A 55833-nucleotide genomic window follows, 5' to 3' on the forward strand; every position below is an offset into this window, starting at 1 on the left:
TGGCGCGGCCCGCGCCGCGCCGCAGCCGCAGGACATTGTGGCCCGGCACCCACTGGACGACGCCGTGATGTGCGCGCAGCTGGGCCCGCAGCCGTTCCGGGTCGGGCGTGCGCAGCGCGGCCGGGGCGCCGAGGGTCGGGCCGAGGACGTGCAGCGGGATCAGTCCGTCGTCGCGTACGTCGTAGGAGGAGAGCAGTACGTCGACCTGCCGTGCGGGAGAGGCGGGGGCTTGGTGCGAGTGCGTCATGGTGCGCCTTCCGGAGTCGTGGACCCCGGGTGTCGCCGACCCCGGTGATCCGCCGTTCCCCGCGCACGTCGCGCGGGGCGGGTCGTCACCCGGGGCACCCGCGACGGAAGCGGGGTGCCGTCCAGCGAGCCGGGGCTTGACGCTGGAACTCATGACCCGCACCGACCGTAACACGCCCTTCCGGCGGCCCGCCCGGGGTTTCCGACGACCCCGAGCAGGCTCACCGCGGGCGGACCTACCGCGCCTGGGCGGGAGTGACCGCGTCCTCCGGAGCCGCCTTCTCCGCGGGCAGGCTGTCCATGAACGAGCTCACCGAGAAGACCGCGTTGCCGGGGCCCGCCGGGCCGTAACCGGGCGGCGACGTCAGGCCGTTGGCCTCCATCGTCGCGCGGTAGGCCTCAAGGAGGCGGACGTGGTACTCCAGCGGCGCGCCCTGCGGATTCGCCTTGCCCAGCGGCGTCGTCGGCTCCGGGCACCACGTGGTGAAGCGGGGCGTGATGCCGCGCGACATGAAGTACTGCAACCCCTCGACGGTCGAGTCGATGGCCTCGTCGACGGTCTTGAAGCCAAACGGTTCTGCCATCTCCACGCCCGCCACGAAGTTCGGGATGACGTTGCGCGGCCCGAACACCTCGGCGGAGTCCAGGATGCGGCGGTGCCACTCGTCGCGCCCGACGTAGCGCTCCTTGCCGGGGCAGTACCGCTCGAACAGGTACGGGTCCCACACCTCGTAGTTGGGGTGGTAGATCCGCACGCCGTAGTCGTGGAAGCGCTGCACGTCCGCCTTGGGCAGCGCCTGCGCGACGACCTTGCCGATCCAGCGGCCGGGGAAGCGCTCCTCGATGGCCTTCGCGTACTGACCGTAGAAGTCGGCCTCGTCCTTGCCCTGGAGCTGCGTGGTGATGGCGCCGCCGGTGAGCGTGTACGCGGTGGAGGACTTGTTCGTGTCGTACTTGTCGATGATGGCGAGGGCTTCGAGGACCTCGTCCATCGGCTTCACGCCGGTGTAGGGGCGGCCCGCCGCCTTCTGCTGGCGCCAGTTGTGGTTGATGTCGCAGTACTGGCACTCCTCCTTGGCGCCGAAGTACTGGCAGACCCGGAAGACCGTCAGGTAGATCAGGTAGCCCCACTGGATGGTGGGTGCCACCTCCATCACGGACTTGCCGTTCTCCAGCGTGTGCCGGTAGTAGTCCGGCATCGGCGGCAGGCCGACGTCGGAGATCCGCACGCCGTCCAGGTAGAGGCCGAGGACGCCGTGGTCGTCGGCGGCGACGCGGTAGGGCGAGCCGGGGTTCACGCGCACCGAGACGACGGTGCGGCGCAGCTCGTAGGGGCCGCCGGTGAGGACGATCTCCTCCGGCGGGCGGCGCAGCGCGGCGGCGCCGAGCTCGGGCAGCGTGCCGTGGTCGAAGGAGAAGATGAAGTACGACTTCGGCTTGACGTCACCGCCTTCGTTGTCGCTGAGCGCCGACTCGTCGAAGGCGATGCCGCCGCGCAGCAGATCCTCCTTGATGACGGCTTCCCGCGGCACGTGCGGGAACCGCTCCATGAGTGACTCGATGAGCTCGGTACGGCTCTCGCTGCGGCTTGGCATGGGCCGGGCACCTCGGATCCTGTCGATCGATCTGTTCCGTCCACGCTAATACCCGGCCGATCCGTTCCGGATCCGACTCCGGTCGCAGCGTGCCTCCGCCGCAGGTCTATCCTGCGGAGCCGGGTACGATTCCCGGCATGCCTCCCGCCGATCCGTACATACCCGCCCCGAAGTGCGGAAACGGGACGCGCGACGCTGCCGTGCAGACTAGAATGAACACTCCCGAAGCGGGCAGCGGGCAGCGGGCAGCGGGCAGCGGGCAGCGGGCAGCGGGCAGCGGGCAGCGGGTCCCGTCCCGTCGTGGCTCCGTCCGGCGGTGAGAAGCGCGTCCTGTTCGCCGCCCGGTCGGCGACCGCCCTGCACCGGCTCCTCGACGTCCTGCCGGTCTTCGCGGGCGACGAGCGCGTCCGCCGCCGCTTCACCCTGGTCCCCGGCTCCGACTTCGGCGCCGACGCCCTCTCGGCGGTCGAGCGGGCCGGCGGGCGCACCCTCCCCTGGGCCGAGGCCCTGGCCCAGTCCCACGACCTGATCCTGACCGCCAGCCCCAAGGGCGGTCTCGCCGGGCTGCGCGGACCGCGCGTCCTGCTGCCGCACGGCGCCGGCTACAACAAGGCCCTGCCCGCGCGGCCCGGCTCCGGCGACTCCGCCTCCGGCATGGACCCGGCACTCCTGATGGCCGACGGGCGCCCGCTGGCCCGCCTGCACGCGCTGGCCCACCCCTCCCAGGCGGCCCGCCTCGCCGCCGAGTGCCCTCCGGCTGCCGCACGCGCGACCGTCACCGGCGACCCCACCCTCGACCGCGTCCTCGCCTCCCTGCCACGGCGCGAGCGCTACCGGAGCGCCCTGCGCACCGGCGGCCGCAAGCTGGTCGTCCTCACCTCCACCTGGGGCGATCACTCCCTGATCCGCCGCCACCCCCGCCTCCCCGCCCGTCTGGCGGCCGAGCTTCCGCACGACACGTACCAGCTGGGCCTCGTCCTGCACCCCAACGAGCACAGCAGGACAGGAGCGTTCGACCTCGCGCAGGATCTCGCGCCCGCCCTCGACGCGGGCCTGGTCGTGGCCCGCCCGTACGAGGAGTGGGCCGCGCTGCTCGTCGCCGCCGACGTCATCGTCACGGACCACGGCTCTGCGGCGCTGTACGCGGCGGCGGCCCGTGATCTGCCGATGGCCGCCGTGGGCGACGGTGGCGGGGAGCTGATCCCGGGCACCCCGATGGCCGAGCTCCTCGCGCACATTCCGGTGCTGGGTTCGGTGGAGCAGCCGACCACGGCCGACCTGGAGCGTGCTGTCGAGGGCCACAGGCCCGGCGTCCCTGCCTCCGTCGCGGGGCAGGCGTTCGCCGAGCGCGGCAACGCCGTACGCAGGCTGCGCGAGGAGATGTACCGGATTCTCGGCCTGACCCCGCCGGCCGATCCGCCCGAGCCGCATCCGTTGCCCGATCCGGCACGCCCCGGCCGGGGCCCCGCCGCCTTCGCCGTGCGGGTGGAGCGGCGGGGGCCGCACGTGTGCGTCGAGCGGCGGCCCGCACGGTCCGACGCCCCCGCGCATCATCTGGCCGTCGAGGCGGACCGGGCTTCGGGCACCCAACTGCAGAGCGCCGGGCTCCTGTTCCGCCGTTCCGGCCCCTCCCCCGAACGCGCCGCGCGGGGCGAGGCCTGGACGGTCGACGGGTGGACGCGTCACGTGCTCGCCGAGCAGGCCGGGCCGCGCACGGTCGCCGTCGCGCTGAGCGCCTCGTACTGCCTGGTGCGCAGGACCGGCGGCGTGCTCCTGTCCGTGCGCGTCGAACCGCACCTGGCCGCGGACGGCCGGGTGCTGCGCGCCGATCCCGCGGCCGTACTGTCCGGCGTGCACGCCTGGCTCGTGGAGGAAGGACGCGATGTGCCTGTGCCCGCACAGGGGGTGACCGTCTTCTGCGCCGTCGCGGACCGCGTGCACCGTGCGACGCTCACCCCGGCCACTCCGGACGAGGGCCGGCAGGAGCTTTAGACCCTCAGCTGCGTCAGAGGCCCCGCTGCCTCGATCCGGGGGCCGGTCAGGCCAGGCCGCCGCCCCGCTCCCGTACGTCCCGCGCCGCACACCGGAACTCCGCCGCTCCCGCCGCGTCCCCGCACTCCTCGGCCAGCTCCGCCAGCGCGTCGAGGACCCGCAGCTCCTCGCGGGCGGACTCGTCGAGGCGGGCCTGCTCCAGCGCCTCGGCGTAGAGCGCCCTGGCCTCGCTCCGGCGCCCGAGGCGTCGCAGCACCCGGGCGAGCGCGAAGCCGGTCCTGGCGACGAGCCGGGCGCGCCCCAGCTCCTCGGCTCGCGCGTGGGCGTCGGTCAACAGCCCTGCGGCGAGGTCGAGTTCACCCAACTCCGTGTGGGCCTTGCCGAGCAGGTAGGTCTGGAGCATGGCCCCGTAGGCGTTGCCGATCTCCGTGTGGATGCGCCCGGACGCCTCGAAGTCGGCCGCCGCCGACGCCCACTGGCCGCGGGCCGAGCCGAGCAGTCCCCGGAACTCGACGACCGAGGCGCGCAGCTTCTTGTTCCCGGGCTCGTCCCCGAGCGTCTCGGCGGCCGCCGCCGCGAGCCGCAGTTCTGTCTCGGCGTCGTCGTGGCGCCCCTGCTCCCACAGCGGGCGCGCGAGCTGGCAGCGCATGCGGACCAGCGCGGCGAGCGGGCGTCCCGCGCGCAGTGCCGCGTCGCGTCCGGTGCTGAACGTCTCGATGACCTGCGTGAGGCGGGGGTGGTCGAGGTAGTGCGTCCACAGGGGTTCGCACAGGGCCCAGGCCTCGTCGTCGAGGCCGCGCGCGTGGGCGACGCGGACGCAGTCGTGCAGGGCGAGCCGTTCGGCCTCCAGCCAGTGCAGGGCCTTCGCCTTCCGCCGCTTCTCGCCGTCGGTGGGGGTGATCCCGAAGTCCGTGTCGGGGGTGTCCGGGAGCGCCGGGACCGGTGCGGCGAAGGTCATGCGGGTTCCGGCGCGGAGCAGGTCCGCGCGCTGCGCCTGGCGGAGGTACCAGCGGATGACGCGTCGCCTCGCCTCGTCCGCCGCGCGGCCACCGTCGTCCCGGCGCGCCCGGTCCGCGCGGCGCACGGCGTGCGCGCGCAGCAGATCGTGCAGGCGCAGCCGTCCGTCGTGCCCGCGGGCCAGGAGGCTCGCCCGCACCAGCTCGTCGAGGGCGTCCTCGGCCTCGTCCTCTCCCCTGCCGAGCAGCGCGGTGACCGCTTGGGGGTCGATCCAGGGCCCGGGGTGCTCGACGAGCAGGCGGTAGAGCGTGGCGGCGCCGGGGGTGAGGTCCTGGTACGCGGCGTCCCATACGGCCTCCACGGTGGGCACTCCGTTCGCGTCGAGTTCGGCGGCGAGTTGGGCGGTGAGACGGGCGAGCCTGCGGGTGCGGTGCTTGCGCAGCCATTCGGCGGCCACCTGGAGGGCGGCGGGCAGGCCGCCGCAGATCCGGGCGAGTTCGGCGGCCGACGCGGGGTCGGCGGTGAGCCGCGGGTCGTCGGCGATCCGGCTCAACAGCCGCTCGGCGTGCGGCTCTTCGAGCGGGTCCACCGGGAGTTCCAGGTCCACTCCGCCCTCGACGTCGAACAGCGTCTGCCTGCCCGCGGCGACGACGACGCTCTCCGCGGATGAGGGGAGGAGCCCGCTGACCTCGGTGCCGGTACGGACGTTGTCGAGGACGAGGACGAGGCGCCGCTTGCCCGTCTGTTCCCAGTACTGCCTGCGACGACGCGGCGCGGGGCCCTCCAGCAGGTCGCTCACGCCGAAGGACCGCAGCAGCTCCCCCATGACGTCGGCCAGGTCGGTGCCGCCGTCGGGGCGGTGGTCGTCGAGGTCGACGTACCGCACGACGTAGGAGTCGGCCGCTGCGAGGCGGTGGGCCAGGTGCACGGCGAGGGCGGTCTTGCCGACGCCGTGCACCCCGGTGACCGAGACGACGAGGGGCCGGCCGGCCGCTCTGGGGCGGGCGGCGGCGCCGAGCGCCAGCGAGCGCTGGTCGTCGCGGTCCTCGAAGTGCCGCACATCGGGAGGCAACTGATGGCACATCACTTCACCGTCGTCGGGCCCGTCGCCCCCGTACAGGTTCAGGACCTCGACACGGCCCGTCTGGACGACCGTCCCGACCCGCGCCTGCCCGCCCACCGTGTTCCGCGTCCGCTCATCATCCACGGCCCAACTCTAGGGCGTGTCCTCCCATCCCCGTCGTCGCCCGGAGGATGGGCCCGCGCCACACGGACGCAGCCCTTCCCCGCTTCACCGCAGGTCGAGCGGCACCGGGACTCCACTGCGGGCCGAGGCGTAACCGGCCTCCACGATGCGCAGCGTGCGCAGACCGCCCTCGCCGTCCGCGACGGTCATGCCGCCCTCCTCCGGCCCGTACAGGAAGGCGCGCAGCATGAGCTCGTCCAGGTCCACGCCGAACGGCACTTCGGTGCCGCGCCCCCGGCGTTCGCTGAAGCCGTGCACCTTCTGGTCGAAGGCGTCCATCTCCAGGGTGGCCCGCTCGCCGACGACGGTGAGTTCGAGGCCGCCCCAGGAGTGGTGGGAGCGGGGGTGGGACCAGCTGCAGTCGATGGTGGCGACGGCGCCGTTGGGGTAGGTCACGCTGACCAGGCCGCTGGTCTCGGCGGCGACCTCGTCGGCGTACAGGAGGTTGTTGGTCTGTGCGTAGACCTCGACGGGCAGGGCCTCGCCGAAGAGGTCGTCGAGGAGGTCGGCGATGTGCACGGTGTGGTCCATCAGGGCGCCGCCGCCGGAGAGTTCGGGCTCGGCGAACCAGCGGCGGGCGCGGGTCGGCATGGCGCCGTTGTTGGCGCCCGACACTCTGAGGACCTGCCCCGCCTCCCCTGAGGTGACGGCCGCCTTCACGGCGGCGTACGCCGGGCTGAAGCGCACCGGGTAGGCGATCGCGAGCCGCACTCCTGCGGCGCGGCAGGCGTCGACCATCGCCTCGCCGTCCGCGACGGTGGCGGCAAGCGGCTTCTCGCAGAGGACGGGCACGCCGTGTGCCGCGGCGAGTTCGACCAAGGGGCGGTGCCGGGCGTTCTCTGAGCAGACGATGACCGCGTCCGGGCCCCAGGCGAACGCCTCGTCGTACGTGTCCGTGTAGGCGGCGCCCGACGCGTCGGCGACGGGGCGTCCGCGCACCTCGCCGGGGGCCGCGAGGTCGGTGTCCGGGTCGCTGCCCAGGACCTCGATGCCGGGCATGCGGGCCAGGAGGCGGAGGTACCCGGCGGCGTGGACGTGGGCGAACGACAGGACGGCGACCTTCATGACCTTCATCGCGCTGCCTCCTCGTACTTGACGACAGGGGCGGCCCCGTTGACGGAGGCGCTCCCGACGTCGGGCGCGGTCGCGATGGCACGGCCGAGCTCGATGACACGGCCGGTGCGGCTCGACTCCACCGCGGCCTCGGCGATCCGCACCGCTTCGACGCCGTCGCGGGCGCTCACCCGCGGTTCGGGGCCGCCCTCCTGCCAGGACGCGGCGAACTCGCGGAGTTCGGCGAGGAACGGGCTCTCGGTCATCGGGCTGGACGGGATGCCTTCGTTCGCGGCCCGTACGCCCTGTGCGGTGATCCGGAAGCCGGGCACGGCCGTGGAGTCGTGGTGCAGCAGGCCGTCGGCCCCCGCGACCCGGAACGTCGTGCGGAACTCCTGGTCGGGCAGTCCCCACAGTCCGTCGATGTGGCTGACGGCACCCGACGCGTGGGTGAGGACGGCGGTGGCGGTGACGACCTCGGGCGGGCTGCCGGTGGCGTGCTCGACGCCGCGGGTCCTTGCGTGCACGCGGACCACGTCGCCCGCGAGCCAGCGGGCGATGTCGATGTCGTGCACCATCAGGTCCATGATGACGCCCCCGGACTGGGCCGGGTCGCCGAACCACGGGGCCCAGCGGGGCCGGGCCCCGCCGCGGGTGAAGCGCAGCACGGCGAGCTCGCCGAGGTCGCCGCGGACGACGGCCCGCCGCAGGGCCGCGTACGCAGGGAAGTAGCGCACCACGTGTGCGGGATGAAGCCGTACGCCCGACGCGTCGGCGGCTGCCGCGAGCTCCGCGGCGTCGCGGGCGGTGAGGGCGAGCGGCTTCTCGCAGACGACGTGCCGGCCGGCGGCCACAGCTGCGAGGGCGAGTTGCTTGTGGGTGGGGGTGGGGGTGCAGACGTCGACGGCCCGCACGTCGCCGAGGAGGTCGTCCAGGCTGTCGACTGCCCGGACGTCGTGGCCGCGCTCCGCGTACGCGGAGGCGAGCTTCTCCGCGGAGCCGTCGACGGTGTGGATGCTCACGCGGGCGCCGAGCGCGAGCCAGCCGGGCAGATGCGCGCGGGCGATGCCGCCGGCGCCGAGCAGGCCGATGTGGAGCGGTGCCATGGAGGACGGCTGCCTTTCCGTGGGGGGGGCAGGGAGGTCAGCTCTTGGAGCCGGAGAGGGCGACGCTCTGGACGAAGTGCCGCTGCAGGAAGACGTAGACGAGCAGCATCGGCAGGCTCGCGACGAGCGAACCGGCCATCATGATCGGGTAGTTCGTCTCGAACTGGCCCTCCAGGGATGTCAGCCCCGCGCTGATGGGCATCTTCTGCGGGTCGGTGTTGACGATCAGCGGCCACAGCAGGTCGTTCCAGGACCACATGGCGGTGATGACGGCGAGGGCGGCCAGTGCGGGCCGGATCAGCGGCAGCATGACCGACCAGAAGATGCGGAAGGGCCCGGCGCCGTCGATGCGGGCGGCCTCCTCCAGCTCCTTGGGGAGCGAGAGGAAGAACTGGCGCAGCATGAACGTGCCGAACGCGCTGAACATGCCGGGCAGGAAGAGCGCGGGGGCGGTGTTGAGCAGGCCGAGCCACTGGACGATGTCGTACTGCGGCAGGACGAGCAGGGAGCTCGGCACCATCAGCACGGAGAGGAAGAGCGCGAACAGCGCGTTGCGGCCGCGGAATTGCATGCGCGCGAACGCGTAGGCGGCGAGTGAGCAGAAGACGAGCTGACCGAGGGTGCGTCCGACGGTGTTGATGAGGCTGTTGGTGAGCATTTCGCGGAACGGCAGTGCGGTGAAGACCTCTTCGAAGCTCGACCAGTTCCAGGTGTCGGGCAGGAAGGTGGGCGGTACGCGGGAGGTTTCCGCGAGGGTCTTGAGCGCGGTGAGCAGCTGCCAGAGGAAGGGGAAGACCATCACGAGGGCGCCGAGCGAGAGGACGGCGTGGGTGGCGATGGATCCGGGGTCGACGCGGCGCCGGTTCCTGCGCGTCCGGGTGGGCCCGGTGGCTTGCTCGGGGGCGTGCGCAGGATGCTCGGGGGCGTGCTCAGGCATAGTGCACCCACCTCTTCTGGAGCCGGAACTGCAGGAAGGTCAGGCCGGCGATGACGAGCATGAGCAGGAAGGCGAGCGCGGCCGCGGCGCCCTGCGCGTTCTCCATGAACGCCCATTTGTAGAAGAGGCCGACGATCGACTGGGTGTCGCCGATCGCCGGATTCTTCTCGGCCATCATGATGTAGATCAGGTCGAAGGTCTGCAGTGAATTGATCATGCAGATGATGGAGGCGAAGAAGATGGTGGGGCTGAGCAGCGGCAGGGTGATGGTGAAGAACCTGCGCAGCGATCCTGCCCCGTCGAGTTCGGCGGCCTCGTAGTAGTCCTGCGGAATTCCCTTGATGCCCGCCATGAAGATGATCAGGTAGTAGCCGGTGGTCGACCAGACGATCACGGTGCCGATCGCGTAGACCGCCGTGGAGGGGTCCGACACCCAGTAGTGCCGGTCCACGCCGAACCAGCTCAGGACTTCGTTGAGGAGGCCGAAGTCGCCGTTGTAGAGCCAGTTCCAGACCAGCCCGACGGCGACGGGCAGCGTCACGAACGGCACGAAGTACAGGGCCCGGTAGAGCGGGACGCCGCGCAGCCCGCGCCGGTTCAGGAGCGAGGCGACGACGATGGCGATCGGCAGCGCCATGAGGCCGATGAGGGTGTAGATCAGGGTGTTGCCGAGCGCCTGCCAGACGGTGACGTCCTTGACGACGCGGACGTAGTTGTCGGTGCCGATGAACGTGTGGCCGCCGAAGGCCCCGAATTCGGTGAAGCTGAAGTACAACGTCTGCAGCAGCGGCCAGAAGTAGAAGACGGCGAAGCCGATTCCGAGCGGCGCGACGAACCAGTACGCGGCCTTCTGGTTGCGGGACCGGGGACGCGTACCGGACGCGGTGGCGCGGCGCCCGGCCGCTTTCGCGGCCGCCGTGGCGGGAAAGACACTCATGAGGCGCGTTCCTCCTTCAGGGCCCGGTCCATCTGCTCGCCCAGCGTGCGGGCGGCGCTCTCGATGCCGCCCTTTCCGCTGAACGCGGCGCCGAGCAGCGGGTATTGGAGGTTCTCCCAGACGGCGGTGTTCTTGGAGCTCGGATAGGGCACCGCGTACTTCTGCATCTCGATGTAGTGCTTCAGATCGAATTCCGGCATCGCCTCGAGCCAGGCGTCCTGGGTTCCTTCGTACGAGGAGATGGTGACACCCGACTTCGACTGGATCTCGGCGGCTTCGCGGCCCGCCATGAAGTGCACGAACTTCCAGGCCGCCGCCTTCTTGCGGCTCTTGGCCGAGATCACGTTGGCCAGGCCGTGGATGATGGTGGCCCTGCGCCGGCCCTTGGGCAGGACGGCGAGGCCGCCGTGGTCCCTGAGCGCGGGGACGGCATACATCTGCCCGGCCATCGCGGAGACGTCGTAGTTCATGGCGACCTTCTCCGACCAGTAGCGCACCCGGCCGATGGACTCGACCATCGCGCTCTGCGGCGGTGACCAGCCCCGGTCGACCATGTCGGTCAGGAAGCGCAGGCCCTCGATGGACCGCTCGTCGCCGAAGCCCGAGCGGCCGTCCTCGATGACGTATCCGTCCGCCTGGCAGATGGCCGGGTAGATCTTGAACTGCCGGTCCATCTCGGCGGCGAAGCCGTGCACGCCCTCACGCGGATCGGTGAGCTCGGCCGCCGCGTCGCGCACGTCGTCCCAGGTCCAGCTCGCGTCCGGGTACTTGATGCCCGCCTTGTCGAACAGCTTCTTGTTGTACCAGAGGCCGATGGTGTCGAAGTCCTTGGGAAGGCCGTACTGCGTGCCGCGGTAGGAGTAGAGCTTGACGAGGGCTTCCGGGTGACGGTCCACCGGTGTGGCATCCGCCTTGATGTGGCCGGAGAGCGGTTCGAGGACGCCGCCTGACGCGTACAGCTGGAAGTTGACGGCGTTCATCCAGAAGACGTCGGGGGCGGTGCCGCCGCGCATCGACGTCTTGAGCGTGGTCCAGTAGCTCGCCCAGGGCGTCAGTTCGATCCGCACGGAGATCCGCGGGTTCGCCTTCTCGAACGCGGCGATGATCCCTTCCATGCCCGGCACCTGCGCCGGGTCCCACATGCCGTACGAGAGCGTCGTCCTGCCCCCGCCGCCCGAGCCGTCGCCCCCGTCGGAGCAGGCGGCGAGCAAGGGGGCCGCCAGCGCCCCGCCGAGCAGTGTCCTTCTGCGCATGTGCGCCTTCGCCTCCCGGGAAGTCGTCGGGCGCCGCCGCGGTCCGCCCCCGCACCGGGGCGCGCCGTCAGGACGCCGTGTCCGCGAGCAGTTCCTCCTCCACGTGGTCGAGCGCCTTGCGCACGGCGCCGATGGCCACGCCCCGTCCGCCGAGCGAACTCAGCGCGATGCGCGGGACGTGCAGGGTCATGGGGCGCAGCCGCTCGGCGAGCAGTGGCACGAGGTGCCGGCCGACCGCTGTCGCCCCGCCGGTCAGCACGATCAGTTCGGGGTCGACGGCGAGGCAGAGGGCCGCGACGCCGGGCGCGAGCCGGTCGGCGAAGTCCGCGACGGCGGCCAGCGCACGGGGGTCCGAGGTGTCCGCGGCACGGGCGAGCGCGGCCACTTCGGACTCCCCTGCGCGCCGCGCGCCCGGCCAGCGCAGGGCGTCCTGCGCGCTGCTCATGCCGAGCAGCGGCAGCATGCCGAGCTCGCCCGCGCCGCCGCGCCTGCCGCGGTGCAGCCGGCCGCCGATGGTGAGGCTGCACGAGACCCGGTGCCCGGTGAGCACGCAGACGACGTCGGCGGCGAGGGTGGCGGCGCCCTGCCAGCGCTCGGCGAGGAGCGCGAGGTTCACGTCGTTCTCGACGAGGGTGGGGCCGGGCTCGCCGTCCTTGAGGAGCCGCCCGAGGTCGACGCCGGACCACTCGGGCACCACGACGGAGGTGACGACCCCGCTCGTGTCCACGGTGCCGGGCACGCCCACGCAGCGGGCGAGGACGGCGGCACGGCGCGGGGCGTGGGCGGCGAGGAAGCTCTCCACCGCGTGGCGCAGCAGGTCGATCCGGGCGCCGCCGCCGAGCGCCGGGTCGACGTCGCGGCGGTGGGCGGCCAGGACGGTGCCGCCGAGGTCGGCGAGGAGCAGGACCATCTTGTGCGGGCCTATGTCGGCACCGAGCACGTAGCCGGCCTCGGTGCGGAAGCGGAAGCGGCGGGCGGGGCGCCCCGGCGCGCGCTCACCCGGGTCCCCCGCCGCCTCGCCGACGAGCCCGCGCTCGGTGAGCTCGTCGACGGCGGCTTCCACGGTGGGGCGGGAAAGGCCGGTGCCCGCGGCGAGTTCGGCGAGGGTGCGCGGGCTGCGGCGGTGCAGCGCGCGCAGTACGACGGTGGTGTTGAGCCGTCGTAACGCGACGAGGTCGTGCCCGCGCGCCGTGTTCCGCATCAGTGCTTCACCCCGTATCCGCGCGACAGCGGCCGCGTCACGGGCGGTGACGTCCACCGGCCCGCGGAATTAGAAAGGAGATTTGCACAACTCGGGCGACTCGGGAACCCCCCGGACGGCACGGATTCGACGAGCAGGGCGTGAGGTCAGTCGAAGTACGACTCCAGCGTGCCGCGGCGCCGCACGTCGAGCGTCGCGCAGTGGAACGAGCCGCCGAACGGGGCGTAGTGCAGCAGGTCGCACGGGATCGTCTCGAAGCCCCACTTCTCCAGCGCGCGCAGCATGCCGGTGTGGTGCCGCTCGGCGATCACCCGCTTCTCGTCGACCATCAGAACGTTCATGCTGAGCCATTTGCCGCACATGGAGGTCATCTTGAGCAGCCGCTCGTCGAGTTGATCGGGCTCGGGGGCGACCAGGACGTCCCACGAGCTCAGCACGTCGGGCAGGCGGTCGACGTCGATGTACTCGGGGTTGATCATGACCTTGCCGGGGGCGAGCGGCATGAACGTCGTGTCGATGTGCATGGGCGTGCGGCAGCGGCTCTCGATCTCGTGGATGCGGTAGCCGGGCCCGAGGTGGCGGCGCAGCCATGCGATGCCCATGCGGTTGGTGACGTTGCTGCGGGTGACGAACAGGTCGCGGCCGGCGCGTACGAAGTCCGCCGCGTCGAACACCGGCTCGAACTCGGTGAGGACGTAGCGCATCGGCTCGTCGGGGCCGGGCGGGCGGAAGTCCTCCTCGTACAGCGTGTCGAGGAGCTGTGGCCTCGGTGCCGCCGTCCAGCGCGCGCCGCGCCGGAAGTAGTCCTTGAGGAGCTCGCGGTAGGAGTGCGTCTCGAAGTACCGGCAGGGCCATGCCATCGGCGTCTCGATGATCTCGTCGCCGACGACGAGCAGGCCGTCGCGCGGGCAGGCGTTGCAGAATCCCCGCGACGACCAGTCGGGGGTGGCGAAGTGCCGCTTGTGCTCGACCGCTTCTGGGCGGGTGACCGTGACGCCGAGGGAGCGCAGGAGAGTGATGAATCCGTCGAGTTCCCGCTGGGCCGGCGCGAGCAGCCGGTGCGGGTACTCGAAGCCCGCGGCGAGCCCTTGCAGCCGCGCCGCCCAGGGCGGGATGTTGCAGGTCACGACCGGGTGGCTGGAAGGGATCGTCGCCCCGTCGAGGCGGCCCACGACGACTTCCTCCAGCGGGTCCCACTCATTGTGCGAACCGACCGGCGAGACGAGGGGTTCGCGGATCGGCTCGCCGCCTGTCGGCTCTTCCAGAACTGCGGCTTCACGCTCCACCGCCATGCTCGGCCACTTCCATTCACTCACACACAGGAACCGACAAATCGCCCGGCTCAAGGCTTTATCACGGGCGGACCGTCCATCGGCGCATGCCGCGCCTGCCACCGCGCCCGGCCCCGTCCCTGACACTGCGTCACCACGGCCCGGTTTACAGAGGTGAGCGGTCCGTGAAGATCCAGGTGGGGGTACGTGCGCACGGTGTCGCCGCATGGGGCAGGATGACGTCCGCGCCGGGCCTGGTCTCTCGCCCCGCGCGACCGAACTCCCGGAATCGAGCAGGTATCACAAGGTGACGTCACTTCACATACGCCGCGTGGCGGGGCATTCGCTCCGCACGACGAACCACTCCTCCCGTGCGACGGGAGTGAACCGATGACCCGTGCGCTCACACTGCACGACTGGATGGTCGCCGGCATCGCGGTGGCCGCCGGCATCGTGGCGGGGCTGCTGCTCCGTACCCTCCTCCGGTGGCTCGGCGTACGGGCCAGCCGGACCCGGTGGAGCGGTGACGACGTCATCGTCGACGCCCTGCGCACCCTCGTGCCCTGCGCGGCCATCACCGCCGGGCTCGCCGCCGCGGCGGGCGCGCTGCCCCTGACGGCGCGCACCGGACACAACGTCTCCATGACGCTGACCGCGCTGCTCATCCTCGCGGCCACGCTCACCGCCGCGCGGATCGTGACGGGCCTGGTCAGGGCGGTGGCGCAGTCCCGCTCCGGGGTGGCGGGCTCGGCCACCATCTTCGTGAACATCACGCGGATCGTGGTGCTCGCGATGGGCTTCCTCGTCGTCCTGCAGACCCTCGGCATCTCCATCGCGCCGCTGCTCACCGCGCTCGGCGTGGGCGGCCTCGCGGTCGCCCTGGCCCTCCAGGACACCCTCGCCAACCTCTTCGCGGGCGTGCACATCCTCGCGGCGAAGACCGTGCAGCCCGGCGACTACATCCAGCTCAGCAGCGGGGAGGAGGGCTACGTCGTCGACATCAACTGGCGCAACACGACCGTGCGGCAGCTCTCCAACAACCTCGTGATCATCCCCAACGCCAAGCTGGCGAGCACCAACATGACCAACTTCAGCCGGCCCGAGCAGGAGCTGTCGATCACGGTGCAGGTCGGGGTGAGCTACGACAGCGACCTGGAGCACGTCGAACGCGTCACGACGGAGGTCGTGGACGAGGTGATGACCGACATCACCGGCGCGGTCCCCGACCACGAGGCGGCCATCCGCTTCCACACCTTCGGCGATTCGCGGATCAGCTTCACGGTGATCCTGGGCGTCGGCGAGTTCAGCGACCAGTACCGGATCAAGCACGAGTTCATCAAGCGCCTGCACCAGCGCTACCGCGCCGAGGGCATCCGGGTGCCCGCCCCCGCGCGCACGGTGACGGTCCAGCAGGGCGAGCTGCCCCCGCCGCTCGGGATCCCGCACCAGCGCGGCACCTCGGTGTCCCCGCAGATCCACTGAGAGCCCCGGCCGGGGGCCTGCCCGGTGGCCGAGAACCCGGCCGGGCCGCAGGCTCGGCGCGCTGCCTCCGGGCGGCGCCGTCCGGTGGCAGCGCGCCGCGCCCCGTGATCCACTCGCGGGCATGGGGCACGACCACGGCCCGGCCGCGGCGACGGCGGGCGGCACGCTCAGCGGGACGTACCGCGACCGCCTGCTGTGGACCATCGGCATCAGCGGCACGATCACCGTCATCCAGGTGGTCGGCGCGCTCCTGTCCGGCAGCCTCGCGCTGCTCGCCGACGCCGCGCACAGCCTGACCGACGCGGTGGGCGTCGCGCTGGCGCTCGGCGCCATCACCCTCGCCCAGCGCGCGCCGACGCCGCGGCGGACCTTCGGGTTCTACCGGGTCGAGATCTTCTCCGCGGTCCTGAACGCGCTGCTGCTCGTCGCCATCTTCGTCTGGGTGCTGTGGTCGGCGATCCGTCGGTTCAGCGAGCCGGTTGAGGTCAAGGGCGGCCTCATGTTCGTGGTCGCGGTGGGCGGGCTGCTCGCCAATCTGGTGGGGCTGTGGCTGCTGGGGGACGCCAAGGAGAAGAGCCTCAACCTGCGGGGCGCGTACCTGGAGGTCCTCGGGGACGCGCTCGGCTCGGTCGCCGTGATCGTGGGCGGCCTGATCATCCTGTTCACGGGCCGGCAGGCCGCCGACCCGATCGCCTCGATCGTCATCGGGGTGCTGATCGTGCCGCGTGCGTACGGGCTGCTGCGGGACTCCGTGCACGTCCTGCTTGAGGCGACTCCGCAGGACGTCGACCTCGGCGAGGTCCGCCGGCATCTGCTCGCGGAGCGGGGCGTGGTCGCCGTGCACGATCTGCACGGCTGGACGGTCACCTCGGGCATGCCGGTGCTCACGGCGCACGTGGTGGTCACCGACGAGGCGCTCAGGGACGGTTACGGAGCACTGCTCGGCCGCCTGCAACGGTGCGTCGGGGGCCACTTCGACGTGGCCCACTCGACGATCCAGCTGGAGCCTGAGGGGCATGTGGAGGAGGGCGGGGCGCTGCACGCGTAGGGTCACCGGCTGCTGCGCACGCGGAACCGCCGGTTGCTGCCCACGCGGGGCGCCACCCGCCGGAACGTGCTCCCCGAGTGCCCCGAATTGCCAGATCTGCAAGGCGGGATGCCAGTTGCTGACGTTTCGGCTGAGACTCGCTCCACGGAAACCGAGGGAAGGAACCCGATCCGATGGAGCACATGGAGCACATCGACGCCGCGGCGTACTGGGACGAGGTGTACGCGGAGCTGCCCACGCCCACCGATCCGCGGCCGAACACCCGCCTCGTCGAGATGGTGAGCGCCCTGCCCCCGGGGGACGCCCTGGACCTCGGCTGCGGTGGCGGCGGTGACGCGCTGTGGCTCGCGGGCCGGGGCTGGCGGGTCACCGCCCTCGACGTCTCGGACGTGGCGATCACGCGCCTCGGCCGGCTGGCCCGCGCACGCGGCCTGAGCGAGCGGATCACGGCCCGACAGCACGACGCGCGCGCCTCGCTGCCCGGCCTCGAACTGGACCTGGTCACCGCCCACTACTTCCAGACCCCCTACGAGCAGGACCGGTCGGCCATCCTGCGGGCCGCTGCCCGGCTGCTGCGCCCGGGCGGCCTTCTCCTGGTCGTCGACCACGGTTCGACGGCGCCGTGGTCGTGGAACCAGGACCCGGACGTGCGCTACCCGACCGCGCGGGAGGTCGCCGAGCAGCTGCGCCTGCCTCCCGCGCAATGGCCGGTGGAGCGGGCGGACGCGCCGCGCCGGGTGGCGACCGGTCCCGACGGGCGCACCGCGGAGGTCATCGACCACGTGCTGCTGATACGCCGAGCTCGCTGACGCCGCCCCGCGTCACCCGGCGCCCCCGCCCCGACGCTGACGCGCCACCGCCTCTCCCCTCCCCGCACACCACGTCCCGCCGCACAAGGAGTACGCCGTGCCCACCGCTTCCTCCCGCCGCAACGACACCCCGCCGCCCCGCACCGCGAACAGCGAGGCCGAAGTCCTGCGCGGGTTCCTCGACTACCTGCGCGCCTCGATCGCCGCGAAGGTCGAAGGAGCCGCGGAACCGCAGGTCCGGGCGGCGGCGGTGCCGTCGGGCACGAGTCTGCTCGGGCTGCTCAACCATCTGGTCGCCGTCGAGAGCGCGACGTTCCTGGGCGAACGGATCACCGACTGGCCTTCGACGCTCCGGCCCGCCCCGCAGGACGGTGTCTCCGACGTCGTCGCCCGCTACCGGGCCACCGTCGACCGCGCGAACGAGGTCCTCGACACGTGCACCGACCTCGGCGCGCCACTCCCCCGCCCGGATCGCCCGAGCCCGGCGCCGAGCGTCCGCTGGGCGCTCACCCACATGATCGAGGAGACCGGCCGGCACGCGGGCCACGCCGACATCCTTCGCGAACTCATCGACGGCAGCACCGGGCGCTGAATCGCGTCGACTCCGGGGTGCATACGATCTTACGATCGCCGGATGGCAACCACCACATATCTGTGTCAGGGCCCGCGCGTGGCCATACGCCGGGTCCGCCGTCAGGACTACGAGGAGATCGCCGCACTGCGCGCCGAGAGCGCGGACATGCTGCACCGCTGGGTCGGCGGCGGCGAGATGTCGGTGGAAGCGTTCGAAGCGTTTCTCGCGCGGTTCGAGCAGCCCACCCATGAAGGCTTCGTGGTCTGCCTGCACGCAACCGGCGCGATCGTGGGCGGCGTCAACATCAACAACATGGTGCGGGGCGCCTTCCGGAACGGCACCCTGGGCTACACCGCGTACGCGTCCACGACCGGCCGCGGCTACCTCACCGAAGGCCTGGGCCTCGTCATCGAGTTCGCCTTCGACGAGCTGGGACTCCACCGGCTCGAGGCGAACATCCAGCCGGACAACACGCCCTCGCTGAACCTCGTCAAACGCCTCGGCTTCCGGTACGAGGGATACTCGAGCGCCTTCCAGCTCATCAACGGCGAGTGGAAGGACCACGAGCGCTGGGCCATCACGGCGGAGTAGCGCCGGGATGACGCCCGACAGCCGGAGCGGCACGCCTGCGGTCAACTCGCGTTACCCGTGAGGCTGTTGACGTCCAGTGGTGCACCGCTTCACGATGAAGGGCCTCCTGTGGCGGGGGCTCTCCATCTGTCTCGCGGAGGTCACTGTGCGCTTGTCCTCATGGCTCGGCTCTCTCGCGGCGGCCGTGCTGGCCCTCTCCGTCCTTCCGGCCTCCACCGCCGGGGCGGCGGCCGATCCGTCGCCGCCGCTGGAGATTCCGGCAGCCGAGCTCGCCAAGGCGCTGCACTGCCGGACGGACCTCGACGACCCGCGCCGGGCCGACGACAAGCCGACCGTCATCTTCGTCCCGGGCACCGGCCTCAAGGGCGAGGAGAACTACGCCTGGAACTATCTGTCCGAGCTCGAGAAGAAGGGCTACCAGGGCTGCTGGGTGGACTCCCCCGGCCGCGGGCTCAGGGACATGCAGGAGTCCGTCGAGTACGTCGTCCACGCGGTGCGCACCGTCCAGGAGCGCACCGGCCGGAAGGTGGACCTGGTCGGGCACAGCCAGGGCGGGCTCCTGACGGCGTGGGCCCTGCGCTACTGGCCCGACCTGGCGGACAGGGTCGACGACATGGTGACGCTGGGCTCCCCGTTCCAAGGGACACGGCTCGCCAGCCCCTGTCGTCCGATCGCGGAGATCGCCCGCTGTCCGGCCTCGGTCCTGCAGTTCGCCCGCGATTCGAACTGGACGAAGGCCCTCGCCGCCGGCGGCACACCGATGCCCGCGGGCCCGTCGTACACCACGATCTACTCGTACGCCGATGAGTCCGTGATCGCCGACGGGCAGCCCCCTTCGCTACCGGGCGCCCACCGGATCGGGGTCCAGGACATCTGCCCGGGGCGACCGTGGCCGACCCATATCGCCATGGTCGTCGACCAGGTCAGCTACGACCTGGTCGACGACGCGATCGAGCACCCGGGCCCCGCCGACTCCGGCCGGATCGACCGGGCGCACTGCGCCGAGCCGATCATGCCGCTCAACAGTGCGGAAGCCGTCAACGCCCTGCCGGGTCTGCTCGATTACCCGGTCGAGCTGCTGATCCACAGCCAGCCGTGGGCCGACGCGGAGCCGCCGTTGCGCGACTACGCCCGCTGACGCGGCCGGTCAGGCGGTGTACGGGATGATCGTCCGGTACTTGCCGCCGTCGCCCTGCCGCGGCGGCTCCTCGCCCCGTTCCACGGTGACGTTGTCGAGTTTGTTGTCGGCGAGCAGGCGGGTCAGCCCGTCGTGAGCGTTCCGCCACACGCGCTCGTCGTCGGCTCCGGGGGCCCGGACCAGGCGCACCCGCAGGGTCGAGGGCTGTGTCTGCTCGATCTGGAAGAGTTCCACTCCGGGCATGCGGTCGAAGAGGCTGCTGAAGGCGAGCGGGGCGAGCCGGACGTCGTCGCCGCGGCCCGAGGGGAACGTGAGGATGTCACCGGCCCGGCCCTGGACCCGGATCGCGGGTGACGAGGCGCCGCACGGGCAGGGGTCGGGCCGGAGCATGACGCTGTCGCCGAGGTCGTAGCGGAGGAACGGCTGTACGCGGTTGGCGAGGTTGCTGATGAGGACCGTGTGCGAGAACTCTCCCGGCGGTACGGGCTGGTGGTCGGCGTCGACGGGTTCGAGCACGGCCCAGTCGTCATTGACGTGGTACCAGCCCTCGACGCAGCCGTGGCTGAGGTACGTGCACTCCGTCGCGCTGTACATCGTGCGCACCTTGGCGCCGAAGGCCTTCGCGATGCGGTCGGTGTCGCTCTCGCTCATCGTCTCGCCCGCGGGCTCGATCAGCACCGGGTCGATGTGCAGGCGGCCCGCCTCCTGTTCGGCGGTGAGCAGCATGATCGTGCTGGTGTAGCCGATGATGAACGCCGGTCGGTAGTCGTTGAGCTCGGCCACCAGCTTCGACATCGGCTCATGCACGGAGAGCGCGCGGAGCAGCTTGCTGCGCCCGCCGCCCTCCATCGCCATCCGGGAGTATCCGGCGAAGCCGACGTAATGGCCGTCGGTGGCGACGAGTTGGGCGAAGCGGCCGCCGTGGGCGAGGGCGCGGGCGATGCCGAGGGGGCCGAGCCAGGAAGCGAGCACCCGGGACGAGACGGCGGACGACACGGTCATGTACCGGTCGTCGAGGACGAACAGGCCGCGCCTGCCGCTGGTGCCCGATGTGGTGGCCACGAGGTAGCGGCCGAGGAAGCGGCGTCCGATCAGGTCGGGATCGTCGGTGAACGCGCGCACCTTCTCGAAGGTGATGTCCCGGTCCGTCGCCCAGTCGTCGAATTGGTCCATCAGCCGCTTCTTGTCGGTGACCGGCAACAGCGTGGGGTCGTCGACCCGTTCGGGCAGACCGCGGTAGAGCTCCTGGTAGTACGGCGACGCGGAGCGGGCGTAGGCGACCAGGTCCGCCAGTCGGTCGCCCCGGCGCCGCGCGACCGCGGCCGCGCCCTGCTTGCGGGCCTTGCGGTTGTCCCGCATCAGCCACGACATGCTCTCGCTCATCGTCTTGCGCTCCTTCGGGTGGCAGCCCCGGCCCGGTGGCCGGCCTGCCGGAGTTCGGCGGGGACGTACGTCTGAACGTCTACCCCGCCGCTGTCGGGGGGTGATGGGCGCCGGAGGGCCGGCCCCGGGCGGGGGCGGCCCCCGGCCTGTCCCCTGCCCGCGGTTCCCGCACGTCATCCATGGCACGACGATCGCGGATGCGCGGTCGGACAAGGCCCCTTGAATGGCGCACAGTCACCCCAAAAGGTGACAAGCCCGTCCTGGAGGCGCCCGGACCGGTCGAGTGGCCGACTGCCACTGCTTCACACGGGGCCGGATCCAGCCACTCGGCGCCCCAGGCCCGCACACACGGCCGCTCCACGACCACACGTCCGGGGCGCGTGCGCTGCGGTTTCAGGGTGGCGCGGGCAAACGCCACCGTCATAATCGAGACCCATCACGCCCCGTCGGCGCCACAAGAAAACAACCGGCCAGAATCGGCCCGCAGGGTTATCCGACCGACCTTCACACACGCAATAGAGATCATCTACTTTCGATCACCGGGGACCGTGTAAATGTCGCAGGCCAACGGCGGATACAGATCATCAAACCAGCAGGCCGTAATATTCCCGCAAAATGGGGGCGCCCGCGCGAGTGGACCGAAAGTCGAGGCCGACTCCATCGGGCCTTCAGCGCTACCGGGCGATCACGCCTCACACCTCTCGCTTCACCAGAGACAGTGTCAAGCATTCATATGGAACTTATCTTAAACTTGCCGCTCACATTTCGTTCACATGAGAATGCGACCCCAAAGAAAAAGGGAGTGTCTCATTCCGCTCCGTTGCCATCTTACCTACGTTGCTCTTTAAACTTTGAGCTGTGCATGATCAGGAGCGGCTATGCGGTGCGGCGACACCGTAGTCAGCGTTCCTGGCGAAGGGAAAGATCTTGTCTGCCTCCTCCCCACCCGATATGTCGGACCCCTGGATACGTCGTTTCCGGCCCCGTCCGGAAGCCGGCGTTCGCCTGGTCTGCTTCCCCCACGCGGGCGGCTCGGCCACCTACTACCAGCCACTGGCGCAGTCCCCCACGCTGCTGCCCGAGGCGGAAGTCCTCGCGGTGCAGTACCCCGGCCGGCAGGACCGGCGCAGAGAGCGGCTCGTGGACGAGATCCCCGTCCTCGCCGACCTGGTCACCAAGGCGCTCCTGCCCTTCGGCGACCGGCCGTTGGCCTTCTTCGGCCACAGCATGGGCGCCGTCCTCGCCTATGAAGTCGCGCAGCGGCTGGGCGAGCGCACGGGCAACGAACCCTGCCATCTGTTCGTGTCGGGGCGCCGTGCGCCCTCCGTCTTCCGGCCGGGGACCGTACACCTCCTCAGCGACGCCGAGTTGGCGGCCGAGCTGCGCCGCGCCGGGGGCACGGACCCGCTGTTCCTGAACGACGAGGAGTTGCTCGCGGAGATCCTCCCGATCGTCCGCAACGACTACCGGGCGATCGAGCTGTACTGGTGGACCCCCTCGCCTCCGCTGGCCTGCCCCATCACCGCGCTGATCGGCGACCGGGACGCGCAGGCCACGCGGGACGAGGCGGCGGCCTGGCGGCAGCACACGGACGGGCCCTTCGACCTGAAGGTCTTCTCCGGGGGCCACTTCTACCTCAATACGCATCAGCAAGGCGTCTCGGAGATCATCTCCAAGGCCCTGACGGACCGCGCACAACAGCCGGCGACGACAAGGGGGACGGCCCAGTGAAGTACGAGATGTTGGGCCCGCTCCGCGTCAGGAACGGAAACAAATACTCCACCATCAATGCGCAGAAGGTCGAAGTCGTCCTCACCGTCCTGCTCGTCCGCGCGGACCAGCTCGTCTCTCTGGAGCAGCTGATGCGGGAGATCTGGGGCGAGGACCTGCCCCGGCGCGCCACCGCCGGGCTCCATGTGTACATCTCCCAGCTCCGCAAGTTCCTCAAGGTGCCCGGCACGGCGGGCAATCCCGTCGAGACCCGCGCGCCGGGTTACCTGCTGCGCAAGGGCGACGACCGGATAGACGCCCAGGTCTTCCCCGAACTCGTGAACACCGGAAGGACATTGCTCAGAGAGAAGCGGTACGACGAGGCGGCTTCGCACTTCGGCCAGGCGCTCGCGCTGTGGCGCGGTCCGGTCCTCGGCCAGGGCGGGAACGGGACCGTCGCCAACGGTCCGATCATCGACGGTTTCTCGACCTGGCTGAACGAGATCCGCCTGGAGTGTCAGGAGATGCTTGTCGAGTGCCAGCTCCAACTGGGCCGCCACCGGGAGGCGGTGGGCATGCTGTACGCCCTCACCGCGGAGAACCCGATGTGTGAGGCGTTCCACCGCCAGCTCATGCTGGCGCTCTACCGGTCCGAGCGGCAGGCGGACGCGCTGAAGGTGTACCAGTCGGTGCGCAAGACGCTCAACGATGAACTGGGGCTCGAACCGGGGCGCCCGCTGCAGGAGTTGCAGCGGGCCATACTCTCAGGCGACACACACCTGATGGCGCCGCCTCTCGCTCTGTCCGGCCGCTGACCCCGGCAGAACGAGCCCGCCTTCACGGGGCTCGGCTCAGAACGCGCAGTGCAGGTGCTTGATGCCCTCGATGAAGCTGGAGTCCAGCCTCCGGGGCTGCCCCACGGCATGGATCCGGGGCAGCGCCGCGAGGAGCTCCCGATAGAGAGCGGTGATCTCCATCCGGGCGAGGTGGGCCCCGAGACAGACGTGCGGGCCCACCGCGCCGAACGTCACATGGGTGTTCGCCGCACGCGTGATGTCGAAACGGTAGGGGTCCGGGAAGACGCTCTCGTCCCGGTTGCCGGACCAGTAGAACAGGAAGATCCGGTCGCCCCTGCGGAACCGGTGGCCGTTCATGTCGCAGTCGCGGGTGGCGACCCGGCGCATCCAGTTGATGGGCGTGGAGACCCGCAGGATCTCCTCGACCGCGCCCTTCGCGTAGGTGTCGAAGTCCGACAGCAGCAGCTGCTTCTGCTCGGGGTGCTCGGTCAGCAGCACCAGGGCGTGCGAGATGGCGTTGCGGGTGGTCTCCATCCCGGCGATGACGAGCAGGATGAAGAACGAGACCAGTTCCTGGCGGGTCAACTGCTCACCGTCCGCCTGGACCTGCACCAGCTTGGTGATCAGGTCGTCGCCCGGGGCGGCGAGCCGTTCCTCGCGCAGCCGCGCGATGTAGTCGCCGAGCTCCTTCGACGCCTCGATCACCGCCCGTTCGGAGTCCGCGCGGTCGGGAACGTAGTCCGGATCGAGCGGACCCACGATCGTGTTGGACCGCTCGAAGAGGAACTCGTGGTCCGACTCGGGAATCCCCATCATGTCGCTGAGCACCGCGATCGGCATCTCCGCGGCGACGGGCCTGATGAAGTCGCCCGGCCCGCGTGCGACGAGGTCGCCGATGACGCGCCGTGCGGTACGGGTTGCCACGGCCTCGAACTCGGGAACCATGTTGCGGCCGAAGGAGCGCGAGACGATGCGGCGCAGCCGGGAGTGCTCGGGGTTGTCCATGTTGATCATCGAGCCGTAGTACTCGTCGAGTTCGGGAGGCAGACCGATGATGGTGGTCGCGCCGTTCGACGAGAAGTCCTGCGGCCTGCGGCTGACCTCCGCGATGTCCGCGTACTTGACCAGCGCGTGGTAGCCGAACGCCCAGGGCACCCCCGGCATGTTCTGCTGGATGAACGCCGGACGCGGCAGCGCGCGCAACTCCTCGAACAGCTTCACACGTTCCGCGTGCGGCCGCGCCCAGAACGACGGGTCGACCAGGTCGGGAAGTGTGGCGGCCGGCTTGCTTTCCGTGATGGGCACGATGCCTCGCTTCGCGGGATCAGAGCATGACGACTCGCGGGATCAGAGCAGGACCACTCGCATGATCAGAGCAGGACCACTCGCGTGGTCAGAGCATGACGACCTGACACCGGCTCACCTTTGCAGCCACCGCTTAAGCGCCCCTAAGAAGTCCCTCAGTCTCCCGCGCAAGGCTGCCACCAGGCCCGAAGGCGTCCGGTCCCGGCGTACGGAGCCGAGTATTAGGAGGGCTTTAGCGCCGTCGACGAGTCTGCGGTCCGGCGGGGCCCCGCCTGCCCGATGCGCACGCCGATCCCGTGGCCGTCCGGTCATCGGGTCAGGGGTCCGGCCGTTCTCGCGGAGAGGAGCGGTTGTCCCGGGATGGCGCACAACGAAGAGAAGCTTCTTGAATACCTCAAGCGGGTCACTGCGGACCTGCGTCAGACGGAACGCCGGTTGCGGGACGTCGAATCGGCGGGCCACGAGCCGATCGCCGTCATCGGCATGGCCTGCCGGCTGCCGGGCGGCGTCCGGTCCCCCGAGGAGTTCTGGGAGCTGATCTCCGCGGGCGGTGACGCCGTCGCCCCGCTCCCCGGCAACCGCGGCTGGGACCTCGACTCCCTCTACGACCCCGACCCGGAGAGCACCGGCACCAGCTACGTCCGCGAGGGCGGGTTCGTCTACGACGCCGGTGACTTCGACGCCACCTTCTTCGGCATCGGCCCGAGCGAGGCGCTGGCCATGGCACCGCAGCAGCGGCTCGCCCTGGAGACGGCGTGGGAGGCCGTCGAACGCGCCGGCATCGACCCGCTCGCCCTCCGCTCCAGCGACACCGGCACCTTCATCGGCTGCGACGGCCTCGACTACGCCCTCGGCGCCTCCGAGGTCCCCGAAGGCACCGCCGGATACTTCACCATCGGCAACTCCGGCAGCGTCACCTCGGGCCGCGTCGCCTACACCCTGGGGCTCGAAGGCCAGGCCGTCACGGTCGACACCGCCTGCTCCTCCTCGCTCGTCTCCCTCCACCTCGCGGCCCAGTCCCTGCGCACCCAGGAATGCTCACTGGCGCTGGCGGGCGGTACGTACGTCATGTCGTCACCCGCCCCGCTGATCGGCTTCAGCGAGCTGCGCGGCCTGGCCCCCGACGGCCGGTGCAAACCGTTCTCGGCGGGCAGCGACGGCATGGGCATGGCCGAAGGCACCGGGGTGGTGCTCCTGGAACGCCTCTCCGACGCCCGCCGCAACGGCCACAAGGTCCTCGCCGTGATCCGTGGCTCAGCGGTCAATCAGGACGGCGCCAGCAACGGCCTGACCGCGCCCAACGGCCCCGCCCAGGAACGCGTCATCCGCGCCGCCCTCGCCAACGCCCGCCTCTCCCCCGAGGACATCGACGCCGTGGAGGCGCACGGCACCGGCACCACGCTCGGCGACCCCATCGAGGCCGGCGCCCTCATCTCCGCCTACGGGCAGGAACGGCCGGAGAACCGCCCCCTGTGGGTGGGCGCCGTGAAGTCCAACATCGGTCACACGCAGATCGCCGCGGGCGTCGCCGGCGTCATCAAGATGGTCCTGGCCCTGCGGAACGAACTACTGCCCGCCATCCTGCACGCCGACGTCCTCTCGCCCCACGTCGAGTGGGACGGGAGCGGGCTGCGCCTGCTCACCGAGCCGGTGAAGTGGTCCCGCGGCGGGCGTCCGCGCCGGGCGGGGGTGTCCTCTTTCGGCTTCTCGGGCACGAATGCGCATCTGATCCTGGAGGAGGCGCCGGAAGAGGCGCCGGAAAAGGTGCCGCAGGTGGCACCGGAGGATGCCTCTCCGGATGTGTCACAGGATGTGCCCGGTGCCGTGGTGCCGTGGGTGGTGTCCGGGCGGGGCGGCTCGGACGCGCTGCGTGAACAGGCGCGGCGGCTGGGTGAGTTCCTCGGGGCGTCCGCGGAGGCGGATTCGTCGGCGGCGGAGATCGGGTGGTCGCTGGCCACGACGCGGTCGGTGTTCGAGCACCGGGCTGTGGTGGTGGGCCGGGACCGTGAGGCGTTGACGGCGGGTCTTGGGGCGCTGGCGGTGGGCGAGGCGTCGCAGGATGTGGTGTCGGGGGTTGCGGGTGATGTGGGTCCGGGTCCGGTGTTGGTGTTTCCGGGGCAGGGGTCGCAGTGGGTGGGGATGGGGGCTCAACTGCTGGACGATTCCCCGGTGTTCGCGGCTCGAATCGCGGAGTGTGAGCGGGCGCTGTCGGCGTATGTGGACTGGTCGCTGATGGAGGTGCTGCGCGGGGACGGCAGTGAGCTGTCCCGGGTTGAGGTGGTGCAGCCGGTGTTGTGGGCGGTGATGGTGTCGCTGGCCGCGGTGTGGGCGGAGTGTGGGGTCGTACCGGCTGCTGTGGTGGGGCATTCGCAGGGGGAGATGGCGGCTGCGTGTGTGGCCGGGGCGCTGTCGTTGGAGGATGCGGCGCGGATCGTCGCCGTACGCAGTGACGCCCTGCGGCAGTTGCAGGGGCACGGGGACATGGCATCCCTCGGGGTGAGCGCGGAGGAAGCGGCTGAGTTGATCGGGGACGGCCGGCCCGGCGTGTGCGTCGCAGCGGTCAACGGGCCGTCATCCACGGTGATTTCGGGCCCGCCCGAGCATGTGGCTGCTGTCGTGGCGGATGCCGAGGCACGTGGTCTGCGCGCCCGGGTCATCGACGTGGGGTACGCCTCCCACGGCCCTCAGATCGACCAGCTCCACGACCTGCTCACCGAGCGTCTCTCCGACATCCGGCCCTCCCGTACGGACGTGGCGTTCTACTCGACGGTGACGGCGGAACGGCTTGCCGACACCACTGCCCTCGACACCGCCTACTGGGTCACCAACCTCCGCCGGCCCGTCCGCTTCGCCGACACCATCGAGACGCTGTTGGCCGACGGCTACCGGTTGTTCATCGAGGCCAGCCCCCACCCCGTCCTCAACCTCGGCATGGAGGAGACCATCGAGAAGGCCGACGTCTCCGCCACCGTCGTCCCCACCCTCCGCCGCGACCACGGCGACACCACCCAGCTCACCCGCGCCGCCGCCCACGCCTTCACCGCAGGCGCCCACATCGACTGGCGCCGCTGGTTTCCGGCCGACCCCACCCCCCGTACCGTCGACCTCCCCACCTACGCATTCCAGCACCAGCACTACTGGCTGGACCGGGCCGCCTCGGCCGCCTCCACCGCGACAGCCGGCGGTGGGCCGGGTGCTGCCGAGTCCCAGCTGTGGCAGGCCGTCGATGATCTCGACCTCGGACTGCTGGCCGAGACGCTGGGCTCGGAGGAGGGCAGCGAGGAAGCGGTCCGGGCGTTGGAGCCCGCGTTGCCCGTTCTTCAGGGATGGCGTCGACGGCACCGTGAGCAGGCGACCATCGACTCCTGGCGCTACCGCGTCACCTGGAAGCACCAGGCCGACGGGGACGCCCCTCAACACAACGGAGAATGGCTGCTGTTCGTCCCCAACGGCCATGCCGAGCATTCTGCCGTAGGGGCCACGGCCGAGGCGCTGACCACGTACGGAGCGGCCGGCGTCCGACTGCATGCCGTCGAGACCGGCCGGGTCCGCCGCGAGGATCTGGCCGCCGTCGACACCACCGGCCTTGCCGGGGTCGTCAATCTGCTCGCGCTGGACGAGGAGCCGCATCCCGATCACCCGGCGGTGCCCGCGGGGCTCGCCGCGACCACCGCACTTGTTCAGGCACTCGGCGACAACGGCACGAGTGCGCCCCTGCACACGGTCACGCAGGGAGCCGTCTCCACGAGCGCCACCGATCCGCTCACCCACCCCGTGCAGGCACACGTCTGGGGGCTCGGACGCGTCGCCGCCCTCGAACACCCGCGCCTCTGGGCCGGACTCGTCGACCTCCCCGCCCACGTCGACCGCCGAACCCTCGCCCGCCTCGCCGCCGCGCTCCTCCCCCGGGAAGAGGACCAGACCGCCGTCCGCCCCACAGGAACCCACACCCGGCGCCTCACGCACGCCCCCTCGGCCCCCAGCACCCGCAAGGCCGCCCCCGCCTGGCGGCCCGAGGGCACCACGCTCATCACGGGCGGCACCGGCGGACTCGGCGCCGTCCTCGCCCGCTGGCTCGCCCACCAGGGCGCCCCCCACCTGCACCTCACCAGCCGCCGGGGACCCGACGCCCCCGGCGCCCGGGAACTCACCGCCGAGCTCACCCGTCTCGGCACCGCCGTGACCGTCACCGCCTGCGACGTGAGCGACGCCGACCAGCTCCGTCACCTCATCGATGAGATCCCCACCGAGCACCCGCTCACCGCCGTCGTCCACGCCGCGGGGATCACCGATCTGACGCCGATCGGTGATCTGACGTCCGCGCGGCTCGGCGAAGTACTCGGCTCGAAGTCCGCCGCGGCCTGGACTCTGCACGAGCTGACGCGGGAGCTGGAACCGGGTCTCTCGGCGTTCGTGATGTTCTCCTCCGGAGCCGGTGTGTGGGGCAGCGGACAGCAGGGCGCGTACGGCGCCGCCAATCACTTCCTCGACGCTCTCGCCGAACACCGCCGCTCCCAGGGCCTGCCCGCCACCTCCATCGCCTGGGGCCCCTGGGCCGACGCCGGAATGTCGGCGGACCAGGAGTCGCTGTCGTACTTCAAGCGTTTCGGTCTGCTTCCGATCGGCCCGGATCTGTGCGTCAAGGCGCTGCATCAGGCGGTCGACGCGGGCGAGGCCACGCTGACCGTGGCGGACTTCGACTGGGCCCGGTTCACACCGACGTTCACCGCGCAGCGCCCCAGCCCCTTCCTCGACGACATTCCGGAGAACCGGCGGGAGGCCGAGCAGAGCGGGTTCGCGGCCGAGACCAGCGCCTTCCGCGCGGAGCTGGCGAGGACTCCCGCGGCACAGCGGCACGGCTTCCTGGTCCAGCACGTGCGGACGTACGCGGCCGCCACGCTCGGCCGCACGGTGGAGGACATCCCCGCCGCGAAACCGTTCCAGGAGCTGGGCTTCGACTCGCTCACCGCGGTCCAACTGCGCAACCAGCTCAACACCACGACCGGGCTCTCCCTGCCCACCACCGTGATCTTCGACCATCCGACCTCCGAGGCCCTCGCCTCGCACCTGCGCGGCCAACTCGGCGACGAGGGAGCCGCCGACGAAGGCAACGTACTCGCGGCGCTCGACAAGTGGGACGCGACGTACGGCACGGCCGAAGTCGACGAGGCGGCCCGTCGGCGCATCGTGGGGCGACTACAGGTCCTGGTCTCCAAGTGGAGTCCGGCGCAGGAAGGACCGGAGGGCGCCGACTCCACCCACGCCGACCTGGAGGCGGCGAGCGCGGACGACATCTTCGACCTCATCTCCAGCGAATTCGGGAAGTCCTGACCCCCACCGGCACCCGCCTCCGTCCCCGTCCCGTCCCGTCCCCCGTCCTCTCCTCACCTCTCCCCTCCACTCATACGTCCCCATCACCACGTAGCGCCAAGGAGCCTGGGTCAGATGTCGAACGAGGAGAAGCTTCTCGATCACCTCAAGTGGGTCACCGCGGAGCTGCGCGAGGCCCGCCAGAAGCTCCGCGACAAGGAGTCGGCCGAGCCGGTCGCGATCGTGGGCATGGCCTGCCGCTATCCCGGCGGCACGCGCTCCGCCGAGGATCTGTGGCGGCTGGTGCGCGACGGGGGCGACGCGGTCTCGGCGTTCCCCGACGACCGCGGCTGGGACCTGGACTCCCTCTACCACCCGGACCCGGAGCACCCGGGCACCAGCTATGTGCGGGACGGCGCCTTCCTGTACGACGCGGGTGACTTCGACGCCGACTTCTTCGGCATCAGCCCGCGCGAGGCCGTGGCGATGGACCCGCAGCAGCGGCTGCTCCTGGAGACCGCCTGGGAGGCGATCGAGCACGCGGGCCTCAACCCGCAGGCGCTGAAGGGCAGTGACACCGGCGTCTTCACCGGTGTGAGCGCCCACGACTACCTGACGTTGATCAGCCAGACGGCCAGCGAGGTCGAGGGGTACATCGGCACCGGCAACCTCGGCAGCGTGGTGTCGGGCCGCATCTCCTACACGCTGGGGCTCGAAGGCCCCGCGGTGACCGTCGACACGGCCTGCTCGTCCTCGCTGGTCGCGATCCACCTGGCGAGCCAGGCGCTGCGCCAGGGCGAGTGCTCCCTCGCGCTCGCCGGTGGCTCGACGGTCATGGCCACGCCCGGCTCGTTCACCGAGTTCTCGCGGCAGCGCGGGCTCGCACCCGACGGGCGCTGCAAACCGTTCGCCGCCGCCGCCGACGGGACCGGCTGGGGCGAGGGCGCCGGTGTGGTGGCACTCGAACTGCTCTCCGAGGCACGGCGCCGCGGCCACAAGGTCCTCGCGGTGGTCCGGGGTTCGGCCGTCAACCAGGACGGTACGAGCAACGGCCTCGCCGCCCCCAACGGCCCCTCGCAGGAACGCGTCATCCGCGCCGCCCTCGCCAACGCCCGCCTCTCCCCCGAGGACATCGACGCCGTGGAGGCGCACGGCACCGGCACCACGCTCGGCGACCCCATCGAGGCGCAGGCCCTGCTGGCCACGTACGGCCAAGGACGCCCCGAGGGACGGCCGTTGTGGCTCGGCTCGGTCAAGTCGAACATCGGTCACACGCAGGCCGCCGCGGGCGTCGCCGGTGTGATCAAAATGGTCATGGCGATCCGCGACGGCCTCCTCCCCGCCTCCCTGCACATCGACGCGCCCTCACCTCACGTCCAGTGGGAGCAGGGTGGCGTACGGCTGCTCTCCGAGCAGGTGGAATGGCCGGCGGAGCGCACGCGTCGGGCGGGCATCTCGGCGTTCGGCATCTCCGGGACGAATGCGCATCTGATCCTGGAGGAGGCGCCCGCTCCCGAGCCTGATCCCGGGCCCATTGCCGAGCCTGCGCCCGCGTCGCCCGGTGTGGTGGTGCCGTGGGTGGTTTCCGGGCGCACCGGTGACGCGCTGCGTGAACAGGCGCGCCGCTTGGGCGCTTTCGCCTCCGAGAACACGGATGCCTCGCCGCTGGAGATCGGCTGGTCCCTGACCACGACACGACCGCTGTTCGCGCACCGCGCCGTGGTCGTCGGACATGACCCCGCTCAGGCCGTCTCCGCTCTGGGCGCGTTGGCGGCGGGTGAGGCATCCGGGGAGGTCGTGTCGGGGGTTGCGGGGGATGTGGGCCCGGGGCCGGTGTTGGTGTTTCCGGGGCAGGGGTCGCAGTGGGTGGGGATGGGGGCTCAACTGCTGGACGATTCCCCGGTGTTCGCGGCTCGAATCGCGGAGTGTGAGCGGGCGCTGTCGGCGTATGTGGACTGGTCGCTGATGGAGGTGCTGCGCGGGGACGGCAGTGAGCTGTCCCGGGTTGAGGTGGTGCAGCCGGTGTTGTGGGCGGTGATGGTGTCGCTGGCCGCCGTGTGGGCGGACTGTGGGGTCGTACCCGCTGCTGTGGTGGGGCATTCGCAGGGGGAGATGGCGGCTGCGTGTGTGGCGGGTGCGCTGTCGTTGGAGGATGCGGCGCGGATCGTTGCTGTACGCAGTGAGGCGTTGAGGCAGTTGCAGGGGCACGGGGACATGGCCTCGCTGGGGGTGAGTGCGGAGGAAGCGGCTGAGCTGATCGGGGACGGCCGGCCGGGTGTGTGTGTCGCAGCCGTCAACGGTCCCTCGTCCACGGTGATTTCGGGCCCGCCCGAGCATGTGGCCGCTGTCGTGGCGGATGCCGAGGCACGTGGCCTGCGCGCCCGGGTCATCGACGTCGGTTACGCCTCCCACGGCCCTCAGATCGACCAGCTCCACGACCTGCTCACCGAGCGTCTCTCCGACATCCGGCCCTCCCGTACGGACGTGGCGTTCTACTCGACGGTGACGGCGGAACGGCTTGCCGACACCACTGCCCTCGACACCGCCTACTGGGTCACCAACCTCCGCCGGCCCGTCCGCTTCGCCGACACCATCGGAGCACTCCTCACCGACGGCTACCGGCTCTTCATCGAAGCCAGCCCCCACCCCGTCCTCAACCTCGGCATCCAGGAAACCCTCGAACAGGCCGGTATCGAAGCGCACACGATCCCCACCCTCCGCCGCGACCAGGGAGGCCGCACCCAGCTCACGCACGCGGCCGCGCAGGCGTTCACGGCAGGCGCCGACGTCGACTGGACGCGCTGGTTCCCGGCCGACCCCACCCCCCGTACCATCGACCTCCCCACCTACGCGTTCCAACGTCGGCACTACTGGGTGGAGCCGCCCGCGGCGGGCGTACCCACGGGCGGCGGGCATGATCCCGTCGAGGCACGGGTGTGGCAAGCGATCGAGGATCTGGACGTCGATGCCCTGGTAGGCAGCCTGGGCGTCGAAGGCCGGACGGAGGCCGTGGGGGCGCTGGAGCCCGCGTTGCCCGTCCTCTCGGCCTGGCGACGCCGTCACCGGCAGCAGACCACGGTCGACTCCTGGCGGTATCACGTCACGTGGAAGCATCAGCCCGACACCGCGGCGCCACGGCTGGACGGCGACTGGTTGCTGCTCGTGCCTGCCGCGCACGCCGATCACCCGGCCGTCCTGGCGACGGCACAGACCTTGGCGGCGCACGGCGGCGGGGTGCGGCGGCATGTGGTGGACGCGCGCGACGTGGAACGGGCGCCGTTCGTCCAGGAGTTGGCGTCCCTCATGGAGGGAGCCGCGTACGCCGGGATCGTCAACCTGCTGGCTCTGGACGAGGAGCCGCATCCCGATCACCCGGCCGTGCCCGCCGGGCTCGCCGCGACCACCGCTCTCGTCCAGGCCCTCGGCGACAACGGCGCCGACATCGCCGTACGCACCCTCACACAGGGCGCCGTCTCCACCGGCGCCACCGACGCCCTCACCCACCCGGTCCAGGCCCAGGTCTGGGGCCTGGGGCGGGTCGCCGCCCTGGAGTATCCGTACCTGTGGGCCGGGCTCGTCGATCTGCCCGGGCGTATCGACCATCAGGCGCTCACCCGTCTCGCCACCGCCCTGGCCTCCCGGGACGAGGACCAGATCGCCGTCCGGCCGGGCGGCGTCCAGGCCCGCCGTCTCGCCCACGCACCGGCCCACACGCGCGACAGCGGTGTGCGGTGGCGGCCCGAGGGCACCACGCTCATCACGGGCGGCACCGGCGGAATCGGCGCCGTCCTCGCCCGCTGGCTCGCCCGCGAAGGCGCCCCGCACCTCCTCCTGACCAGCCGCCGCGGCCCCGACGCGCCCGGCGCCCGCGAACTGGCCGCCGAACTGACCGAGTTGGGTACGACCGTCACCGTCACCTCCTGCGACGTGGGCGACCGCGAACAGGTACGCACCCTCGTCGAGGGCGTCCCCGTAGAGCAGCCACTCACGGCCGTGATCCACGCGGCGGGCGTGCCGAACTACATCGGTCTCGGCGAAGTGACCGGCGCGGAGCTGGACGAGGTGCTGCGCCCGAAAGCCCTCGCGGCTCATCATTTGCACGAGTTGACGCGGGAGCTGGAACCGGGTCTATCGGCGTTCGTGATGTTCTCCTCCGGAGCCGGTGTGTGGGGCAGCGGACAACAGGGCGGGTACGGCGCCGCCAACCACTTCCTCGACGCGCTCGCCGAACACCGCCGCTCCCAGGGCCTGCCCGCCACCTCCATCGCCTGGGGCCCCTGGGCCGAAGCCGGAATGGCCTCCGACCAGGCCGCGTTGACGTTCTTCAGCCGCTTCGGCCTGCATCCGCTGAGCCCGGACCTGTGCGTCAAGGCGCTGCATCAGGCGCTGGACGCGGAGGAGACGACGCTGACCGTGGCGAACTTCGACTGGGCGCAGTTCACGTCGACGTTCACCGCGCAGCGGCCGAGCCCGCTCCTCGCCGACCTGCCCGAGAACCGACGGGCGAGCAGCCCGGCGGCGGACCGGGAGGACGCCTCCGGTGACGCGTCGTCGCTGCAACAGGAGCTGACCGGGGCGAAGCCCGCCCAGCAGCGGCAGTTGCTGCTCCAGCACGTACGGTCGCAGGCCGCTGCCACGCTGGGGCACTCCGACGTCGACGCCGTGCCCGCGACACAGCCGTTCCAGGAGCTGGGCTTCGACTCGCTGACCGCGGTGGAGCTGCGCAACAGGCTCAACAAGAGCACCGGCCTGACCCTGGCGACCACGGTCGTCTTCGACCACCCCACCCCCGACTCCCTCACCGACGTCCTGCTGGCCGAGCTGTCCGGCGACACGGCGAACGCCGATGCCACGCGGACGGCCGCGACGACGGCCGCCGCCGACGACGAGCCGATCGCGATCGTCGGCATGGCCTGCCGCTACCCGGGCGACGTCCGGTCCGCCGAGGAGCTGTGGGACCTGGTCACGGCCGGCAAGGATGCCATGGGCGACTTCCCCGACGACCGGGGCTGGGACCTCCAGACGCTGTACAACCCCGACCCGGAGAGCCGCGGCACCAGCTATGTGCGCGAGGGCGGGTTCCTGTACGACGCGGGCGACTTCGACGCGGGCTTCTTCGGCATCAGTCCGCGCGAGGCCATCGCGATGGACCCGCAGCAGCGGCTGCTCCTGGAGACCGCCTGGGAGGCGATCGAACGCGCGGGGCTCGACCGGGAGACCCTCAAGGGCAGCAACGCCGGGGTCTTCACCGGCCTCACGATCTTCGACTACCTGGCGCTCGTCGGCGAACGCCCCACCGAGGTCGAGGGGTACATCGGCACCGGCAACCTGGGCTGTGTCGCCTCCGGCCGGGTGTCGTACGTACTCGGCCTCGAAGGCCCGGCGATGACCATCGACACCGGCTGCTCGTCGTCCTTGGTGGCGATCCACCAGGCGGCGCACGCGCTGCGGCAGGGCGAGTGCTCGCTCGCCCTCGCGGGCGGCGCGACGGTGATGGCGACGCCGGGCGCGTTCGTCGAGTTCTCCCTGCAGCGGGGACTCGCCAAGGACGGGCGGTGCAAGCCGTTCGCGGCCGCCGCCGACGGCACCGGCTGGGCGGAGGGCGTCGGCCTCGTCGTCCTCGAACGGCTCTCCGAGGCGCGCCGCAACGGCCACAACGTCCTCGCCGTGATCCGGGGCTCCGCCATCAACCAGGACGGCACGAGCAACGGCCTCACCGCACCCAACGGACAGGCCCAGCAACGCGTGATCCGGCAGGCCCTCGCCAACGCCCGCCTCTCCGCCGAGGACGTCGACGCGGTGGAGGCGCACGGCACCGGCACCATGCTCGGCGACCCCATCGAGGCCGGCGCGCTGGTCGCCACGTACGGCAGGGGGCGGCCCGAGGACCGCCCGCTGTGGCTCGGCTCGATCAAGTCGAACATCGGCCACGCCCAGGCGTCGGCCGGAGTCGCGGGCGTGATCAAAATGGTCATGGCCCTGCGGAATGAGCAGCTGCCCGCCTCATTGCACATCGACGCACCGACACCGCACGTGGAGTGGGCGGACAGCGGCGTACGCCTGCTGTCCGAACCCGTCGCCTGGCCGCGCGGCGAACGCCCGCGCCGCGCCGGCGTGTCCGCCTTCGGCATCTCCGGCACGAACGCCCACCTGATCCTCGAACAGGCCCCGGATACGCCGGAGCCAGTGAGCACCCCGACGGGCGAGGCGCCCTCCGAAGTGGTGCCGTGGGTGATCTCGGCCCGTGGCGAGGACGCGCTACGGGCGCAGGCCGCCTCACTGCTCGACCGCGCGACGACCGACCCGCAGCTGGCGTCGCCCTTGGACGTGGGCTGGTCGCTGGTCAAGACGCGTTCGGTGTTCGAGAACCGGGCCGTGGTGGTGGGCCGGGACCATGCGGAGCTTGTGGCGGGGTTGCGTTCGCTGGCTGCGGGTGAGCCGTCGGCGCATGTGGTCGAGGGAGCTGTGCGGGGGGCTTCCGGTGCCGGGCCGGTGTTGGTGTTTCCGGGGCAGGGGTCGCAGTGGGTGGGGATGGGGGCTCAGCTGCTGGATGAGTCGCCTGTGTTCGCGGGTCGGATTGCGGAGTGTGAGCGGGCGCTGTCGGCGTATGTGGACTGGTCGTTGACGGAGGTGCTGCGCGGGGACGGCAGTGAGCTGTCCCGCGTTGAGGTGGTGCAGCCGGTGTTGTGGGCGGTGATGGTGTCGCTGGCCGCGGTGTGGGCCGATTGTGGGGTCGTACCGGCTGCTGTGGTGGGGCATTCGCAGGGGGAGATGGCGGCTGCGTGTGTGGCCGGTGCGCTGTCGTTGGAGGATGCGGCGCGAATCGTCGCCGTACGCAGTGACGCCCTGCGGCAATTGCAGGGGCACGGGGACATGGCATCCCTCGGGGTGAGCGCGGAGGAAGCGGCTGAGCTGATCGGGGAAGACCGGCCGGGTGTGTGTATCGCAGCCGTCAACGGTCCCTCGTCCACGGTGATTTCGGGCCCGCCCGAGCATGTGGCCGCTGTCGTGGCGGATGCCGAGGCACGTGGTCTGCGCGCCCGGGTCATCGACGTCGGGTATGCCTCCCACGGCCCTCAGATCGACCAGCTCCACGACCTGCTCACCGAGCGTCTCTCCGACATCCGGCCCTCCCGTACGGACGTGGCGTTCTACTCGACGGTGACGGCGGAACGGCTTGCCGATACCACTGCCCTCGACACCGCCTACTGGGTCACCAACCTTCGCCGGCCCGTCCGCTTCGCCGACACCATCGAGACGCTGTTGGCCGACGGCTACCGGCTCTTCATCGAAGCCAGCCCCCACCCCGTCCTCAACCTCGGCATCCAGGAAACCATCGAGAAGGCCGACGTCTCCGCCACCGTCGTCCCCACCCTCCGCCGCGACCACGGCGACACCACCCAGCTCACCCGCGCCGCCGCCCACGCCTTCACCGCAGGCGCCCACATCGACTGGCGGCGCTGGTTCCCGGCCGTGCCGTTGCCGCGGGTGGTGGATCTGCCGACGTACGCCTTCCAGCGGGAGCGTTTCTGGCTGGAGGGGCGCAGGGGGATCGCCGGGGACCCGGCGGGGCTCGGGCTCGCCTCTGCGGGGCATCCGCTGCTCGGGGCCGCCGTGGAGCTCGCGGACGGCAGCAGTCACCTGCTGACCGGCCGGATCTCGCCGCGGGACCAGGCGTGGCTGGCGGAGCACCGGGTCATGGACACCGTGCTGCTGCCCGGTTCGGCTTTCGTGGAGCTCGCGTTGCAGGCCGCGGTGCGGGTCGGCTGCGCGGAGTTGGCGGAGCTGGCGCTGCACACTCCGCTCACTTTCGGGGACGGGGGCGCGGGCGCCGTCGATCTGCAGGTGGCGGTCGGCTCCGCGGCCGAGGACGGCCGACGGCCCGTGACCGTCCACTCGCGGCCCTCGGGCGAGGGCGAGGGCGAGGAGGCCGCGTGGACCCGGCATGCCGCGGGTGCGGTCGCTCCCGCCGGGCCGGATTCCGCGGACGTCTCGTTCGGCGGCGCCTGGCCGCCGCCCGGCGCCACACCGGTCGGCGGGCCCGACCCGTACGACGAACTCGCCGCGCATGGCTATGAGTTCGGCCCCGGTTCGCGAGGCCTCGTGAGCGTCTGGCGGCTCGGGGAGGACATCTTCGCCGAGGTGGCGCTGCCCGAGACGGAGAGCGGCAAGGCCGACCGCTATCAGGTGCACCCGATCCTCCTCGATGCCACGCTCCACGCACTGATTCTGGACGCGGTCACGTCGTCCGCCGACACCGACCAGGTCCTGCTGCCGTTCTCCTGGAGCGGGCTGCGGGTGCATGCGCCGGGCGCGGACACATTGCGGGTACGTATCGCACGCACCGCACCCGACCGGCTGGCGTTGACCGCCGTGGACGGCGGTGGAGCACCGGCCCTGACCCTGGAGTCACTGACGGTGCGGCCGGTGGCCGCCCATCAGATCGCCGGTGCCCGTGCGGCGGACCGTGACGCGCTCTTCCGGGTCGAGTGGACGAAGGCGGCAGCGCGGGCCGGTGAGGAGGGCGGCAGCACGCGTCACGCTGTCGTCGCGCCCGCCGGGGAGCCGCTGGGGGCGGCACTGGCCGGTGTGTTGGCCGGTGTTCCTGTGCGAGGCACGTTCGCCGCCCTGCGCGCCGCGGTGGAGGCCGGGGGTGAGGCGCCCGATGTCGTACTCGCGGTGTGCGTCACACCGGATGAGCGTGCGGGCGGCGATGCGGCCGAAGGTGCGCGACGGGCCGCCGTGTCCCTTCTGTCGCTGCTCAAGGAGTGGGTCGACGATCCCGCGTTCGCGGCGAGCCGCCTCGTCGTCGTCACCCGGGGCGCGGTCGCCGCGCGGCCGGGCGAGGTCACCGGTGATCTGCCCGCCGCTTCCCTGTGGGGCCTGGTACGCAGCGCGCAGGCGGAGAACCCTGGTCGGCTCACGTTGCTCGATCTCGACGTTCTGGAGACCTCCCTCGCGGCGGTGCCGGACACACTGGCTTCTCAGGAACCGGAGTTGGCGCTGCGTGACGGGCAGGCATACGTGCCGCGGCTCGTCCGGGACGAGGCTTCGGCGCGGCTCGCCCCGCCGGTCGGGTCGCCCACGTGGCGTCTGGCGCGGACTGAAGAGGGCGCCACCGGCGGGAAGTTCGCGCTCGTCGACGCTCCTGAAGCCGGGCGGGCGTTGGCGTCACACGAGGTGCGGGTGGCGGTGCGGGCGGCCGCCGCGCCGGGTGCGGACGTGGACGCGGACGCGGATACGAGTACGGATACGGGTACTGATCCGCTCGGCACGGGACAGGTCTGGGCCGCCGGTGTGGTGACCGAGGTCGGCGGTGATGCCGGATCGGTGGCCGTGGGTGACCGGGTGATGGGGCTGGTCGACACGGTCGGTCCGGTGGCCGTCACCGAGGCCTCGCTGCTCACCCCCGTTCCGTCCGGGTGGAGTTGGGTGCAGGCCGCCGGGTCCGTGGGAGCCTATGTGGCCGCGTACGACGTGCTGGCGGATGTCGTCGTGCCGCGCGACGGGGAGTCGCTGCTCGTAGCGGAGGAGGGAAGTCTCGTGGTCCGCCGCCCGGGTGCCCCGGACGTCGGCCAGGTGTCCTTCCCACCTCCCGAGCCCGGCCGTGTACGGGAAATCCTCGCCCATCTGGCCCGGTTGAGCCCCGACGGGGCCCTGGAGCCGCTCGACGTCACGGCGTGGGACGTACGGCAGGCGCCCGCGGCGGAGGCTGCTCCCGCCTCGGCACGTACAACCGTATTCACGCTGCCCGTCGCCTTCGACCCCGAAGGCACCGTGCTGATCACCGGTGGCACCGGCGCCCTGGGCGCGCTGACCGCCCGCCACCTGGTGAGCCGCCACGGCGCCCGGCGGCTGCTCCTTTCCAGCAGGCGCGGAGCCGACGCGCCGGGGGCCCTGGAGCTGGCGGCCGACCTCTCCGCGCTCGGCGCGCGGGTCACCTTCGCCGCCTGCGACCCCGGCGAGCGGGACGCGGCCGCCGCTCTCCTGGAGTCGGTACCGGCGGAGCATCCGCTGACCGCCGTCTTCCACTGCGCGGGCACCGTGAGCGACGCCGTGGTGCAGAACCTCACGGCCGAGCAGGTCGAGGAGGTGATGCGGGTCAAGGCGGACGCCGCGTGGAACCTGCACGAGCTGACGCGGGACGCGGACCTGTCCGCGTTCGTCCTCTACTCCTCCGTCGCCGGGCTGCTCGGCGGCCCCGGCCAGGGCGGCTACACGGCCGCCAACGCCTTCCTCGACGCGCTCGCCCGCCACCGGTACGACAGCGGCGCCGCGGCGACCTCGCTGGCGTGGGGCTACTGGGATCTGGAGAGCGGGATGTCGGGCCGGCTGACCGACGCCGACCGGGCGCGCCATGCGCGGGCCGGCGTGGTCGGGCTCGGCGCCGACGAAGGGCTCGCCCTCCTGGACGTCGCGTGGGCGGGCGGTCTGCCGCTGTTCGCGCCGGTCCGTCTGGACCTGGCCCGGATGCGCAGGCAGGCCGAGAGCCGTCCCGCGCCCGCGCTCCTGCGAGACCTGGTGAGCAGCGGGGGCAAGGGCGGAAGCTCCGGGTCCGGGCCCGGTTCCGCGGGGGCGTCCGCGCTGCTCAGGGCGCTCGGTGGGATGTCCGACACGGAGCGGGAGGAGGCGCTGCTCGACCTGGTGCGCACGCACGTCGCGGCGGTCCTCGGGTACGAGGCGTCGACGCCCGTCAACGCCACGCAGGGGTTGCGGGAGCTCGGCTTCGACTCGCTGACCGCGGTGGAACTGCGTAACCGGCTATCGGCCGCGACCGGCCTGAAGCTGCCCGCCACGTTCGTCTTCGACCACCCGAATCCGGCGGAGCTCGCCGCGCATCTGGGGCAGGAACTCGCGCCGCGGGCCGCGGATCCGCTCGCCGACGTCCTGGCGGAGTTCGAGCGTCTGGAGAACTCCCTGCTCTCGGTCTCCTCGAAGGACGGCACGGCACGGGCCGAGCTGGCCGGGCGGCTGCGCGCCACGCTGGCCCGGCTCGACGCACCGGCGGAAGCGGCCGCCGAGGCGGCGGTCGCCGCCCGCATCCAGGACGCGTCGGCGGACGAGATCTTCGCCTTCATCGACCGGGACCTCGGCAAGGGCGGCGGCGACGGCAACGGGTCGGCAGGCAACGGGCAGGCCGTGGAGGGACAGGCAGTGGAGGGACAGCGATGAACGAGTTCGCCCGCAAGAAGCGCGTCCAGGAGCACAGCCGTCGGATCAACGCCGGGGACCTGGACGCCGTCATCGAGCTGTACGCGCCCGACGCCGTCCTGGAGGACCCGGTCGGCCTACCGCCCGTCACCGGGCACGACGCGCTGCGCGCCCACTACGAGCGGCTGCTCTCCGCGCGCATCCGTGAGGAGGCGGCCGAACCCGTCGCCGGGCAGGACGCCACGCACGCGCTGATGCAGGTCACCTCCGTCATGGACTACCTGCCCGCGGGCCCGCTCTACGCCGGGCGCGGCTGGCTCAAGCCCCCCGACGACCCGGATACGGCGCGCATCCGGCGCACGGCGATGCTCGTGATCCGCATGGACGCGGCCGGCCTCATCCGGCACCTGAAGTCCTACTGGGGCACGTCCGACCTCACGGTCATCGGCTGAACCGCCGGCCCCGTCCGAACCCTTCCTGGAGGTGCCATGCCCGACGAGGCCTCGCGAAAGAGGATGGCCGTCGACTACGCCGAGCGGATCAACGCCGGTGACATCGAAGGCGTCCTCGACCTGTTCACGGACGACATCGTCTTCGAGGATCCCGTGGGCCGGCCACCCATGGTGGGCAAGGACGATCTGCGCAGGCACCTCGAACTGGCCGTCTCCTGCGGTACGCACGAGGTGCCCGACCCGCCGATGACGTCCATGGACGACCGTTTCGTGGTGACGCCCACCACGGTCACCGTGCGGCGGCCCCGGCCGATGACCTTCCGCATCGTCGGCATCGTCGAACTCGACGAGAACGGTCTCGGGCGCCGGGTCCAGGCGTTCTGGGGAGTGACGGACGTGACCATGGACGGCCCCGCCGACACCACCCACCCCGAAGGGATCCCCGCGTGACCACCACCCGACCCGCACACGCCGTCGTACTGGGCGCCAGCATGGCAGGGACCCTCGCCGCCCACGTCCTGGCCCGCCACGTGGACGCCGTCACCGTCATCGAACGCGACACGCTGCCCGAGGAGCCCCGGCACCGCAAGGGCGTTCCGCAGGGCCGCCACGCCCACCTGCTGTGGTCCAACGGCGCCCGCCTCATCGAGGAGATGCTGCCCGGCACCACCGACCGCCTCCTCGCGGCCGGTGCCCGGCGCCTGGGCTTCCCCGAGGACCTGGTGACGCTCACCGGGCAGGGCTGGCAGCACCGCTTCCCCGCCACGCAGTTCGCGCTGGTCGCCAGCCGCCCGCTGCTCGACCTGACCGTGCGCACCCAGGCCCTGGCAGCCGGCAACATCACGGTCCGGCAGCGTACCGAGGCCGTCGAACTGGTAGGTGGCGAGCACCGCGTCACCGGTGTTCTCGTACGCGAGGTCGACGGCGGCCGGCAGGAGACGCTGGAGGCCGACCTGGTGATCGACGCCACCGGCCGCGGCTCCCGCCTCAAGCAGTGGCTCTCGGCGCTCGGCGTGCCCGCCCTGGAGGAGGACGTCGTGGACGCGGGCGTCGCCTACGCCACCCGGCTCTTCCAGGCCCCGCCCGGCGCGACGACCCGCTTCCCCGCCGTGAACATCGCCGCCGACGACAGGGTGCGCGAGCCCGGCCGCTTCGGCGTCGTCTACCCCATCGAGGGCGGCCGCTGGCTGGCGACGCTCTCCTGCACGCGCGGGGCCCAACTGCCCACCACCGAGGCCGAGTTCATACCGTTCGCGGAGAAGCTGAACCATCCGGTCATCGCCGAACTGCTCCGCGACGCCGAGCCGCTCACTCCCGTCCACGGATCCCGCTCCGGGGCCAACCGCCGACTGTACCCGGAGCGGCTGGAGCAGTGGCCCGACGGTCTGCTCGTCATCGGCGACTCGCTGACCGCCTTCAACCCGATCTACGGGCACGGCATGAGTTCGGCGGCGCGTTGCGCCGACACCATCGACCGCGAGTTCAAGCGGGGCCCTGGAGGGGGCGCGGGGACGGGGCCGGGATCCACGCTCGCCCTGCAGAAGGCGATCGGCGCGGCGGTCGACGATCCGTGGATACTGGCCGCCACCAAGGACATCGACTACGTCAACTGCCGCGTGGCGGCGACGGATCCTCGACTCATCGGCGTGGACACCGAGCAGCGCCTGCGGTTCGCCGAGGCGATCACCGCGGCGTCGATCCGCTCCCCGAAGGCGTCGGAGATCGTCACGGACGTGATGAGCCTGAACGCGCCCCAGAGCGAACTCGGCTCCAACCGCTTCCTGATGGCGATGCGCGCCGACGAGCGCCTCCCCGAACTGACCGCTCCCCCGTTCCTTCCCGAGGAGTTGGACGTCGTGAACCTGGACGCCGCCACGGTTTCGGGGGTACCGGCAAGGACCGTGTGAGCGGGTGCGTCGCCGGGGCCGGGGCCGGGAAGTCTCAGTGGGCGCGGCGGATACGGATGGGGCCACGAGCCGTAGCCGGGTCGACGGGGCGGCCCGCCTGGGTGATCTCCACCTCGCCGGCCGTGACCAGGCGCCGGGCTGCGCGGCGGACCGGTTCCATGAGCGCGCGCCAGCCGTCGTCGTCTCCTTCGTACACCGCCCGCGCGGCGTCCGACGGACAGATCGTCGAGTCCGGGTCGCGGCGCTCGAGCAGGTCGAGAATGACTCGCTCCAAGCGCCGGTCCACGGCTTCGTCCGCGTGCCGGTCCACGGGCTCGTCTGCTTGCCCATTCGCGGGCCCGTTCGCGGGCCGTTCGGTGTGCGTCACCGCGCCAGTGTCGCACCCCCGAGGGCCCCACCTGCGGATTCGTCACTCCAAGGCTGCTCGCAAGTCCAACCGCTTGACGTCGAGCTTGCGGTAGACGCGGGTCAGGTGCTGCTCCACGGTGCTGATCGTGACGCACAGCCTCCGGGAGATCTCGCGGTTGGTGAGCCCGTCGGCGGCCAGCTCGGCCACCCGGCGTTCCGCGCCCGACAGTTCCGTGTCCGAGCCGACCCCTTCGGCGTCCGGGCCGTGGCTCCCGGGAGGTGCCGTGGCCTCGGTGACCGTGACCGGGGCCGGGGCGCTGCCCCAGCGCCGGGCCAGGAGCTGCGCCTTGCGGGTCAGCAGCCGGGCGCGTTCCGCCTCGCCCCGTTCGCGTACGGCGATGCTCTGGTCCGCGACGGCACGTGCCAGTTCGAAGGTGTCGCCGCTGTCGTGGAGTACCGCCACGGCCTCGTCCAGGAGCTCGGCACGTACCGGAGCGGGGGACGTGGCCGCCCGCAGGCGCAGCGTCATGCCCCGGGTGCGGCCGCCCGCCGGGGCGGGCAACGTCAGGTGGTCGTCGATGAGCTGGCGGGCCAGGAGCGATTCGCCGAGGGCCAGGTACGCTTCGGCGGCGCCGAGTCGCCACGGTTCCAGTGCGGGCAGGTCCACGCCCCAGCTGCTCATCCGCGTCCCGCAGGCGTAGAAGTCGCACAAGGCCGCGTAGTAGCAGCCGGTGGCGAGATGGTAGCGGCCCCGCGCCGCCAGGTAGTGCAGGCCCGGCCGGGTCTGGAAAACGGCCTGCGGTACGGGCCGTTCCAGCAGGGCCGCCGCCCCGTCCACGTCACCCAGGGCCAACCTCGCGTGTACCGCTGCCGCCAGCGGGAGCCCGATCGCGGCGCCCCAGCCCTTGGTTCCGAGCAGGGCGAGGGCGGCTCCGGCGCGCTGTTCCGCCGCCGCCGGGTCGCCCTGTCGCAGATGGATCAGGGCACGCCACGCGGTGAACAGCGCCAACCATGTGGGGCTGTTGCGCTCAGCCGCCTGGGCGAGGAGGCCGTCGCACCAGGCCGCCGCGCGGTGCGGCCGGTCGCGGTAGGTGAGGGCGGCCAGGGCGGCGGTCTGGACCGCGACCGTACGAGGCCCGAGCCGGTAACGGTTCAGGGCGCGCTCGGCGGCGTCGACGGCATCCTGTTCGCCGCCGTGCAGCAGTTCGTTCATGAGCGTGCCCGCGCCCTGCAGCTCGGGAGTGAGCGCGGGCGGGGCGGAGCGCTGCGAGGACGGGAGGCCGGAGCCGAGGCGCTTTTTGACGTGCCCGGGGTAGAGGTAGGCGCCCCATAGCCAGGGGGTGTCGAGGTCCGCGGCGTTCATCGGAGGGGGGCCGGCCGGGTTGGGGTTCGGGTCGATGCCGTGGCGCGTACCTCTGCCCATGCCCGTACCCGTATCCGTATCCGTACCGGTGAGCGTGCCCATGCCGGTGAGCGTGCCGATGGCGTCCAGTCCTTCCTCGACGCGCCCGTGCCACAGGAGGTGGGTGGGGAGGGACGGCGGCGGGAGTGGGAGCGGGAGCGGGGTGCAGGCAGGGGCGGTGTCCGGAGCGGTCGTGGTGGGGTCGGGGAGGTGCCGCAGTACTTTCGCGGGGTCCAGGCGCCACTCCGCGTCGGCGAGCGCGCCGACGATCGCGGAGCGCTGCGCCGCGCTGCGGCACAGCTGGTGGGCGGCGCGCAGGTAGCCGACGCCGGTCTCCACTTGGTCGCTCTCCAGCGCGAGTTGGGACGCTTCTTGCAGGACGGGAACCACCCAGGGGCTGTCCGACCGGTCGGCGGCCATGAGGTGGGCCGCCACCTCGGTGGCCGGTGCGCCCTCCTCGTGCAGGAGATCCGCCACCCGGCCGTGCAGGGCGCCCCGCTCCTCGGGCACCATGCCGTCCAATACCGCGGCGCCGAACGCCGGGTGGCACAGGCGGCCATCGTGCAGCACTTCCGCGCTGGTCAGCTGGTGCGCGGCCCGCGCGACGGACGCCGCGTCCACGTCGAGGAGCCGCCCGACCAGCGCGGGTTCGGCAGCACGCTCGCCCAACGCCGCGACGGCCCGGGCGACGTCCGGGACCGGTGCCTCGTGCCGATGGAGGAAGCTGAGGACCGCGCGCCCGTACGCCTCCCCGGCGCCGCCCATCGTTCGGTGGTCGTCGGCCAGCGCATGGACGAGGAGCGGGTGGCCGGCGCTCATGCCGTGGACCGCGGGCGTCAGGTCCTCTGCCGTCCGTTCGTCCAGGTGCCGGGCGAGTACGGCCTCCACCCCAGCCTTCGACAGGGGTTCGAGCCGGATGCGGCGCAGGGCGGGCTCATGCAGGAACTCGCTGGTGAGCAGGGCGTTCGGCGCCTTCTGGTGGACGTACTCGGTGAACACGACATGCAGCCGCGCCGACCGCAGCCGACGGACCACGTACAGCAGACACCGCAGCGACGCCCCGTCGCTGTGGTGCGCGTCGTCGACGGTGATCACGACGGGCCGCCGTTCGTCCAGCAGGTTCCGCAGCTCGTCGCACAGCCCGCGCAGGAGGGGCGCGGCAGGCAGTGGGGCATCGCCGGGTCCCGGGTTCGCCGCGTCCGCGCGGGCGTTGGCGTTGGCGTTCGTGTTCGCGCCCGCGTTCGGCTTCGTGTTCGTGTTGACGTCGTCGAGTCGGGCCAGGGCGCGTTCGGCGCTGGCGGCGGGCAGGCCGGGGCTGTGCAGCAGCTGTTCCAGGATGCCGAACGGCAGGTCGCGCTCGGCACGGCAGGCGGTGGCCGTCAGCACCAGGGCGTCGGGGCCGAGGCGCTCCGTCCACGCACGGAGAAGCGCGGTCTTCCCCGTACCCACGACGCCGGTGACCAGCGTCAGGCTGCCGCGCGCGTCCGGCGGGCCGTCGAAGGCACGCTGCAGGGCGGCCAGTTCCCGGGAACGCTCCACGAGGCCGGTCCCGGCCTCCCCCAGGGCGCCCGTCACGCCGTGCCCCACTCACGGTCGATCAGCGCGAACATGTCGTCGGCGCTCGCCGCCGCCAGGTCGTCGCTCTCGCCCTCGCCCTCGTCCCCGTCCTGCGTGTCGTCGGCTTCCCCGGTCGCCCCGGTGACGTCGGACTGCTTCCACAGCAGGGCCCGTAGGCGCCGGACCAGCCCCGTGCGGCGCGGATCGTCCACCGCGAGTCCCGCGAGAGTCGCCTCCAGCTCGTCCAGGTGTCCGGCGACCGGTAGCTCACCCGCGCCGCCGTCGGGCAGGATCCTGTCCAGCAGGTGTTCGGCGAGGGCGCGAGGCGTCGGGTAGTCGTAGACCATCGTGGCGGGCAGCCGCAGCCCGGTGGCGGTACGCAGCCGGTTGCGCAGCTCCACGACCACGAGTGAGTCGAAACCCAGGTCCTTGAAGGCCTTCTCCGGTTCGACCCCCTGCCCCGGCTCGTACCGCAGGACGGCGGCCACCTGCTCACGCACCAGGTTCAGGAGTACACCGGCCCGCTCGCGCGCGGGCAGGGCGGACAGATCGCGGCGGAGCACCGCGCCGTTCTCCGCTCCCTCGGTGCTGTCCGAGGCCGCGTCGAGGATCCGCACGGCCGCGGGGACCGTGTCGAGCAGTCGGGTGGGGCGGGCGAGCGTGAACAGCGGCGCGAATCGTTCCCACTCGATATCGGCGATCAGCGTGTGCCCCTTGCCGCTGTCGAGCACGGCGTGCAGCGCGCCGAGCGCCAACTGTGGCTCCAGCGGCGGCAGTCCCTGTCGCCGGGACAGTCCCGTGGCCTCGCGCGCGGACTCTCCGTCGTCCGGCAGGTCCCAGATGCCCCAGCCCACGGACACCGTCCGGGGGCCTTCGCCGCCGTGGCGCTGCGCCAGCGCGTCGAGGTAGGCGTTGGCTGCGGCGTACGCGCCGTGTTCCCTGCTGCCGAGCGCGGCTGCCACGGAGGAGAAGTAGATGACGGTCTCCACCATGGCCTTGGCCGTGCCTGTCTCTGTGTCCGTCTCCCTGTCCGCGGGCGTGCTCGTGTCCGCGGGCGTGCCCGTGACCGCTGGGTGCGGTGCCCGGCGCGCGAGTTCGCCCAGCTCCACGGCGGCCGATGCGGCCTCGCCGAGTTCCTCGGGGGTGATCTCCGCCAGCGGTGTGAGCCGGCCGGGCAGCGAGGTGTGGATGACGGTCCGTACCGGCACGTCGTCCGGCAGCTCGGCGAGTGCCCGCGCGACCACTCTCCCACCTCGGGACGGGTCACCTTCAAGCAGAGTCAACGTGGTGCCGTACTGGGCGAGTTCAGCCGCGAGGCTGCCGCCGTCCCTCCGAGTGCCCTCGGAATCCGTGTCCAGGAGTACGACGTGTTCGGCGCCGGACGCGGCGAGCCACCGTACGACCTGATCCGCCAGATGGCCGACGCCGCCCGTGACCAGGACGGCACCGTTCGGCCGCCAGTTGCCGGAGAGCTTCTCACCGGTGGTCGCATCGGGGACGATACGGCGACCGAGAACGCCACCGCGCCGAAGTGCGACCTGGTCCTCGCCGCTGTCGCCGCCCAGCACCGCGTACAACGCGCCCGCATCAAGCGTTTCGGGGTCCGCGGGCAGATCCAGCAGGCCGCCCCACAGCTCCGGGTGCTCCAGGGCCGCGACACGGCCGAGCCCCCAGACCGGGGCCTGCGCGGGAGCGACGACCGGGTCGTTGTCGCCGCACGAGACGGCGCCGCGGGTGGCACACCACAGGGGCACGTCGAGGCCCGCGTCCAATAGTCCCTGCACCAACGTCAGGGTGTCCGTCAGGCCACGGGTCGGTTGGTCTTCCCCGGCCCGGGTGTCCTCGCTGAGGCGGGCGGAAGCGTCCGAACCATCACCGAGGGCCAGCAAGGACAGCACTCCGGCGAGCGGTACGTCGTCCGGGAGTCCGGCCCGGTGCGACCGGATCAGGTCCGCGAGCTCCGCCCGCGCGGCGTCCGGGCCGACCTCCGCCAAGGTGACCGGCACGCCGGTCTTCTCCAGGGCCTTGGCGCATGTCTGCGGCCAGGGCCCGGCGCCGGTCGCGGGGACGACCAGCAGCCAGGCACCGGCGCCCGACGCGCCCCGAGATCCCGGCGCAGCGGGCAGGTCTGCGCGCTGCCAGTCGACTCGGTACCGCCACCTACCGACGATCGACCGCTCACGTCGCTCGCGCCGCCACGCGGACAGCGCCGGGAACACCGTCTCCAGAGCCGACCTGTGCCCGTCGTCCTTGAGGTGCAGGGTGTCGCAGAGCGCCTGGACGTCCGCCCCTTCGACCGCCGCCCAGAACCCGGCCTCCTCCCCGTCCTCGTGGAAGGCGGATGTCGGCGCCGCGATGTCCGCAAGCCAGAAGCGCCGCCCCTGGAAGGGGTAGGTGGGCAGGTCGACGATGCGGGGCTCGGGGTCGGACGGGAAGTACGCCGACCAGTCCACGGCGATCCCCGACGTGTGCAGCCGAGCCATGGCCTGCGCGAAGGCGACATCGTCCGGCTGGGCGGAATGGAGGGAAGCGGTGACGACCGGCTCCGGGGCGTCGTCATCGGCGAGCCCGTCGAGGGTGTGCTGGGCGGCGGTGGTCAGCACTGGGCTCGGACCAAGCTCGACGAACACCCCAGCCCGCTCCGCCACTTGGGCAATGGCGGGCTGGAAGAGGACAGGCTGACGCACATGGCGTGCCCAGTACTCCGGAGTGGTGATCTCCTCACCCGCTTCGCGCCCCGACACATTGCTGACCAGCGGAATCGAAGGCCGCCGGAACTCCACACCCCGCAACGCCTCGGTGAACTCCGCCAGCATCGGCTCCATCAGCACGGAATGGAACGCGTGACTGACGGACAAGGCCTTCGTCTTGCGACCCCACTCCCGCCACCGACCCGCCACACCCTCCACCTCATCCGACGGACCCGAAATCACCGTCGAATCAGGCGTGTTGACCGCCGCCACACTCACACGGGTGCCATCCAGCCCAGCAGACAACTCCTCCCGCGTCGCCTGCACCGCACACATCGCCCCACCCCCAGGCAACGCCCCCATCAACCGCGCCCGCACCCCCACCACACGACACGCATCCGGTAGCGAGAAGACCCCTGCCACATACGCAGCCGCCACCTCCCCAACCGAATGCCCAATCACCACATCCGGCTTCACACCGACCGACTCCCACAACCTGGCCAGCCCCACCTGCAACGCAAACAACCCCGCCTGCGTCCACATCGTGTGATCCAACCGCTCCACCGGACCACAGAACACAACCTCACGCAGCGAAGCCCCCAACTCAACGTCCAACAAGGCACACACCTCGTCGAACGCCTCCGCGAACACCGGGAACCGCCCATACAACCCGGCACCCATCCCCACCAACTGACTCCCCTGACCACTGAACAGCCAGACCGTGTCCCCGTTCACACGGGCGGGTGTCCGAGCGGCCGGGCCCGGGCCGATCAGCGCCGGATGGTGCTTCCCCGCCGCCAGCGCGCGCAGCGCGGCCACCGACTCGGCCCGTTCCGCGGCCACCACCACTGCCCGATGTTCATGCAGCGCACGAGTCCTCAGAAGTGACCAACCGATGTCCGTGGGGGACGCCAACTCCTGCCCGCCGTCGGCGCGTTCGGCCAGGGAGGCAGCCTGTGCGTACAGCGCCTCATGACCGCGGGCCGAGACCATCCACGGCACGGCGAAGGAGGCGGAGGCGCCGAGGGCTTCCGGACCACCCTGCATTCCCTGCACCCCATGCACCCCATCCGAGCCGTCCTCTGCGTCCGAGGGAGTGGGGGCCTGTTCCACGATCAGGTGGGCGTTGGTGCCGCTGATGCCGAAGGAGGAAACGCCCGCCCGGCGGGGGCGGTCGCCGCGGGGCCACGGCACGGGGTCGGTGAGCAGCCGCACTCCCCCGTCCTCCCAGTCCACGTGGGGTGTGGGCCGGTCGATGTGCAGGGAGGCGGGCAGTTCGCCGTGGCGCATCGCCATCACCATCTTGATGACGCCCGCAACGCCTGCGGCGGCCTGCGTGTGCCCGATGTTCGACTTCACGGAACCCAGCCACAGCGGCCGGTCGGCCGGCCGCTCCTTCCCGTACGTCGCCAGGAGCGCGTTGCCCTCGATGGGGTCGCCGAGCGTGGTGCCGGTGCCGTGGGCCTCCACGGCGTCGACGGAGTCGGGGGTGACGCGGGCGTTGGTCAGGGCCTGGCGGATCACGCGTTCCTGCGCGACGTCGTTGGGGGCGGTCAGGCCGTTGCTCGCGCCGTCCTGGTTGACCGCTGAGCCGCGTACGACACCGAGCACTCGGTGCCCGTTGCGGCGCGCGTCGGAGAGACGTTCCAGGAGGAGCAGGCCGACGCCCTCGGAGAAGCCGGTGCCGTCGGCGGCCTCGGCGAAGGGCTTGCACCGGCCGTCCGGCGCCAGGCCGCGCTGACGGGAGAACTCCACGAAGGCGGTGGGCGTGGACAGCACGGTCACGCCCCCCGCGAGAGCCAGACCGCAGTCGCCCTGCCGCAGCGCCTGGCAGGCGAGATGGATCGCCACCAGTGAGGCCGAGCACGCCGTGTCCAGCGTCACCGCCGGGCCCTGCAGACCGAAGGTGTAGGCGATGCGGCCGGATATGACGCTCGACAGGGTGCCCGTGGTCGCGTACCCCTCCACCTCCGGCGGCACCTGCTCGCCCGACATGTGGTCCTGGCTGGACACCCCCGCGTACACGCCGGTGAGCGTGTCCCTGAGCGTGGACGGATCGATCCCCGCCCGTTCGAACAGCTCCCAGGAGACTTCGAGCAGCACCCGCTGCTGCGGGTCGGCGGCGAGCGCCTCGCGCGGGTTGACGCCGAAGAAGTCGGCGTCGAAGCGCGCCGCGTCCCGCAGGAACCCGGCCTCCCGCACGTACGTCGTCCCCGGGTGGTCCGGATCGGGGTGGTAGAGGCCGGCCAGGTCCCACCCGCGGTCGGCGGGGAACTCCGTGATGCCGTCGCCGCGCGAGGCGACCAGGTCCCACAGTTGTTCGGGGGACGTCACACCGCCGGGGTAACGGCAGGCCATCGCGACGATGGCCACCGGTTCCCGCTGCCGCTCCTCCATATCGCGCAGTCGCTGGCGGGTCTGTCCGAGATCCGCCGTCACGCGCTTCAGATAGTGGCGAAGCTTGTCCTCCGTACCCGGCATGTCCTGCGTACCCGGCATGTCTTCTCCACTCCTGATCAAGAAGGCAGTTCTCGGTCGATCAGCTCGAAGAGTTCGTCGTCCGACGCGGAATCGAGGTCCCGGTTCTCGCCGGAGTCTCCGGCCTCGCCGGGTTCGCCGCCGGCGTCTCCAGCACGGCCCGCACCGACCGCATCGCCCCTGCCGCCTGCACCGCGCGCGGCGGTCGCTGCGTCGTCCAGGCGCCAGAGCAGGTTCTGCAGGCGTGTCACCAGGCGGTCGCGGATGTTCTCGTCGTGCGCATGACCCGTGATCACCGTCTCCAGTTTGTCCAGCTCGCCGAAGAGAGGGGCGGCCGGATCGGCCCCGGCGGGGCAGAGCTGCGTACGCAGTTCGTCGGCGATGGCCGCCGGGGTGGGGTGCCTGAAGATGAACGTGGCGGGCAGGCGCAGGCCCGTGGAGGCCGAGAGCCTGTTGCGCAGTTCGACGGCGGTGAGGGAGTCGAAGCCCAGGTCCTGGAAGGGGGCGTCGGCGCGTACGGCGTCGGGACCGGTGTGCCCGAGGACCGCTGCGGCGTGCGTCCGCACGAGGTCGAGCAGGGTGCGGTGCTGCTCGTCCGTGGTCAGCGCCGCCAGCTTGCCTGCCCAGTCGATGTCCTGCCGGACAGCGGCGGCCGTGGGCCTCGCGGAGCCTCGGGCGCCGGCGAAGGCACGCAGGATGGGGGGCAGGGAGGTGGCGGGCCGTCCCGCCAGGACGCGGGTGTCCAGGTCGGCGGCGACGAGGTGGGCGTGACCGTAGCGTCGGGCGGTGTCGAGGAGGGCCAGGCCGTGTTCGTTGGTCATGGCCTTGACGCCGATGCGGGTCATTCGGGCGATGTCGGTGGTGCTGAGGCCGCCGGTCATGCCGCGTGTCGTGCCGGTTGCCGTTGCACCGTCTGCCGCGCCGGTTGCCGTTGCACCGGCTGTCGCGCCGGTTGCGGTCGTGCCGTCTGTCGTGCCGGTGACGGTGGTGCCTGTCGCGCCGGTCTCCGTGGCGCCTGTCGTGCCGGTCGCGGTGGTGCCTGTCGTGCCACTTTCCGTGGCTTCGGTCATGCGGGTCATCTCGTCGGGCGGGGTCTCCCACAGGCCCCAGCCGACCGACAGTCCCGCCAGCCCTTGCGCCCTGCGGCGCTGCATCAACGCATCGCAATACCCGTTCGCCGCCGCATAGTTGGCCTGCCCAGGACTGCCCAGAGTGGCGGCAGCCGAGGAGAACACCACGAACAGACCCAGCCGCATCCCCCGCGTCGCCTCATCCAGATGCCGCGCCGCAGCCGCCTTCGCCGCCCACACCCGCGCCAGCCCCTGCGACGTCTGCGCCGTGACCACCGCGTCCTCCAGCACACCCGCCGCATGCACCACCCCGGTCAACGGATGCGACGGATCGGTCTTGCCCACCAGCTCCGCCACCGACCCCGCATCACCCACATCAGCAGCAACAACACTCACCTCAGCGCCTAGTTCACCAAGCCGCTGCACCAGTTCGCCACTGCCCGGAGCATCCGCACCCCGGCGACTGGCCAACAGCAGGTGCCGCACACCCCACTCCCGCACCAGATGCTCAGCCACCACCCGGCCCAGCACACCCGTACCACCGGTGATCAACACCGTGCCCTCCGGATCGAGGGCAGGCGGAACCTCCAGCACCAACTTCCCGGTGTGCTTGGCCTGGCTCATGAACCGGAACGCCTCCCGCGCCTCGTCCAGCGGCCAGGAACGTACCGGCAACGGTGCGAGGTCACCGGAGGCGAACCTCTCACCCAGTTCCCGCATCATGACCGCGATGCGGTCGGGCCCGGCATCGGTGACGAGGTCATAGACGGTGTACGTGACGCCCGGGTGCTGCGCGGCAACCTCTTCCGCGGTACGCAGATCGGTCTTGCCCATCTCCAGGAACCGACCACCATCACCGAGCAACCGCAGGGAAGCATCGATGAACTCACCGGCGAGACTGTTGAGTACGACATCCACACCCTCCCCACCCGTGGCCTGGCGGATCGCATCCTCAAAGGCAAGATCACGCGAAGACGCCCGATGGGCCGCATCAACACCCATCTCCTCCAGCACCCCATGCTTGGCCGGACTCGCCGTCGCGAAGACCTCCGCACCCAGATGACGGGCAACCTGCACCGCGGCCATCCCCACACCACCCGTACCGGCATGGATCAGCACCCGCTCACCAGCCTTCAAACCCGCCAGCTCCACCAACCCGTACCAAGCCGTCAGGTAGGCGACGGGCATACCGGCCGCCTCACGCATGGTCCAGCCCTGCGGGACCGGCGCGATCATCCGCGTATCCGCCACGGCCATCGGCCCGAAGGAGCCGTGGAGGACGCCCATGACGTGGTCGCCGACCGACACATGCGTGACGTCGGGGCCCACCTCCGTCACGACACCGGCGCCTTCGCCGCCCAGGCCGATCTGGCCCGGAACCATGCCGAGGCTGACGAGGACATCGCGGAAGTTGATGCCCGCGGCGTGGATGTCGAGGCGTACGCGGCCGGGACCCAGAGGTTCCAGGAGCTCCGGATAGGCGACCGGGGTCACGCTTTCCAGCGTCTCGGCGCTTCCCTTGTCCAGACGCCAGGCACGCTCGTCAGGCACCGTGGCCAGCGCGCCGCCGGTCGCACGGACGAGCCTGGGCACAAGTATGTCGTCGCCACGCAAGGCGAGTTGGGGCTCTTCGAGGCTTTCGACAGCCTGGCGCAGTACCGCCTGCGGCAGCTCGGCACCGCCGTCCGCGGCTACGTTGCCGTCGACGTCGAGCAGGACGAAGCGGCCCGGGTTCTCCGACTGTGCGCTGCGGACCAGACCCCACACCGCTGCCGCAGACGCGTCCACCTCCCCGACCCCGTCGAGAGTCACGGCACCCCGCGTCACCAACAGCAGACGGGACTGCGACAGCTCCGGGTCCGCGAGGAACTCCTGTACCAAGGACAAGACCCGCTCCACGACCGGCAGGCCGTCGGCGGCCGAGGATTCGACGGGCGCGAGCACCGCCCACGGCGCCTCACCGCCACCACCACCGGCACCGCCACCGCCCGCCCGCACCGCTTCGCCCAGAGCAGCCAGGTCAGCTGGGGTGGCATCACTCGTCAGCGTGATCCAGCTGCCGTCGCGTCGCGCGTCCGTCTGTGACAGCGGAAGCGGTAGCGTTGTCCACTCCACCGCGAACAGGCCATCGTCTGGGGCCTGTTCGGCTTGGAGCCGGCTGATGTCAGCCGGTCGCAGCGTCACCGATCCCACGCTCAGGACGCTCGTCCCGGTGGCGTCGGTGACCAGTACGCGCACTTCCCGCTCGGCTTCGTCGTGCTCCCCGGGCGACAGCCGTACGCGTACGGTGTCTGCGCCCGTGGCCCACAAGGCGACCTGGTTCCAGGCGAACGGCAGCCAGATCTCGTCGCCGCCCTGCGACTGCCCGCCCCAGTCGAGCAGCAGGGCGGGGTGGAGGGCGGCGTCGAGGAGGGCGGGGTGGATGCCGTAGCCGTCGTGGGCGCCGGCGGCTTCGGGCAGCGCCAGCTCGGCCAGCAGATCCTGACCGTCCCGCCACACCGCACGCAGCCCCTGGAACGCCGGGCCGTACGCATAGCCCGCGTCGGCCACCCGCTCGTAGAAGTCTGTTACGTCGACGGGTACGGCGCCGGTCACGGGCCACGTCCCGGCCAGCCTCTCGCTCATGGCGTCGGCTGTGTCGCGGTCAGGTTCGGGGGTGAGGGTGCCGGTGGCGTGGCACACCCAGCCACCCTCGCCGTCACCGCCACCGTCCACCACCGCCGTCGCCGCCGTCGTCGCGTGCAGGCCCGTATCGCCCTCAAGCCGGGTGAAGACCTGCACGCCACGACGCCCGTCACCGTCGGCCTCATCCACCACGACCTGCACCCGCAAACCAC

30 protein-coding genes, 1 pseudogene and 1 riboswitch (1 of these 32 running past the window's edge) are annotated in these 55833 nt (G+C 71.7%); of the genes and pseudogenes, 15 read left to right on the plus strand and 16 right to left on the minus strand.

Annotated features, from left to right (window positions below; all coding sequences use genetic code 11):
• A protein-coding gene (locus AC07DI_RS09625) for a hypothetical protein (RefSeq protein WP_478903390.1) crosses the window boundary here: on the minus strand, nt 1-247 show its 5' portion. The gene continues 59 nt to the left of window position 1, outside the view; 247 of the gene's 306 nt are visible here — the first part of the coding sequence; the start codon lies at nt 245-247; its stop codon lies beyond the left edge, outside the window.
• A gap of 46 nt (nt 248-293) precedes the next feature.
• A riboswitch (SAM riboswitch) is annotated at nt 294-404 on the minus strand.
• Nucleotides 405-482: 78 nt separating this feature from the next.
• Complete coding sequence (locus AC07DI_RS09630) at nt 483-1841, minus strand: radical SAM protein (RefSeq protein WP_478903392.1); 1359 nt, start codon at nt 1839-1841, stop codon at nt 483-485.
• Between the two features lie 300 nt (nt 1842-2141).
• Here AC07DI_RS09630 and AC07DI_RS09635 point away from each other — a divergent pair, with 300 nt between their 5' ends.
• Entirely contained in the window at nt 2142-3833 is a 1692-nt protein-coding gene (locus AC07DI_RS09635) for a translation initiation factor 2 (protein WP_478903394.1), read from the plus strand.
• 46 nt (nt 3834-3879) lie between these two features.
• Here AC07DI_RS09635 and AC07DI_RS09640 read toward each other — a convergent pair whose 3' ends face one another.
• The 8 genes from AC07DI_RS09640 to AC07DI_RS09675 form a co-directional block, all read right to left on the minus strand.
• Nucleotides 3880-5997, minus strand: a complete 2118-nt coding sequence (locus AC07DI_RS09640; protein WP_478903396.1) for a hypothetical protein — start codon at nt 5995-5997, stop codon at nt 3880-3882.
• Between the two features lie 84 nt (nt 5998-6081).
• Entirely contained in the window at nt 6082-7110 is a 1029-nt protein-coding gene (locus AC07DI_RS09645) for a Gfo/Idh/MocA family protein (RefSeq protein WP_478903398.1), read from the minus strand.
• Entirely contained in the window at nt 7107-8195 is a 1089-nt protein-coding gene (locus AC07DI_RS09650) for a Gfo/Idh/MocA family protein (RefSeq protein ID WP_478903400.1), read from the minus strand. Before AC07DI_RS09650 ends, AC07DI_RS09645 begins: the two co-directional genes overlap by 4 nt.
• Before the next feature lie 37 nt (nt 8196-8232).
• Nucleotides 8233-9132 carry a carbohydrate ABC transporter permease gene (locus AC07DI_RS09655; RefSeq protein WP_478903402.1) on the minus strand — a complete coding sequence of 300 codons (900 nt, stop codon included), beginning with the start codon at nt 9130-9132 and terminating at the stop codon, nt 8233-8235.
• Nucleotides 9125-10069: a carbohydrate ABC transporter permease gene (locus AC07DI_RS09660; protein WP_478903404.1), complete on the minus strand. Its 945-nt coding sequence runs from the start codon at nt 10067-10069 to the stop codon at nt 9125-9127. The genes AC07DI_RS09655 and AC07DI_RS09660 overlap by 8 nt, the downstream gene beginning before the upstream one ends.
• Nucleotides 10066-11322 (minus strand): ABC transporter substrate-binding protein, encoded by a 1257-nt coding sequence (locus AC07DI_RS09665; RefSeq protein WP_478903406.1) that lies wholly within the window; start codon nt 11320-11322, stop codon nt 10066-10068. The genes AC07DI_RS09660 and AC07DI_RS09665 overlap by 4 nt, the downstream gene beginning before the upstream one ends.
• 67 nt (nt 11323-11389) lie before the next feature.
• On the minus strand, nt 11390-12523 hold the full coding sequence (locus tag AC07DI_RS09670) for an ROK family transcriptional regulator (protein ID WP_478903408.1): 1134 nt from the start codon (nt 12521-12523) through the stop codon (nt 11390-11392).
• Nucleotides 12524-12669: 146 nt separating this feature from the next.
• Nucleotides 12670-13815 carry an amidinotransferase gene (locus AC07DI_RS09675; protein ID WP_478903410.1) on the minus strand — a complete coding sequence of 382 codons (1146 nt, stop codon included), beginning with the start codon at nt 13813-13815 and terminating at the stop codon, nt 12670-12672.
• 369 nt (nt 13816-14184) lie between these two features.
• Between AC07DI_RS09675 and AC07DI_RS09680 the strand changes: the two genes are divergently transcribed.
• The 6 genes from AC07DI_RS09680 (at nt 14185) to AC07DI_RS09705 (ending at nt 19436) form a co-directional block, all read left to right on the plus strand.
• Complete coding sequence (locus AC07DI_RS09680) at nt 14185-15276, plus strand: mechanosensitive ion channel family protein (RefSeq protein WP_478903412.1); 1092 nt, start codon at nt 14185-14187, stop codon at nt 15274-15276.
• Between the two features lie 121 nt (nt 15277-15397).
• Complete coding sequence (locus AC07DI_RS09685) at nt 15398-16324, plus strand: cation diffusion facilitator family transporter (RefSeq protein WP_478903414.1); 927 nt, start codon at nt 15398-15400, stop codon at nt 16322-16324.
• A 182-nt stretch (nt 16325-16506) separates the two neighbouring features.
• Nucleotides 16507-17133, plus strand: a complete 627-nt coding sequence (locus tag AC07DI_RS09690) for a methyltransferase domain-containing protein (RefSeq protein WP_478903461.1) — start codon at nt 16507-16509, stop codon at nt 17131-17133.
• A 97-nt stretch (nt 17134-17230) separates the two neighbouring features.
• A complete protein-coding gene (locus tag AC07DI_RS09695; RefSeq protein WP_478903416.1) occupies nt 17231-17725 on the plus strand; it encodes a DinB family protein in 495 nt (164 codons plus the stop codon).
• 42 nt (nt 17726-17767) lie between these two features.
• A complete protein-coding gene (locus AC07DI_RS09700; RefSeq protein WP_478903418.1) occupies nt 17768-18298 on the plus strand; it encodes a GNAT family N-acetyltransferase in 531 nt (176 codons plus the stop codon).
• A gap of 145 nt (nt 18299-18443) precedes the next feature.
• Entirely contained in the window at nt 18444-19436 is a 993-nt protein-coding gene (locus AC07DI_RS09705; protein ID WP_478903420.1) for an esterase/lipase family protein, read from the plus strand.
• A gap of 9 nt (nt 19437-19445) precedes the next feature.
• Here the strand turns inward: AC07DI_RS09705 and AC07DI_RS09710 are convergent, their stop codons facing one another.
• On the minus strand, nt 19446-20819 hold the full coding sequence (locus tag AC07DI_RS09710) for a phenylacetate--CoA ligase family protein (RefSeq protein ID WP_478903422.1): 1374 nt from the start codon (nt 20817-20819) through the stop codon (nt 19446-19448).
• Nucleotides 20820-21770: 951 nt separating this feature from the next.
• On the opposite strand from AC07DI_RS09710, the gene AC07DI_RS09715 reads away from it, so the two are divergent.
• On the plus strand, nt 21771-22550 hold the full coding sequence (locus tag AC07DI_RS09715; protein WP_478903424.1) for a thioesterase II family protein: 780 nt from the start codon (nt 21771-21773) through the stop codon (nt 22548-22550).
• Entirely contained in the window at nt 22547-23344 is a 798-nt protein-coding gene (locus AC07DI_RS09720; protein ID WP_478903426.1) for an AfsR/SARP family transcriptional regulator, read from the plus strand. Before AC07DI_RS09715 ends, AC07DI_RS09720 begins: the two co-directional genes overlap by 4 nt.
• A gap of 36 nt (nt 23345-23380) precedes the next feature.
• On the opposite strand, the gene AC07DI_RS09725 is transcribed toward AC07DI_RS09720, so the two are convergent.
• Nucleotides 23381-24631 carry a cytochrome P450 gene (locus AC07DI_RS09725; RefSeq protein ID WP_384247294.1) on the minus strand — a complete coding sequence of 417 codons (1251 nt, stop codon included), beginning with the start codon at nt 24629-24631 and terminating at the stop codon, nt 23381-23383.
• Between the two features lie 360 nt (nt 24632-24991).
• Here AC07DI_RS09725 and AC07DI_RS09730 point away from each other — a divergent pair, with 360 nt between their 5' ends.
• The 6 genes and pseudogenes from AC07DI_RS09730 to AC07DI_RS09755 all read left to right on the plus strand — a co-directional run bounded on the left by AC07DI_RS09730 (nt 24992) and on the right by AC07DI_RS09755 (nt 43451).
• Nucleotides 24992-29962 carry a type I polyketide synthase gene (locus AC07DI_RS09730; protein ID WP_478903429.1) on the plus strand — a complete coding sequence of 1657 codons (4971 nt, stop codon included), beginning with the start codon at nt 24992-24994 and terminating at the stop codon, nt 29960-29962.
• A 114-nt stretch (nt 29963-30076) separates the two neighbouring features.
• A pseudogene (locus tag AC07DI_RS09735) lies at nt 30077-30145 on the plus strand (polyketide synthase docking domain-containing protein); the annotation flags it as partial.
• Entirely contained in the window at nt 30128-41113 is a 10986-nt protein-coding gene (locus AC07DI_RS09740; protein ID WP_478903462.1) for a type I polyketide synthase, read from the plus strand. The pseudogene AC07DI_RS09735 and the gene AC07DI_RS09740, both read left to right, overlap by 18 nt.
• Nucleotides 41110-41544 carry a nuclear transport factor 2 family protein gene (locus AC07DI_RS09745; RefSeq protein ID WP_384247300.1) on the plus strand — a complete coding sequence of 145 codons (435 nt, stop codon included), beginning with the start codon at nt 41110-41112 and terminating at the stop codon, nt 41542-41544. Before AC07DI_RS09740 ends, AC07DI_RS09745 begins: the two co-directional genes overlap by 4 nt.
• Nucleotides 41545-41580: 36 nt before the next feature.
• Nucleotides 41581-41994, plus strand: coding sequence for a nuclear transport factor 2 family protein (locus AC07DI_RS09750; protein ID WP_384247303.1), 414 nt, complete (start codon nt 41581-41583; stop codon nt 41992-41994).
• Nucleotides 41991-43451, plus strand: a complete 1461-nt coding sequence (locus tag AC07DI_RS09755) for an NAD(P)/FAD-dependent oxidoreductase (RefSeq protein ID WP_478903432.1) — start codon at nt 41991-41993, stop codon at nt 43449-43451. The genes AC07DI_RS09750 and AC07DI_RS09755 overlap by 4 nt, the downstream gene beginning before the upstream one ends.
• A 34-nt stretch (nt 43452-43485) precedes the next feature.
• Here the strand turns inward: AC07DI_RS09755 and AC07DI_RS09760 are convergent, their stop codons facing one another.
• The 4 genes from AC07DI_RS09760 to AC07DI_RS09775 form a co-directional block, all read right to left on the minus strand.
• Complete coding sequence (locus AC07DI_RS09760; protein WP_478903464.1) at nt 43486-43737, minus strand: DUF3253 domain-containing protein; 252 nt, start codon at nt 43735-43737, stop codon at nt 43486-43488.
• Nucleotides 43738-43860: 123 nt separating this feature from the next.
• Nucleotides 43861-46776 (minus strand): helix-turn-helix transcriptional regulator, encoded by a 2916-nt coding sequence (locus tag AC07DI_RS09765; protein WP_478903434.1) that lies wholly within the window; start codon nt 46774-46776, stop codon nt 43861-43863.
• On the minus strand, nt 46773-51947 hold the full coding sequence (locus AC07DI_RS09770; protein WP_478903436.1) for a type I polyketide synthase: 5175 nt from the start codon (nt 51945-51947) through the stop codon (nt 46773-46775). Before AC07DI_RS09770 ends, AC07DI_RS09765 begins: the two co-directional genes overlap by 4 nt.
• Before the next feature lie 17 nt (nt 51948-51964).
• Nucleotides 51965-55833: SDR family NAD(P)-dependent oxidoreductase (locus tag AC07DI_RS09775; protein ID WP_478903438.1), on the minus strand; the 3869-nt coding region annotated here is incomplete at its 5' end.

The sequence above is a fragment of the Streptomyces sp. NPDC044106 genome, from assembly GCF_056433985.1.

What these genes read in the sequence shown, in the direction of transcription:
- AC07DI_RS09650 (WP_478903400.1), bottom strand. Translation starts at nt 8,195, where the DNA reads ATGGCACCGCTCCACATCGGCCTGCTCGGCGCCGGCGGCATCGCCCGC.
- AC07DI_RS09715 (WP_478903424.1), top strand. Translation starts at nt 21,771, where the DNA reads ATGTCGGACCCCTGGATACGTCGTTTCCGGCCCCGTCCGGAAGCCGGC.
- AC07DI_RS09690 (WP_478903461.1), top strand. Translation starts at nt 16,507, where the DNA reads ATGGAGCACATCGACGCCGCGGCGTACTGGGACGAGGTGTACGCGGAG.
- AC07DI_RS09665 (WP_478903406.1), bottom strand. Translation starts at nt 11,322, where the DNA reads ATGCGCAGAAGGACACTGCTCGGCGGGGCGCTGGCGGCCCCCTTGCTC.
- AC07DI_RS09700 (WP_478903418.1), top strand. Translation starts at nt 17,768, where the DNA reads ATGGCAACCACCACATATCTGTGTCAGGGCCCGCGCGTGGCCATACGC.
- AC07DI_RS09630 (WP_478903392.1), bottom strand. Translation starts at nt 1,841, where the DNA reads ATGCCAAGCCGCAGCGAGAGCCGTACCGAGCTCATCGAGTCACTCATG.
- AC07DI_RS09750 (WP_384247303.1), top strand. Translation starts at nt 41,581, where the DNA reads ATGCCCGACGAGGCCTCGCGAAAGAGGATGGCCGTCGACTACGCCGAG.
- AC07DI_RS09730 (WP_478903429.1), top strand. Translation starts at nt 24,992, where the DNA reads ATGGCGCACAACGAAGAGAAGCTTCTTGAATACCTCAAGCGGGTCACT.
- AC07DI_RS09660 (WP_478903404.1), bottom strand. Translation starts at nt 10,069, where the DNA reads ATGAGTGTCTTTCCCGCCACGGCGGCCGCGAAAGCGGCCGGGCGCCGC.
- AC07DI_RS09710 (WP_478903422.1), bottom strand. Translation starts at nt 20,819, where the DNA reads ATGAGCGAGAGCATGTCGTGGCTGATGCGGGACAACCGCAAGGCCCGC.
- AC07DI_RS09745 (WP_384247300.1), top strand. Translation starts at nt 41,110, where the DNA reads ATGAACGAGTTCGCCCGCAAGAAGCGCGTCCAGGAGCACAGCCGTCGG.
- AC07DI_RS09675 (WP_478903410.1), bottom strand. Translation starts at nt 13,815, where the DNA reads ATGGCGGTGGAGCGTGAAGCCGCAGTTCTGGAAGAGCCGACAGGCGGC.
- AC07DI_RS09685 (WP_478903414.1), top strand. Translation starts at nt 15,398, where the DNA reads ATGGGGCACGACCACGGCCCGGCCGCGGCGACGGCGGGCGGCACGCTC.
- AC07DI_RS09680 (WP_478903412.1), top strand. Translation starts at nt 14,185, where the DNA reads ATGACCCGTGCGCTCACACTGCACGACTGGATGGTCGCCGGCATCGCG.
- AC07DI_RS09645 (WP_478903398.1), bottom strand. Translation starts at nt 7,110, where the DNA reads ATGAAGGTCATGAAGGTCGCCGTCCTGTCGTTCGCCCACGTCCACGCC.
- AC07DI_RS09670 (WP_478903408.1), bottom strand. Translation starts at nt 12,523, where the DNA reads ATGCGGAACACGGCGCGCGGGCACGACCTCGTCGCGTTACGACGGCTC.
- AC07DI_RS09655 (WP_478903402.1), bottom strand. Translation starts at nt 9,132, where the DNA reads ATGCCTGAGCACGCCCCCGAGCATCCTGCGCACGCCCCCGAGCAAGCC.
- AC07DI_RS09770 (WP_478903436.1), bottom strand. Translation starts at nt 51,947, where the DNA reads ATGCCGGGTACGCAGGACATGCCGGGTACGGAGGACAAGCTTCGCCAC.